This is a genomic window from Streptomyces sp. NPDC001137 (genome assembly GCF_040298885.1).
Taxonomy (GTDB): Bacteria; Actinomycetota; Actinomycetes; order Streptomycetales; family Streptomycetaceae; genus Streptomyces.
Genome location: NZ_JBEPBA010000014.1, coordinates 1 through 56,797 on the forward strand (window position 1 = coordinate 1; position 56,797 = coordinate 56,797).

The 56,797-nt window shown below is 71.5% G+C and carries 51 protein-coding genes (1 of these 51 cut by a window edge); 26 read left to right on the forward strand and 25 right to left on the reverse strand.

Annotation, left to right across the window (positions count from 1 at the left end):
• Positions 1-187: 187 nt before the first annotated feature.
• Positions 188-1,120, forward strand: a complete 933-nt coding sequence (locus tag ABT254_RS26210) for a hypothetical protein (protein ID WP_351474700.1) — start codon at positions 188-190, stop codon at positions 1,118-1,120.
• 3 nt (positions 1,121-1,123) lie between these two features.
• Here the strand turns inward: ABT254_RS26210 and ABT254_RS26215 are convergent, their stop codons facing one another.
• The 4 genes from ABT254_RS26215 to ABT254_RS26230 all read right to left on the reverse strand — a co-directional run bounded on the left by ABT254_RS26215 (position 1,124) and on the right by ABT254_RS26230 (position 4,780).
• Positions 1,124-1,723: a sigma-70 family RNA polymerase sigma factor gene (locus ABT254_RS26215; protein WP_351474702.1), complete on the reverse strand. Its 600-nt coding sequence runs from the start codon at positions 1,721-1,723 to the stop codon at positions 1,124-1,126.
• A gap of 75 nt (positions 1,724-1,798) precedes the next feature.
• Complete coding sequence (locus ABT254_RS26220) at positions 1,799-2,569, reverse strand: LamG domain-containing protein (protein WP_351474705.1); 771 nt, start codon at positions 2,567-2,569, stop codon at positions 1,799-1,801.
• Positions 2,570-2,735: 166 nt separating this feature from the next.
• Positions 2,736-3,344 carry a histidine phosphatase family protein gene (locus tag ABT254_RS26225; protein WP_351474707.1) on the reverse strand — a complete coding sequence of 203 codons (609 nt, stop codon included), beginning with the start codon at positions 3,342-3,344 and terminating at the stop codon, positions 2,736-2,738.
• The gene (locus tag ABT254_RS26230) at positions 3,341-4,780 is read right to left on the reverse strand and encodes an FGGY-family carbohydrate kinase (RefSeq protein WP_351474710.1); all 1,440 of its coding nucleotides are present in this window, start codon (positions 4,778-4,780) and stop codon (positions 3,341-3,343) included. The genes ABT254_RS26225 and ABT254_RS26230 overlap by 4 nt, the downstream gene beginning before the upstream one ends.
• A gap of 174 nt (positions 4,781-4,954) precedes the next feature.
• Here ABT254_RS26230 and ABT254_RS26235 point away from each other — a divergent pair, with 174 nt between their 5' ends.
• From ABT254_RS26235 to ABT254_RS26275, 9 genes are all read left to right on the forward strand, one after another.
• Positions 4,955-6,376 (forward strand): ABC transporter substrate-binding protein, encoded by a 1,422-nt coding sequence (locus ABT254_RS26235; RefSeq protein WP_351474713.1) that lies wholly within the window; start codon positions 4,955-4,957, stop codon positions 6,374-6,376.
• Between the two features lie 6 nt (positions 6,377-6,382).
• Entirely contained in the window at positions 6,383-7,264 is an 882-nt protein-coding gene (locus ABT254_RS26240; RefSeq protein WP_351474716.1) for a carbohydrate ABC transporter permease, read from the forward strand.
• Positions 7,261-8,091, forward strand: a complete 831-nt coding sequence (locus tag ABT254_RS26245; protein WP_351474719.1) for a carbohydrate ABC transporter permease — start codon at positions 7,261-7,263, stop codon at positions 8,089-8,091. Before ABT254_RS26240 ends, ABT254_RS26245 begins: the two co-directional genes overlap by 4 nt.
• Positions 8,088-9,173 (forward strand): ABC transporter ATP-binding protein, encoded by a 1,086-nt coding sequence (locus ABT254_RS26250; protein WP_351474722.1) that lies wholly within the window; start codon positions 8,088-8,090, stop codon positions 9,171-9,173. Before ABT254_RS26245 ends, ABT254_RS26250 begins: the two co-directional genes overlap by 4 nt.
• Positions 9,170-10,009, forward strand: coding sequence for a DeoR/GlpR family DNA-binding transcription regulator (locus ABT254_RS26255; protein ID WP_351474724.1), 840 nt, complete (start codon positions 9,170-9,172; stop codon positions 10,007-10,009). Before ABT254_RS26250 ends, ABT254_RS26255 begins: the two co-directional genes overlap by 4 nt.
• Complete coding sequence (locus ABT254_RS26260) at positions 9,987-11,066, forward strand: ABC transporter ATP-binding protein (RefSeq protein ID WP_351474727.1); 1,080 nt, start codon at positions 9,987-9,989, stop codon at positions 11,064-11,066. Before ABT254_RS26255 ends, ABT254_RS26260 begins: the two co-directional genes overlap by 23 nt.
• Positions 11,063-12,085: a 2-hydroxyacid dehydrogenase gene (locus tag ABT254_RS26265; protein ID WP_351474730.1), complete on the forward strand. Its 1,023-nt coding sequence runs from the start codon at positions 11,063-11,065 to the stop codon at positions 12,083-12,085. Before ABT254_RS26260 ends, ABT254_RS26265 begins: the two co-directional genes overlap by 4 nt.
• Positions 12,086-12,186: 101 nt before the next feature.
• Entirely contained in the window at positions 12,187-13,611 is a 1,425-nt protein-coding gene (locus ABT254_RS26270) for an FGGY family carbohydrate kinase (protein WP_351474733.1), read from the forward strand.
• 84 nt (positions 13,612-13,695) lie between these two features.
• The gene (locus tag ABT254_RS26275) at positions 13,696-13,923 is read left to right on the forward strand and encodes a hypothetical protein (RefSeq protein WP_351474736.1); all 228 of its coding nucleotides are present in this window, start codon (positions 13,696-13,698) and stop codon (positions 13,921-13,923) included.
• A 3-nt stretch (positions 13,924-13,926) separates the two neighbouring features.
• On the opposite strand, the gene ABT254_RS26280 is transcribed toward ABT254_RS26275, so the two are convergent.
• Entirely contained in the window at positions 13,927-14,589 is a 663-nt protein-coding gene (locus tag ABT254_RS26280) for a mycothiol-dependent nitroreductase Rv2466c family protein (RefSeq protein ID WP_351474739.1), read from the reverse strand.
• Between the two features lie 150 nt (positions 14,590-14,739).
• Between ABT254_RS26280 and pepN (ABT254_RS26285) the strand changes: the two genes are divergently transcribed.
• Both pepN (ABT254_RS26285) and ABT254_RS26290 read left to right on the forward strand, forming a co-directional pair.
• Positions 14,740-17,319: an aminopeptidase N gene (pepN, locus tag ABT254_RS26285; RefSeq protein ID WP_351474742.1), complete on the forward strand. Its 2,580-nt coding sequence runs from the start codon at positions 14,740-14,742 to the stop codon at positions 17,317-17,319.
• A 188-nt stretch (positions 17,320-17,507) separates the two neighbouring features.
• Entirely contained in the window at positions 17,508-18,554 is a 1,047-nt protein-coding gene (locus ABT254_RS26290) for a hypothetical protein (RefSeq protein WP_351474745.1), read from the forward strand.
• A gap of 231 nt (positions 18,555-18,785) precedes the next feature.
• Here the strand turns inward: ABT254_RS26290 and ABT254_RS26295 are convergent, their stop codons facing one another.
• Entirely contained in the window at positions 18,786-19,976 is a 1,191-nt protein-coding gene (locus ABT254_RS26295) for a glycosyltransferase (RefSeq protein ID WP_351475240.1), read from the reverse strand.
• 361 nt (positions 19,977-20,337) lie between these two features.
• Between ABT254_RS26295 and pdxR the strand changes: the two genes are divergently transcribed.
• Positions 20,338-21,756, forward strand: coding sequence for a MocR-like pyridoxine biosynthesis transcription factor PdxR (gene pdxR / locus ABT254_RS26300; protein WP_351474748.1), 1,419 nt, complete (start codon positions 20,338-20,340; stop codon positions 21,754-21,756).
• Here pdxR and ABT254_RS26305 read toward each other — a convergent pair.
• From ABT254_RS26305 to ABT254_RS26325, 5 genes are all read right to left on the reverse strand, one after another.
• A complete protein-coding gene (locus ABT254_RS26305; RefSeq protein ID WP_351474751.1) occupies positions 21,744-22,913 on the reverse strand; it encodes a serine hydrolase domain-containing protein in 1,170 nt (389 codons plus the stop codon). The genes pdxR and ABT254_RS26305 overlap by 13 nt on opposite strands.
• 104 nt (positions 22,914-23,017) lie before the next feature.
• Positions 23,018-24,769: a TIGR03767 family metallophosphoesterase gene (locus ABT254_RS26310; protein WP_351474754.1), complete on the reverse strand. Its 1,752-nt coding sequence runs from the start codon at positions 24,767-24,769 to the stop codon at positions 23,018-23,020.
• 238 nt (positions 24,770-25,007) lie between these two features.
• The gene (locus tag ABT254_RS26315; RefSeq protein ID WP_351474756.1) at positions 25,008-25,913 is read right to left on the reverse strand and encodes a serine/threonine kinase C-terminal domain-containing protein; all 906 of its coding nucleotides are present in this window, start codon (positions 25,911-25,913) and stop codon (positions 25,008-25,010) included.
• Positions 25,910-26,329, reverse strand: coding sequence for a hypothetical protein (locus tag ABT254_RS26320; RefSeq protein WP_351474759.1), 420 nt, complete (start codon positions 26,327-26,329; stop codon positions 25,910-25,912). Before ABT254_RS26320 ends, ABT254_RS26315 begins: the two co-directional genes overlap by 4 nt.
• Before the next feature lie 108 nt (positions 26,330-26,437).
• Positions 26,438-26,899 carry an NUDIX hydrolase gene (locus tag ABT254_RS26325; RefSeq protein WP_351474762.1) on the reverse strand — a complete coding sequence of 154 codons (462 nt, stop codon included), beginning with the start codon at positions 26,897-26,899 and terminating at the stop codon, positions 26,438-26,440.
• Between the two features lie 180 nt (positions 26,900-27,079).
• Between ABT254_RS26325 and ABT254_RS26330 the strand changes: the two genes are divergently transcribed.
• Positions 27,080-30,367, forward strand: coding sequence for a S8 family serine peptidase (locus tag ABT254_RS26330; RefSeq protein ID WP_351474765.1), 3,288 nt, complete (start codon positions 27,080-27,082; stop codon positions 30,365-30,367).
• A 66-nt stretch (positions 30,368-30,433) separates the two neighbouring features.
• Here ABT254_RS26330 and ABT254_RS26335 read toward each other — a convergent pair whose 3' ends face one another.
• Together ABT254_RS26335 and ABT254_RS26340 are read right to left on the reverse strand one after the other, a co-directional pair.
• Entirely contained in the window at positions 30,434-31,159 is a 726-nt protein-coding gene (locus tag ABT254_RS26335; protein WP_351474768.1) for an anti-sigma factor, read from the reverse strand.
• Position 31,160: 1 nt separating this feature from the next.
• The gene (locus tag ABT254_RS26340) at positions 31,161-31,688 is read right to left on the reverse strand and encodes an RNA polymerase sigma factor (protein WP_351475243.1); all 528 of its coding nucleotides are present in this window, start codon (positions 31,686-31,688) and stop codon (positions 31,161-31,163) included.
• Between the two features lie 218 nt (positions 31,689-31,906).
• Between ABT254_RS26340 and ABT254_RS26345 the strand changes: the two genes are divergently transcribed.
• A complete protein-coding gene (locus tag ABT254_RS26345; RefSeq protein WP_351474771.1) occupies positions 31,907-32,932 on the forward strand; it encodes an aspartate-semialdehyde dehydrogenase in 1,026 nt (341 codons plus the stop codon).
• Here the strand turns inward: ABT254_RS26345 and ABT254_RS26350 are convergent.
• Positions 32,874-33,389, reverse strand: coding sequence for a DUF1203 domain-containing protein (locus ABT254_RS26350; protein ID WP_351474774.1), 516 nt, complete (start codon positions 33,387-33,389; stop codon positions 32,874-32,876). The genes ABT254_RS26345 and ABT254_RS26350 overlap by 59 nt on opposite strands.
• A gap of 157 nt (positions 33,390-33,546) precedes the next feature.
• Here ABT254_RS26350 and pepN (ABT254_RS26355) point away from each other — a divergent pair, with 157 nt between their 5' ends.
• A complete protein-coding gene (gene pepN / locus ABT254_RS26355) occupies positions 33,547-36,117 on the forward strand; it encodes an aminopeptidase N (RefSeq protein WP_351474777.1) in 2,571 nt (856 codons plus the stop codon).
• A gap of 87 nt (positions 36,118-36,204) precedes the next feature.
• On the opposite strand, the gene ABT254_RS26360 is transcribed toward pepN (ABT254_RS26355), so the two are convergent.
• The 3 genes from ABT254_RS26360 to ABT254_RS26370 all read right to left on the reverse strand — a co-directional run bounded on the left by ABT254_RS26360 (position 36,205) and on the right by ABT254_RS26370 (position 39,425).
• The gene (locus tag ABT254_RS26360; RefSeq protein WP_351474780.1) at positions 36,205-36,963 is read right to left on the reverse strand and encodes an SDR family NAD(P)-dependent oxidoreductase; all 759 of its coding nucleotides are present in this window, start codon (positions 36,961-36,963) and stop codon (positions 36,205-36,207) included.
• A gap of 75 nt (positions 36,964-37,038) precedes the next feature.
• Complete coding sequence (locus ABT254_RS26365; RefSeq protein WP_502972044.1) at positions 37,039-38,367, reverse strand: sigma-70 family RNA polymerase sigma factor; 1,329 nt, start codon at positions 38,365-38,367, stop codon at positions 37,039-37,041.
• Between the two features lie 170 nt (positions 38,368-38,537).
• Entirely contained in the window at positions 38,538-39,425 is an 888-nt protein-coding gene (locus ABT254_RS26370; protein ID WP_351474782.1) for a LysR family transcriptional regulator, read from the reverse strand.
• A 130-nt stretch (positions 39,426-39,555) separates the two neighbouring features.
• On the opposite strand from ABT254_RS26370, the gene ABT254_RS26375 reads away from it, so the two are divergent.
• Positions 39,556-40,461 (forward strand): SDR family oxidoreductase, encoded by a 906-nt coding sequence (locus tag ABT254_RS26375; protein ID WP_351474784.1) that lies wholly within the window; start codon positions 39,556-39,558, stop codon positions 40,459-40,461.
• Here the strand turns inward: ABT254_RS26375 and ABT254_RS26380 are convergent.
• Genes ABT254_RS26380 through ABT254_RS26390 form a run of 3 tightly spaced genes read right to left on the reverse strand, consistent with a single transcriptional unit; the run spans position 40,451 to position 43,248 of the window.
• Positions 40,451-41,377 carry a LysR substrate-binding domain-containing protein gene (locus ABT254_RS26380; RefSeq protein WP_351474787.1) on the reverse strand — a complete coding sequence of 309 codons (927 nt, stop codon included), beginning with the start codon at positions 41,375-41,377 and terminating at the stop codon, positions 40,451-40,453. The genes ABT254_RS26375 and ABT254_RS26380 overlap by 11 nt on opposite strands.
• A 9-nt stretch (positions 41,378-41,386) precedes the next feature.
• Positions 41,387-42,280 carry a DMT family transporter gene (locus ABT254_RS26385; protein ID WP_351474789.1) on the reverse strand — a complete coding sequence of 298 codons (894 nt, stop codon included), beginning with the start codon at positions 42,278-42,280 and terminating at the stop codon, positions 41,387-41,389.
• A 35-nt stretch (positions 42,281-42,315) separates the two neighbouring features.
• Positions 42,316-43,248, reverse strand: coding sequence for an EamA family transporter (locus ABT254_RS26390; RefSeq protein WP_351474793.1), 933 nt, complete (start codon positions 43,246-43,248; stop codon positions 42,316-42,318).
• Between the two features lie 171 nt (positions 43,249-43,419).
• On the opposite strand from ABT254_RS26390, the gene ABT254_RS26395 reads away from it, so the two are divergent.
• Positions 43,420-43,929: a MarR family winged helix-turn-helix transcriptional regulator gene (locus ABT254_RS26395; RefSeq protein ID WP_351474796.1), complete on the forward strand. Its 510-nt coding sequence runs from the start codon at positions 43,420-43,422 to the stop codon at positions 43,927-43,929.
• A 37-nt stretch (positions 43,930-43,966) separates the two neighbouring features.
• On the opposite strand, the gene ABT254_RS26400 is transcribed toward ABT254_RS26395, so the two are convergent.
• A complete protein-coding gene (locus tag ABT254_RS26400) occupies positions 43,967-45,301 on the reverse strand; it encodes an FAD-dependent monooxygenase (protein ID WP_351474799.1) in 1,335 nt (444 codons plus the stop codon).
• Between the two features lie 36 nt (positions 45,302-45,337).
• On the opposite strand from ABT254_RS26400, the gene ABT254_RS26405 reads away from it, so the two are divergent.
• On the forward strand, positions 45,338-45,934 hold the full coding sequence (locus ABT254_RS26405; protein WP_351474802.1) for a TetR/AcrR family transcriptional regulator: 597 nt from the start codon (positions 45,338-45,340) through the stop codon (positions 45,932-45,934).
• Between the two features lie 66 nt (positions 45,935-46,000).
• Here the strand turns inward: ABT254_RS26405 and ABT254_RS26410 are convergent, their stop codons facing one another.
• The 3 genes from ABT254_RS26410 to ABT254_RS26420 all read right to left on the reverse strand — a co-directional run bounded on the left by ABT254_RS26410 (position 46,001) and on the right by ABT254_RS26420 (position 48,639).
• Complete coding sequence (locus ABT254_RS26410; protein WP_351474805.1) at positions 46,001-46,252, reverse strand: hypothetical protein; 252 nt, start codon at positions 46,250-46,252, stop codon at positions 46,001-46,003.
• Between the two features lie 69 nt (positions 46,253-46,321).
• Positions 46,322-48,409 carry a 4-alpha-glucanotransferase gene (gene malQ / locus ABT254_RS26415; protein WP_351474807.1) on the reverse strand — a complete coding sequence of 696 codons (2,088 nt, stop codon included), beginning with the start codon at positions 48,407-48,409 and terminating at the stop codon, positions 46,322-46,324.
• Positions 48,409-48,639, reverse strand: coding sequence for a hypothetical protein (locus tag ABT254_RS26420; protein WP_450701117.1), 231 nt, complete (start codon positions 48,637-48,639; stop codon positions 48,409-48,411). The genes malQ and ABT254_RS26420 overlap by 1 nt, the downstream gene beginning before the upstream one ends.
• A gap of 177 nt (positions 48,640-48,816) precedes the next feature.
• Here ABT254_RS26420 and ABT254_RS26425 point away from each other — a divergent pair, with 177 nt between their 5' ends.
• Genes ABT254_RS26425 through ABT254_RS26435 form a run of 3 tightly spaced genes read left to right on the forward strand, consistent with a single transcriptional unit; the run spans position 48,817 to position 51,436 of the window.
• Positions 48,817-49,350, forward strand: a complete 534-nt coding sequence (locus tag ABT254_RS26425) for a PadR family transcriptional regulator (protein WP_351474810.1) — start codon at positions 48,817-48,819, stop codon at positions 49,348-49,350.
• Positions 49,347-50,051, forward strand: a complete 705-nt coding sequence (locus tag ABT254_RS26430; protein WP_351474814.1) for an ABC transporter ATP-binding protein — start codon at positions 49,347-49,349, stop codon at positions 50,049-50,051. Before ABT254_RS26425 ends, ABT254_RS26430 begins: the two co-directional genes overlap by 4 nt.
• Entirely contained in the window at positions 50,048-51,436 is a 1,389-nt protein-coding gene (locus ABT254_RS26435; protein ID WP_351474817.1) for an FtsX-like permease family protein, read from the forward strand. Before ABT254_RS26430 ends, ABT254_RS26435 begins: the two co-directional genes overlap by 4 nt.
• A 90-nt stretch (positions 51,437-51,526) precedes the next feature.
• Here ABT254_RS26435 and ABT254_RS26440 read toward each other — a convergent pair whose 3' ends face one another.
• Positions 51,527-52,063, reverse strand: coding sequence for an HNH endonuclease (locus ABT254_RS26440; protein ID WP_020116449.1), 537 nt, complete (start codon positions 52,061-52,063; stop codon positions 51,527-51,529).
• Between the two features lie 328 nt (positions 52,064-52,391).
• On the opposite strand from ABT254_RS26440, the gene ABT254_RS26445 reads away from it, so the two are divergent.
• The 4 genes from ABT254_RS26445 to ABT254_RS26460 all read left to right on the forward strand — a co-directional run.
• On the forward strand, positions 52,392-53,489 hold the full coding sequence (locus ABT254_RS26445; protein WP_351474820.1) for a mechanosensitive ion channel family protein: 1,098 nt from the start codon (positions 52,392-52,394) through the stop codon (positions 53,487-53,489).
• Between the two features lie 228 nt (positions 53,490-53,717).
• On the forward strand, positions 53,718-54,929 hold the full coding sequence (locus ABT254_RS26450; RefSeq protein ID WP_351474823.1) for an ROK family transcriptional regulator: 1,212 nt from the start codon (positions 53,718-53,720) through the stop codon (positions 54,927-54,929).
• 85 nt (positions 54,930-55,014) lie between these two features.
• Positions 55,015-56,352 (forward strand): ABC transporter substrate-binding protein, encoded by a 1,338-nt coding sequence (locus ABT254_RS26455; RefSeq protein WP_351474826.1) that lies wholly within the window; start codon positions 55,015-55,017, stop codon positions 56,350-56,352.
• Positions 56,352-56,797 carry the start of a carbohydrate ABC transporter permease gene (locus tag ABT254_RS26460; RefSeq protein WP_351474828.1) on the forward strand. It continues 523 nt past the right edge of the window, so the window shows 446 of its 969 coding nt (coding positions 1-446); its start codon is at positions 56,352-56,354; the stop codon falls past the right edge of the window. Before ABT254_RS26455 ends, ABT254_RS26460 begins: the two co-directional genes overlap by 1 nt.

Genomic DNA, 56,797 nt, shown 5'->3' on the forward strand with positions numbered 1-56,797 from the left:
CCCCGGGCCCTCTCTCGGGCGGCCGGGGGCGGCGCGGCGCCGGCCACCCCCCCACCCTCTACCCCCCCCCGGGGGCCGGCCCCGTAGTGGCCTTTGGGTGCACGGTGCCGCGACGTCGCCGCGTCGCCGCGCCTGCCTGTGACCGTCCCGGCTCCGTCGCCGGGGCGTTGCGACAAGGAGTCAGAAGATGATCTGGTACGTCCTGGCCGTGGTGCTGGGGCTGGCGCTGATCGGGGCGGTGACCGCGCTGGTCGTCACCGAGTTGCGGGCCCGCCCGCCGAAGCCCGTCGCCGCCTCGGCCGCCGTCGTGGGACGGCAGGCGCTGGACGTGGTCGACGCCGGGCTGCGCCGGCTGACGGACGAGTGCCTGCGCTCCGGCCGGTCGCTGCCGGACCTGTATGCCGTCGTCTACTCCGGGGAGCGGCTCGCAGTGCTGCTGGCCGGTGCGCAGGAGAGCGCCCCCGCGCCCTGGACCGCCGAGGCGGACGGCGAGCGCTGGACGATCTCGCCCGGCGACCTGCACCGCCGCGGTCCGAAGGGCGAGCCGGCCCTGCCGTACGCGCTGACCGTGACCGTGGGACTGGACGGGCCCGAGCGGGTGCTGGTCGACCTCTCCCGGGCGACGGGGCCGATCTCCGTGACGGGCCCGGAGGAGGAGGTGCGCAGCCTGGTGCGGGCCCTCGTCGTCGAGACGCTCTCCGGCCCGGTGGGAGCCCTCGCCGAGGTCACCCTGGTGGGATCCCTGGCCGACGACGGGCTCGTGGCCGGCGACGCGCGGCGCAGCTCGCGTCTGCACACCGCGGCCACCCTGGGGGAGGCGTTCGCCAAGGGGGCCCCGGGTTGGCCGGAGTCCGACGACGCCGAGGTCACCCAGGTCTCCTGGGTGATCGAGGGCAGCAGCCGGACCGCCGTCGAGGACGAGGCGCCGCGCCTGTTCGTCGTGGACGCCTCGCAGCTCCCGCAGCGGGAAGGGGCGTTGAGCCCTCTGCGGCGCGGGGACGCGCTGCTGGTGGTCGGTGAGGCACCCGCGGGATGGCGCTGGAGGGCCGGTGCCGACGGCTCGCTCGACACCGGACCGCTCGGCCTGGAGATCACCCGGCATGTGGGGCGTTTCGCATGAATCTCAGCAGGCCTCGCGGTCCAGGCCGTCCATGTCCAGGCCGTCCATGTGCAGCCCGCGGCGGTGCAGTGCCTCGCGCAGGGCGCGGGCCGCATAGTGCGTCCGCGACTTGACCGTGCCCGGCGGAACGCCGAGGATCTCGGCCGTCTGGTTGACGCTGCGGCCCAGGTAGTGCACGTGCAGCAGGATTTCGCGCTGCGACGCCCGCAGGTCCCGCAACGCCTCGACGAGCACCAGGGAGGTCAGGACGTGGTCCACCTCGTCGGAGACCGGCAGGTGGACGAGTTCCGGGTCGCCGACCTCCGGCGGCCGGGCCTGGCGTGCGCGATGGGCGTCGATGACGAGATTGCGCAGGACGGTGAACAGCCACGGTCGTGCCGCGTCCGTGGTCGGGTCGATCTCCTCGGCGTGCCGCCAGGCGCGTATCGCCACCTCCTGGAGGAAGTCCTCGGCGCGGTGCCAGTCGCCCTCCAGCCGCCGCGCGGCGAACTGCAGCAACGCGGTGCTGTGGAAGTGGTAGAGGGCTCGCAGGAAGTCGTCGGGGCGGGATTCCGCCGTGATGGGGCGGGGTCTGCGGTCCTCGCTCGAAGTGCTGGCCGGCAAAGGCCTGTTCCTCTCCGGTCGTCTGTGGGGGAGACGTGTCGGCCGGCCGGCGGTGAACCGACCGCGGTGCCGGTGTCAGCCCGGCTCGCGAGAGGACAGCGACCGGACCTGGCGGGATGTCAGTTCCCGCCTGTAGATGTGCACGTCGGCGATGTCGCCCTTCCAGTAGTCGGCCGGCTTCCCGTTGAACCTGGCGCGTCCGATCACCACCTCACCGGTGGGCTCCACGCTGTTGGTCGCCACCCTGCTCCCCGCCGGCCGGCCGTCGACGTAGAGCCGCATCAGGTGGTCCTCCTGGCGGTAGGTGCCCGTGAGGTGGTACCAGCGGCCGGCCTCCGGCTTCCCGACCGCCTCCGCGAGGGTGCGGGCGCCGGAGAAGCTGAACGCGAAGCTGTGGTCCGACCCGGAGTACTGGAGGAAGAACGCGCTGGCCCCGTCGCCGTCCTGGGACACGGCGGTGTGGAAGCCGTCCAGGTCGTCAGGGGTGAGCCGCACCCGTGCGGCGACCGAGTAGTCCTTGCCCTGGGTGTCGAGCCGGGAGCCGGTCTCGGCGTATCCGCTGGCGCCGTCGAGTTGCAGGGCGCCGCCCGTGGGACCGTCGGTCCACTGCGTGCCGCCGTGCACCACGGCATCGTGCTGCCCCGCCTTCGCGGTGCCGGACCCATGCAGGGGCCACCACCCGGCGCCGCGCAACGCCGCTGCGCCGACGCCCGGACCGGAAGCGGCCGGCTCCGCCCCGGCCTGCTGCTGTCCTGATCCCTTGCCGCGCACCAGATGTGCGACGACAAAGGACTGCGCGACGGCCAGCACGGCGATCGCGGCGATGAGCGACCATCTGCGCTTCATAAGTCTCCCGGAGACGTACGGCCTACGCGTATCACTCTAGATCACGTGTACGACCGGGAACTCCCGCCCACCGTCCTTGAGTTGCACTCGCGCCAAGTTCGACAGGCCTTGGGATCCGGCCCGTTGCGGGGGCGAATCCCACAGGAGCGGTCAGGCTCCCTGCCGTCTATGTGCACGGCACATTCAGCGAGAGCAGTGCGGCTGCCCCCCGCGCCATACGGATTTCGGACACCGCGGTGTTCCGCAGCCTCGGGAAGACCCGGCGGTACTCGCTCAGCGGAATGGACAGCAGGTCGCACAGGACCAGCCGGAGCAGGGTGTTGTGGGCGACGACCAGGACGCGTTCGCCGTCGTGGGCGGCGGCGATGCGGCGCAGGGCGGCGGCGCCCCTTTCCGCCGCGGCCCTCGGGTCCTCCGCGCCGGGGAAGGGGTGGGCCACCGGGTCGGCGCGAAAGGCCTCCGCCGCCTTCGGGTGCTCGGCCGCGAACTCGGCGAGTGTGCGGCCCTCCACCACCCCGAAGTCGCATTCCCGCAGGTCGGGTTCGCGGTGCGGGGTGAGGCCGAGGGCGCGGCAGGCGGGGTCGGCGGTGATGACGGCTCGGGACACCGGGGACGTCCAGATCGCGTCGACGGGGTGGGCGGCGGCCCAGCGGCCGAGCGCCTCGGCCTGCGCGCGGCCGGTCTCGGTGAGGGCGACATCACTCACACCCGCATAACGGTTCTCGGCGTGCCACACGGTCTGACCGTGGCGGGCCAGCAGGAGGGTCGTGGTCATGAGCCCGCAGTATCCCGGCCCAGGCGCTCGAGCGTGTGGGCCGCCACCGGTGGTGGCAGCCAGCCCCGGGCCGCCAGTTCGTCGACGAGGCGGGCGTACGGCTCGGCGAACAGGGCCGTGCGGGCGGGGCGGGGTTCGAGCACGGTGTGGACGCGGACCATGCGGTCGGCGACGTCCGTCAGGGAGCCCGCGCCCGTGCCGTGGGCGGCCAGGGCGGCCATGCCCAGGGCCGGTTCGGTCTGCTCCGGTACGCGGGCCGGGCGGCCGAGGATGTCGGCGCGGAGCTGGTTCCAGTACGGGCTGCGGGCGCCGCCGCCGGTGAAGGTGAGCGGGCCGTCCATCGGGGCGCCCAGGTGGTGCAGGTAGTCCAGGCAGAGCCGCTCGGTGAAGGCGACGCCCTGGAGCAGCGCCGCCCACAGGTCGGCCTCCCCCTCGGGTTCGCCCAGGACCAGGGCGGAGGCCTGCGGGGCCAGGAAGGGGAACCGTTCGCCGGGCGAGACGAGCGGGTACGCCACCGCACCGGAGGGCTCATGGACGGCCGCCCGGGCGTCCATCGCGGCCGGGTCGGCGCCCGCGAAGGCGGCGGTCAGCACGCCCGCCCCCACGCTGGACGCCCCGCCGGGCAGCCAACTCCCGTCCGGTGCGCGGTGGTTGTAGACCACTCCGGTCGTGTCACGGACGGGGGTCGAGGAGGCTCCCTTGAGGACGAGCGTCGTGCCGAGCACCGAGTTCCAGGAGCCCGGCCACAGTGCCCCGGACGCGATCTGCGCCGCGCAGCCGTCGGTCATCCCGGCGATCACCGGGGTGCCGGCGGGGATGCCGGTGGCCTCCGCGGCGGCCGGGCAGACCTCGCCGAGGGGGGTGCCGGGCCGTACGACGTCGGGCAGTTCGGGCGCCCCGGGGATGTCCGGCCAGGCGTCGCCCTCCACGTCGTAGGCCGTCTTGAGGGCGTGGCTGGAGTCGGTGGGGACGGGGCGGCCGACCAGCCGGGCGGCGACGAGGTCCGGCTGGTGGGTGATGCGGCCCCGCCCATGGGTGCGCAGGAGCCACAGCGCCTTCGGCAGCCCCCAGGTGTTCTGCACCGTGAGCCCCGCCCCCCGCAGCCGCTCCGCCTCGGCCCAGGCCCGCCCGTCGTCGTACATCAGCGCGGGGCTCAACGGCCACCCCGCCGCATCCGTGAGCAGCACGGTCCCGGACGTCCCGCACACCGCGAGCCCGCCGATACGGGAAGGCCCTCCCCCGAGGGCGACGCGGGCCGCCGTGCACACCGCCGGCCACCACTCCCCCGGATCCTGCTCGTGCCGCACCCCGTCACGCACCCCCGCCAAGGGGGCCGAACCGGCGCCGAGGACCGTGCCGTCGCAGGCGACGAGCAGCACACGGACGCTCTGCGTGCCCAGGTCGATCCCCAGCCACGCCTCGCCCTGGTATCCCATCCGGACCTCCCACGGATCGCGACCCGGGATGTGAACTTCTCACTCTGCACTGAGATTTTCCCCTGCGCGAGGGATTGACGGTCATCTTCCGCCGTTACACCCTCTGTTAGCGAGTCGACTCGACGTGTTAACCCACACAGCGCAACCGGGCCCAACCCCACCCGGAGGTCACGGATGGACACGCACGTGCACGACCGCCGACGCTTCCTCGCCCTCACCGCCGGGACCGCCGCGACCCCGTTGCTCGCGGCCTGCGGGGCCGGCTTCGGCAGCGACGACAAGAAGAGCGACGGCTCGGCCGCGGACGACGTCACCGGCTCCTTCGACTGGAAACGGGAGAAGGGGAAGACGGTCAAGGCGCTGCTCAACAAGCATCCCTACACGGACGCACTGATCGCCGACCTGAAGTCGTTCACCGCGAAGACCGGTATCAAGGTCGAGTACGACGTCTTCCCCGAGGACAACTACTTCGACAAGCTCACCGTGGACCTCTCCAGCGGACGCGCCTCGTACGACGTCTTCATGCTCGGCGCCTACATGGTGTGGCAGTACGGGCCACCCGGCTGGCTGGAGGACCTCGGGCCCTGGATGCGCAACTCCTCGGCCACCGGCGCCGAATGGGACCAGGCGGACTTCTTCCCCAACCTCCTCCAGGCCGACCAGTGGTCGCTGAAGGCGGGCGCACCGCTCGGCCGGGGCGGCCAGTACGCGCTGCCGTGGGGCTGGGAGACGAACGTCGTCGCCTACAACACGGAGGTGTTCAGGAAGCTCGGCCTCAAACCGGCCGAGTCCTTCGACGAGCTGCGCGAGATCGCCGGGGTCATCAAGCGCAAAGCCCCCGGCGCGGGCTACGACGGCATGTACGGGATCGCCGTGCGCGGCTCCCGCAGCTGGGCCACCATCCACCCCGGCTTCATGACCATGTACGCCCGCAACGGCCTGCACGACTTCACCGTGGACGGCGGCAGGCTCAAGCCCGCCATGAACACGCCGGAGGCGATCGCCTTCACGCAGGACTGGGCGGGCATGGTCAAGCAGGGCGGGCCGCCTTCGTGGACCTCGTACACCTGGTACCAGTGCTCCAGCGACCTGGGCGCGAAGAAGGCGGGCATGCTGTTCGACGCGGACACGGCGGCCTACTTCCAGGCCGTGGCAGGGGCCTCCCCCGCCTCCGGGAAGATCGCCTTCCATCCCGGTCCGAAGGGTCCGGACGGCTCCCTCGCCACCAACATGTGGATCTGGTCGCTCGGCATGAACGCCAAGTCCAGGAAGAAGAGCGCCAGTTGGCTGTTCCTGCAGTGGGCGACCGGCAAGGAGCACCTGCGCAGGGCAGCCGTCACCCACAACCACATCGACCCCGTGCGGAAGTCGGTCAGCCAGGACGCGGCGTACAAGGACAAGATGAAGCACCTGCCCGGCTTCATCGAGACCTTCGAGACGGTCGTCGACCAGACGAAGATCCAGTTCACCCCGCAGGCACAGTTCTTCGACGCCACCACCAGCTGGGCCGCCGCCCTCCAGGAGATCTACGGCGGCCAGAACGCGAAGTCGGTGCTGAACGGGCTGGCGGGCGACCTCGCCTCCAAGGTGGGCTGAGCGGCGATGGGCCGGCGGCTGACCCTGCGCCCGTACTTCCTGATCGTCCCGGCACTGCTGCTGACCTGCGGGATCCTCTATCCCTTCGGGCTCGGGCTCTACTACACGCTGTTCGACTTCTCGGCGAGCAAACCGCAGCCGGACATGGTGCGGTTCGAGAACTACCGGACCGTCTTCACACAGGACGCCTTCTGGAACTCCGCGTGGGTGACGGTGTGGTACGCCGTCGGGGCCGCCGCCGTGGAGACCGTGCTCGGGGTCGCCGTCGCCCTGCTGCTGCACCGCTCCTCACTCGTCGGCCGGGTGCTGGAGAAAATCCTCATCCTGCCGCTGATGATCGCCCCGGTGATCGCGGCGATCATGTGGAAGCTGATGCTCCAGCCGTCGGTGGGGGTGGTGAACCACCTGCTGAAACCCTTCGGGCTGGGGGGAGTCCAGTGGACGGACACTCCCACGGGCGCACTGCTGTCGTCGATCGCCGTGGACGTCTGGGTCTACACCCCATTCGTGGCGATCCTCGCCCTGGCCGGTCTGCGGTCGCTGCCCACTTCCCCGTTCGAGGCGGCGGCCGTGGACGGCGCGGGCTGGTGGTACACCTTCCGGCGGCTGACGCTGCCCATGCTGTGGCCGTACGTCCTGGTCGCGGTGATCTTCCGGTTCATGGACTCGCTGAAGGTGTTCGACATCATCTACGCCCTGACGGAGGGCGGGCCGGGCGACTCGACCGTCGTCCTGCAGATCCGCGCCTATCTGGAGGCGATCCGCTTCCAGCGCTACAGCTTCGGCATCAGCTACACGATCGTGCTGTGGGCCGTGGTCTACCTCGCCGCGATGGTGCTCGTGCGCCATCTCGGCAGGATCCAGCGAAAGGCGGCCGAGGCGAAATGACCGTCAGGAAACGCCTGCTGGGATGGCTGGCCGATCTCGCCCTCGTCCTCTACTTCGTCTTCGCCCTCTTCCCCGTCGCCTGGATGGTGATCCTCTCCCTGAAGCCCGCGAACCAGCTCTTCAGCACCTATTTCTCCTTCACCCCGACCCTCGACGGCTACCGGACCGTGCTCGGCGACAGCGAGGGCATCCCGTTCGTGCGGTTCTTCGTGAACAGCCTGATGGTGTCGGTGGGGGCGGTCGTGCTCTCCCTCGTCGTCGGACTTCCGGCGGCCTATGCGTCGGCGCGCTGGCGGTTCAAGGGCTCGGAGAACCTGATGTTCACGCTGCTGTCGTTCCGGTTCGCGCCCGAACTGACCGTGATCATCCCGCTGTTCGTGCTGTACCAGAAGCTCGGGCTGTTCGACACGTACGTCGGCATGATCTGGGTGCTGCAACTCGTCACCCTGCCGCTGATCGTGTGGATCATGCGGTCCTACTTCGCCGATCTGACCCCGGAGCTGGAGCAGGCGGCCCTGCTGGACGGCTACACCCGCAAGCAGGCCTTCTTCAGAGTCGCGCTCCCGCTGGTCAAGCCGGGCATCGCGGCGGTGTCGCTGCTGGCCTTCATCTTCGCCTGGAACAACTTCGTGTTCCCCCTCATCCTCACCTCCAACGAGGCGCAGACCGTGACCGTCGGCGCGCTGTCCTTCCTCGGCGGGGACCGGCCCAAGTACAACCTCACGGCCGCGGCCGCGCTGGTGTCCGTCGTACCGCCGCTGCTGCTGGCCCTCACCATTCAGCGGTATCTGGTGCGGGGGCTGTCGTTCGGGGCGGTGAAGTCGTGATCGGACTGCGCGGGATCCGGAAGACGTACGGCAAGGTCACCGCCCTGGACGGCCTCGAACTGGACGTCCGGGAGGGCGAGTTCTTCTGTCTGCTCGGCCCGTCCGGCGCGGGCAAGACGACGACCCTCAAGACGGTCGCCGGGCTCGAACAGCCCGACTCCGGCACGGTCGAGCTCGACGGCAAGGACATGCGGGGCGTGGAGCCCTACGACCGGGGCGTGGCGATGTGCTTCGAGAGTTACGCGCTCTACCCGCACCGCACGGCGTACGACAACCTCGCCTCCCCGTTGCGCTCACCCCGCCACCGCCTGCCCGCCGCCGAGGCCCGCGACCGCATCGGCGCGATCGCCGAACTCCTGGGGATCAGCGGCCTGTTGGACCGCCCGGTGGGGCAGCTCTCCAACGGGCAGCGGCAGCGCATCGCCCTCGGCCGCGTCCTGGTCCGCCCCGCCCGCGCCTTCCTCCTCGACGAACCGCTCTCCCACCTCGACGCGAAACTGCGCCAGCAGATGCGCGCCGAGCTGAAGGCGATCGGGGCCGTGCAGCACACGACCACCCTCTACGTCACCCATGACTCCGTCGAGGCCCTCGCGCTCGGCGACCGGATCGGGGTGATCCGTCAGGGGCGGATCGTGCAGACGGGGACGCGGGAGGAGATCTGGTACCAGCCCCGCGACACCGAGGTGGCGCGGGCCTTCGGGCGGCCGCGGATCAATCTGCTCCCGGGGACGGTGACGCAGGACGGCAGCTTCCGCTCGGCCGACGGGAAGGTGGAGCTGCCGGTGCGCGCGCAGGCCCGGGCCGGCACGGACGTCCTGGTCGGCGTGCGCCCGCGGGATCTGTCCCTCACCGGCCCCGGACTCGAGCTGACCGGCACCGTCTATGTCACCGAGGTGCTCGGCCGGTCCGTCGAGGTGACCGTCCGGCTCGGCGGGCAGCAGGTGTCGCTGGTCGCCCCGCGCGCCGACACGACCGGGCTGCGGTCCGACGATCCGGTACGGCTGACGGTCAGGCCTGAGAACCTGCTGCTGTTCGAGGCCGACGGGCCCCAGGGTCCAGGACGACTGATCGGGACACGATGAGCAGCAACAGCAGCAGCGGTGGCAGCGCACACCAGCAGGGGCCCGCGGCCCGGCAGGCCGCCATGGCCGAACAGGTCCTGGCCGACGGTTCGGCGACCGCGGCCGAGCTCGCCGAGCGGTTCGGGGTGAGCCTGATGACCATCCACCGGGACCTCGACGAGCTCGAACGCCAGGGTCTCGTCAGGAAGTTCAGGGGCGGGGTGACCGCCCAGCCGTCCGGGGTGTTCGAGTCGAACGTGCAGTACCGGCTGAAGACCATGCGGGCGGAGAAGGCCGCCGTCGCCGAGCGGGCGCTGAGGTCGATAGAACCCGGCATGGCGATCATGCTGGACGACTCCACCTCCACCCTGGAGATAGCGCGCAGGCTGCGCCTCGGTGAGATCACCCCGCTGACGGTCGTCACCAACTTCCTGGAGGCGATCAACCTCCTCGCCGACCAGCGGGGCATCCATCTGATGGCGCTCGGCGGCGACTACGACCCGCTGCACTCGTCCTTTCTCGGGGTGTCCTGCGTGGAGGCGGTGCAGTCGCTCCGGGTGGACGTGTGCTTCGCGTCGACGTCCGCCGTGCACGGGGGTTACGCCTACCACCAGGAGCAGCACATCGTGTCGGTGAAGCGGGCGATGATCGACTCGGCCGCCCGCAACGTCCTGCTGATCGACCACACCAAGCTGGCCCGGACCGCCCTGCACCGGGTCGTCCCGCTCTCCCGCTTCGACCTGCTCCTGGTGGACGACGGGGCGTCGGCTGGGGCGCTGCGGGACCTGGACGAGCACAAGGTCACCTATCAAGTCTGCGCGACGAGGGGCGGCGATGACCGAGCTGGAGCTACGTGATCTGCGCAAGACCTACCGCTCGCGGGGCCGCCCGGCCGTGGACGCCGTACGCGGCATGGACCTCGCGCTGCACTCCGGGGAACTGCTCGGGCTGCTCGGCCCCTCGGGCTGCGGCAAGTCCACCACCCTGCGGATGATCGCCGGCCTCGAGACGGTGACCGGCGGGGACATCCTGGTGGGCGGTGCCTCGGTGGTCGACCGGCCGGCGCGGCGCCGCAACATCGGCGTCGCCTTCGAGAACTACGCGCTGTACCCGCCGCTGACGGTGGCGGAGAACCTGGCCTTCGGCCTGAAGGCCCGCAGGGGCCGTGACCGCAGGGAGGTCGACCGCAAGGTCGCCGAGATCGCCGAACGCGTCGACCTCACCGGCATCCTCGACGCCCGCCCGGCCGGCCTCTCCAGCGGCCAGAAACAGCGCGTCTCGCTGGCCCGCGCCCTCGTCCGCGAACCCGACGTACTGCTCCTCGACGAGCCCCTCTCCCACCTCGACGCCGCCCAGCGGGACACCACCCGCCGCGAACTCAAGCGCATCCAGCGGGACCTGGGCCACACCACCATCCTGGTCACCCACGACCAGGAGGAGGCCCTCTCCCTCGCCGACCGGATCGCCGTGATGAAGGACGGCGTCATCCAGCAGCTGGGCACGCCCTACGAGATCTACGACAGCCCGGCCAACCTCTTCGTCGCGGACTTCGTCGGCGAACCCGCCATCAATCTGCTGCCCGGCGTCGCGGCCGCCGACGGCCACGCCCGTCTCTCGGGCTCGGTGCGGATCGCGCTGCCGGTGCCGGTGGCCGAGGGCCGTGCGGTCGTGGTCGGCGTCCGCCCGGAGGATCTGCGCCTCACCGGCGGCGAGGGCATGCCCGCCAAGGTCGTCGCCCACGAGCCCCTCCTGGAGGCGGGCATCGCCACCCTCGCCCTCGACGGCGTGGAACACGCCCTCGTCGTCCTCACCGGCCCCGAGGTGCGCCTCACCCACGACGAGCGGGTCCGGGTCGGCGCCGATCCCGACCACACCCATGTCTTCGACGCCGAGACAGGAGACTCCCTGCGATGAGCGAACCCGTACGTGTCGTCGCCGCCGGCGACCACTTCATCCTGCCGTCGCTCATCACGGCGGCGGTACGTCATGAAGTCCCCTGCGAAGTACGCGAGTTGACCCTCGGCTGGCCACTGGAACCCTTCGGCCCGGTGGCCGAGGTGACGGAGGCCAGCGACGCCGAGGACGAGCTGATCGACGCCCTCGCGGGGGCGCAGGTGCTGGTCACCCAGATGGGGCCGGTGACGGAGCGCGTCCTGGACGCCTGCCCGGATCTGCGGCTGGTGGTCGTGTGCCGGGGCGGCCCGGTCAACGTCAACCTGGACGCGGCCAAACGACACGACGTCCGCGTCTGCTTCGCCCCCGGCCGCAACGCCGCCGCCACCGCCGAGTTCACCGTCGGCCTGATGCTGGCGGCCCTGCGGCGCATTCCCCACACCCACAACCTCCTTGCGGGGGAGGGCAGTTGGCAGGGGGCGACGTACTACACGTACGAACACAGCGGACTGGAGCTGGAGGACCTGCCGGTCGGGCTCGTCGGTTACGGGGCCGTCGGCAGCCGGGTCGCCCGGGCGCTGTGTGCGTTCGGTGCGCAGGTGATGGTCTACGACCCCTATGTGCGGGGCGAGATCCACGGGCTGCGGGTGTCCTCGCTCGACGAACTTCTGCGCCGGTCCCGGGTGATCACCCTGCATGCGCGGCTCACCGCCGAGACCCGCGGTCTGATCGGTGCGCGGGAGCTGGCGCTGCTTCCCCGGGGTTCGGTGGTGGTGAATGCGGCCCGCGGGCCGCTGCTGGATGAGGACGCGTTGTGCGACGCGCTGGAAAGCGGGCAGGTGTCGGCTGCCGCCCTCGACACGTACGCGACGGAACCTGTACCGGAGGGTTCGAGGCTGTTCGGGTTCCCCGACCGGCTGGTGATGACGCCGCATCTGGGTGGGGCGTCGCGGGCGGTGGCGGAGAAGGCGGTGCGGATCGCTGCCGCTGAGGTGGGGCGGTGGGTGCGAGGGGAGGCCCTCGCGCACGCGTTGACGTGATTGCCGGGATGGGTCGTCGTTTGTCTGCTGCGCCGTTGTGGCTTGTCGCGCAGTTCCCCGCGCCCCTTGGGGCGCTACCCGGACCGTAAGGGAGAGCCGCTATGTATGTTGGGATTGACGTAGGTACGTCCATGGTGAAGGCCGCCGCGTTTGACGGCACCGGACGGGAACTCGCTGTCGAGGCACGGCCCGTAGGCCTCGCTCTGCACGGCGGGCGCGTCGAGCAGGACATGGAGGAGGTGTATGCGGCCGTCGTCGGTGTGCTGGAGGCGTTGACCGCGCGGATGGCCGAGCCGGTGGAGCTCGCCGGGCTTACCGGACAGGGCGACGGAGTCTGGCTGGTCGACAAGGACGGGCGGCCGGTGCGGCCCGTCGTCTCCTGGATGGACGGGCGGGCGCATGAGTTGCTCGATCAGTGGCTGGCGGACGGGACCTTCGAGACGGTGTTCCGGCGGACGGGGAGTGCCATGTTCCCGGGTTGTCCGGGGCCGCTGCTGGCCTGGCTCGACCGTTACGAACCGAAGTCGCTGGACGCGGCGGCCACGGCTCTGTACTGCAAGGACATGGTGTTCCGGCGGCTGACGGGGGCGCCGGTGACGACGGATGTGTCGGACGCGTCGATGCCGTTCCTCGATCCGCGGACGCGGGCGTACGACAACCGGGTGGTGGAGCTGCTGGGGCTGACCCACCGCCGTGGACTGCTCGCTCCCGTGGGGGACCCGATCGCGACGGCCGAGGCGCGCGGCGAGGGCCTGCCGGCCGGCACACGGCTGGCGAACGGCCCGTACGACCTCCCCTCGTGCGCGCTCGGCGCGGGTGTCACGACCCCGGGGGACGGTCTGCTCATCGTCGGCACCTGCCTGGCCAGCCTGGTCGCCACGACCGATCTCGACCTGACCGGCGAGCCGGCCGGCCTGTACATCTCCACCGACCGCCCCGGTCACTGGCTACGCGCCATGCCCGCGATGGTCGGCACGGCCGCCCTGGACTGGGTGCTGTCGACGACGGGCGTGCATCACGAGGAGGTCGACGGTCTGCTCGCCGGGACCCCGCCCGGCGCGAACGGCGTGCACGTGCTGCCGTACTTCGCCCCGTCCGGCGAGCGCGCCCCGTTCGTCGAACCCCGTCTGCGCGCCGAACTCACCGGTGTCTCCCTGGAGTCGACGAAGGGCGATCTGATCCGCGCGACCTGCGAGGGCATCGGGTACGCGGCCCGGCACTGTCTGGAGGCGGCGGGTCTGACGGGCTCGCTGGCCGTCTGCGGCGGGGGGACGCGCAGTCCCGCCTGGATGCGGCTGCTCGCCGATGTCCTGGGCCGGCCGCTGCGGGTCGTCGAGGGTGAAGTGGGCGCGCGGGGCGCGGTGTTGGCGGCGGCGCAGCGGTACGGGATCGCGCTGGACGCGGCGGCGTGGACCGAGCCGACCGCGGTCGTGGAGCCGGACGCGGCCCGCGCGGCGTACTACGCGAAGGCCTACGAGGACCATCTGGCCCGGCTCGCGCAGGCGCGGGGAAGGGCGCGGGCGTGAACGACGCACCACCGGGACCCGGCGATTCGGGGGACGCGTTCGCCGGGTTCGCGCTGTACTACCGGTGATGGCGAGGAGGCGCTGATGTTCTTCAAGGACAAGCACTGCCCGACCTGCGGGGGCAGCGGCACCCAGGTGTTCAGGCCGCTCAACGGGAAGGAGAGGCCGAACGTGGCGCCGGAACACCGCCAGTTGACCGACTTGTGGCGCTGCACCGCCCCGGGCTGCCGGTGGTACCAGCGCTGGAGCAAGCAGAGCGAGGGAGGCCGGCTCCCGGAGGAGCTCAAGAATCCGGAAGCCGACCCCGACTGATCCCTACAGGTTGCTGAAGTCCGGGCCCTTCGTCCGCGTCCGCTTGATCTCGTAGAAGCCCGGGACCGAGGCGACCGCGATCGTGCCGTCCCAGAGGCGGGCGGCCTCCTCCCCCTTGGGGGCCGGGGTGACGACCGGGCCGAAGAAGGCGATCTGCTCGCCGTCGGCGCCGGGGACGGCGATGACGGGGGTGCCGACGTCCTGGCCGACCTTGTCGATGCCCTCCTTGTGGGAGGCGCGCAGCTCGGCGTCGAACTCGAAGTCCTTCTGGTCGAAGTACTCGATCAGGTCGGCGGGCAGGCCGACGTCGGCCAGTGCGCCCTCGACGGCCTCGCGCGTCGGGCCCTGGCCCTCGTTGTGGATACGGGTGCCGAGCGCGGTGTACAGCGGGCCGAGGATGTCGGAGCCGTGCTTCTGCCAGGCCGCGGTGACCACCCGGATCGGCTGCCAGGCCTTGGTCTCCAGCAGCTCGCGGTACTCCTCGGGCAGCTCGTCGATCTTGGGCTCGTTGAGTACCGCGAGGCTCATGATGTGCCAGCGGACCTCGATGTTCCGGACCTTCTCCACCTCCAGCACCCACCGGGAGGTCATCCAGGCCCAGGGGCACAGCGGGTCGAACCAGAAGTCGACGGGGGTCTTGGCGGAGGTGGTCGCGGTCTCGGACATGGCTCTCCCAGGAATACGGTCGTTTCCCCAGGCAACACCGGCCATCACCGAGCCCATTCCCGGGTGCCCGGAGTCAGGGGCACATGGCAGGATCGGTCCTGTTCCGCCGTACCCGCCCATGTCCGATATGCCCCAGAGGGAGTACCGCCTGTGCCCGGTGAGAATCTGACCCGCGACGAGGCCCGGGAGCGGGCCGCCCTGCTGTCCGTCGACGGGTACGACGTGTCCCTCGACCTGCGTACGGCGGTGGGGGAAGCGCACGGGGACGGTCCGCGGACCTTCCGGTCCGTCACCACGATCCGCTTCCGCAGCAACGAGCCCGGCGCCGCCACCTTCGCCGACCTGATCGCGCCGAGTGTGACCTCCGTCTCACTCAACGGGAGGGATCTCGACCCCGGCCAGGTCTTCGACGGCTCCCGGATCCTCCTGGAGGACCTCGCCGCCGAGAACGAGCTGGTCGTCGACGCGCAATGCGCCTACTCCCGCACCGGCGAGGGCCTGCACCGCTTCGTCGACCCGGAGGACGGCGAGGTGTATCTGTACACCCAGTACGAGCCGGCCGACTCCCGCCGGGTCTTCGCCAATTTCGAGCAGCCGGACCTCAAGGCCCCGTTCCGCTTCGAGGTGCGGGCGCCGGAGGGGTGGACGGTCTGGAGCAACGGCGTCGGCGAGCGGGCGGACGGGGTGTGGAGGTTCGCGGAGACCAAGCCGATCTCCACGTACATCACCTGTGTGGTGGCGGGGCCGTACCACTACGTCACGGACTCCTACGAGCGGACCTTCGAGGACGGTACGCGCCTTGAGATCCCCCTCGGCGCCCTGTGCCGCAAGGGCCTGGCGCCCTACTTCGACTCGGACGACGTCTTCCTCGTCACCAAGCAGGGACTGGACTTCTTCCACGACCACTTCGACTACCCGTACCCCTTCGGGAAGTACGACCAGGCGTTCGTCCCCGAGTACAACCTCGGCGCGATGGAGAACCCGGGTCTTGTCACCTTCCGCGAGGAGTTCATCTTCCGCGGCAAGGTCACGCGGGCCTCGTACGAGGGGCGGGCCAACGTCATCCTGCACGAGATGGCGCACATGTGGTTCGGCGACCTGGTCACCATGGTGTGGTGGGACGACCTGTGGCTGAAGGAGTCCTTCGCGGACTTCATGGGCACCTTCGCGAACGTCGGCGCGACCCGCTTCACCGACGCCTGGATCACCTTCGCCAACCGCCGCAAGGCGTGGGCGTACCGGGCCGACCAGCTGCCCTCCACCCACCCGATCACCGCCGACATCCGCGACCTCCAGGACGCCAAGCTCAACTTCGACGGCATCACGTACGCCAAGGGCGCCTCGGTGCTCAAGCAGCTGGTGGCGTACGTCGGCCAGGACGCCTTCCTGGAGGGCGCCCGCCGCTACTTCAAGCGGAACGCGTACGGCAACACGCGTCTCGGCGATCTGCTGTCGGTGCTGGAGGAGACCAGCGGCCGGGACATGGCCGCCTGGGCGCGGAAGTGGCTGCAGACCGCCGGGGTCAACTCCCTCACTCCGCAGGTGCTGTTGGACGCGGAGGGGCGGGTCGACGAGCTGGCGGTGCTGCAGGAGGCCGCGGAGTCCCACCCCGAGCTGCGGCCGCACCGGGTGGCGGTCGGCCTGTACCGGCGCACGGGCGAGGGCGCGCTGGAGCGGTACGCCCGGGTCGAGGTGGACGTCGACGGTCCGCGTACGGTCGTGGCGGCGCCGGCGGGTGCCGAGGCGCCGGAGCTGGTGCTCGTCAACGACGACGACCTCACGTACTGCAAGACCCGCTTCGACGACACCTCGCTGGCCACCCTGCGCGAGCACCTCGGGTCGATCACCGACCCGCCGGCCCGCGCCCTGTGCTGGTCGGCGCTGTGGAACCTGACCCGGGACGCGCTGCTGCCCGCCGCCGACTTCGTGGACCTGGTGACGCGGTTCGCGCGCCGCGAGTCCGACATCGGCGTCCTGCAGATGCTGCACGCCTGGGCGAACTCGGCGCTGGTCAACTATGCGGCGCCGGCCTGGCGGCCGGCCGGCCGGCGGCTGCTGGCCGAGGTCGCCGTGCGGGATCTGCGGGCGGCCGAGCCGGGCAGCGAGCAGCAGCTGGCCTGGGCCCGTTTCCTCGCCACGGTGGCGGCCGGTCCGGACGAACTGGCGCTGCTGCGCGGCCTGTTGGACGGCACGGAGAAGGTCGACGGCCTTGAGGTCGACCAGGAGCTGCGCTGGGCGTTCCTGGAGCCGCTGGCCGCGCACGGGGCCGCGGACGAGACGGTGCTGGCGGCCGAGCTGGCCCGCGACGACACGGCGTCCGGCAAGCGCCACCAGGTCCGCTGCCTGGCCGCCCGCCCCTCCGGCGCGGTGAAGGCGCAGGCCTGGGCCCAGGTGGTGGAGTCGGACGCGCTGTCCAACGCCCTGGTGGAGGCGACGATCGCGGGCTTCGCGCAGCCTTCGCAGCGGGAGCTGATCGCGCCGTACGCCCCGAAGTACTTCGAGGCGATCGAGCGGCTGTGGCGGGAGCGGTCGATCCAGATCGGCATGGACGTGGTCCGGGGGCTGTTCCCGTCCTACCCGACGGAGCAGGGCGCGCAGGCGACGCTGGATGCGACGGACGCGTGGCTCGCGGCCCACGAGGACGCGGCGCCGGCGCTGCGCAGGCTGGTGCTGGAGGCGCGCGACGACCTGGCGCGGGCCCTGCGGGCCCAGGCTTTGGCCAACGATTGATCCGCGTGTGACCGTTACGGAATCCGGTCAATAACACCCGTAACCCCTGGTCCGACCTGAACGGACCAGGGGTTTTCGATGCCCTATCGGCATCCGAACAAGCGTCCTTTAGTGCCACCTTGTCCGTTTTTGTCGACGAGCGTGTAACAGCGGTTAGAGGGCGGCTCCAGCGCGGAAAACCCCTCGGCATGAACCACAACGCCCCTCTCCCCCCGGCCTCCCCCCGCCCCCTGAGCCACCTCGCCGAGGTGCACCGCCGCGTTCTGACGACGGCTCAACTCCGGGCGCACGGCGTCTCGTCCGCGGAGATGACCGAGCAGTGCCGCACCGGCGGCCCCTGGCAGCAGCTCCTCCCGGGCGTCTTCCTGCTCCACCCGGGCCCGCCGACCAGCGAAGAACGGCTGCACGCTGTGCTCATGTACGCGGCGCGGGAGTCGACGCCCGGAGTGCCCACGCAGCCGGGCGCGGAGAGCCCGCACCGGCCGGTCTACGCGGAGGCGATGATCACGGGCCTGGCGGCGCTGACGCTGCACGGGTTCACGTCCGCCCCGCCGCTGCTGTCGCTGGAGAAGATCGACGTCCTGGTCCCGCGGCTGCGCCGGCTGCGCTCGGCGGGCTGCGCCCGGGTGGTACGCACGCACACGCTGCCGACTCCCCAGCAGGTGACGGGAGTTCCGATCGCTCCGGTGCCGCGCGCCCTGGCCGACGCGGTGTCCGAGCTCGCGGACGCGGGCGCGGTGCGCCGGCTGCTGACCGAGGCGGTGCGCGCCGGCCACTGCGAACCGGCCTCGGTGGTACGGGCGTTGAACCAGGCGAAGCTGCTCAGCCGCCCGCACGTGGTGGACGCGGTGGACTCCCTGCTGGCCGAGGGCCGCGCCATCGCGGAGGACCGCCTGTACCGGATGGTCCGCGACTACGGCCTGCCCGACCCGGTGTGGAACGTGGACCTCCGCCTGCCGGGCGGGCCCCACCTCGGCGGCCTCGACGCGTACTGGCCGGAGCAGGCGGTGGCCGTGGAGCTGGACACCCGGGCCCCACGGCAGGACGAGGACGCCCTGTGGTCCGAATACGTCCGCAAGCGGGAGCACTTGGAGCGCCTGGGCATCACGGTCGTCCACATCACCCCCAAGAAGCTCCGCGACTCGATGGAACAACAGGCGGCGGTCGTCCGCACGGCGCTGATGGCGTCGGGCGACCGGGAGCCCGCCGCGTATGTCGTGGTGCTGCCGCGGTAGTGAGAGCCTGTGTCACATCCCCGGTCGGATCAGCGCGCGGCGCCTGGTGCGTGCGATCGCAAGGCGCCGGAGCGCCCTCGTAGCGGAGCTACTAGGGCGTTTCGGCAACGCGGCGAGCGTGCGTGCCAGGCGTCGCGCGCCCGGCCGGGGATGTGACACAGGCTCGCCGGACCGGGGCGGGACCAGGAGGGGGGAGGAGGGGCCACCGGGTGCCGGTGGCCCCTCCTCGTGTCAGGAGGCCGGCGGCTGCGCCGGCGCCGGCCGTGCGGCAGCCCCCGCGGCCACCCAGTCGAGGAGGGTGGCGTAGGACGCGATCATGCGGGTGCGGCTGAAGCGTTCGCGGCTTGCGGTGAGGGCGGGGGCGAGGGCGGTGCGGGCTGCCGCCGCCTCCGTCCAGGCCCGGGCGATCGCCGTCGGGTCGGGCGGGGTGACGAAGCCGTGGCCCGCCACGATCGCCGCGCTGTCGCCGACGTCGGTGGCGACCGGTACGGCGCCGCACATCATGCCCTCGACCAGGCAGAGCGGTGCCGCCTCCCCCCAGGAGGAGGTCAGCGCGACGACGTCGGCACCGGCGTACACGGACTCCATGTCGTGTCGGACGCCGAGCAGGTGGACCCGGTCCGTCAGTGATCGCCGCGGGCCGAACGCGGTCTCGATGTCCGCGTCGAGGCCCGGATTGGCAGCCGTCATGCCCGCGCCGCACATCAGCACATGTGCGTCGGGCTCCCGCTCCAGCCACTCCCGTGCCGCCCGCAGGAACAGCGGGACGTTCTTCATCGCGTCGTAGCGGGCCGCGAAGACGACCACCGGTGCCGCGGCCGGGATCTCCAGGGAGGCCCGCAGTGCCAGCCGCCGGGCCGCGTCGGGGCGGAAGCGCAGCAGGTCCACGCCGTTCGGGATGACGTGCAGCAGCTCGGCCGGGATCCCGGCCGCCTCGTAGGCGGCCCGTGTCGACTCCGCGCAGCACACGCACGCCACCACCCTGCCGTCCGCGATGGCGGCCTTCAGCTCGCCGAGGGCCGCCCCCTGGTTCTCCGGGTCGGAGCGGTGCAGACAGACCACGACGGGGCGGCGCGGCAGGCCCGCCTGGTTGAGGAGGCGCAGCGGCTGTTCCTTCAGCGAAAGGATCACGTCCGCCTCCGCCGTCGCCCGTGCCGTGTCGGCCAGCTCCGGCCCGGTGAAGGTGGCCGGATCACCGCTTGCGGGAAAGACCCGGCCCAGGGAGGTGACGCCCACGCCCGCCGCGGTCAGCGACCGGTAGCAGGCGTCGTCCTCCATCCGCTGCCGGGTGGCCTCCCGGTGCACCTCGCCATGGAGGCTCAGCACACGATGCTGCTGGTCACCCTCCTGAAGTCCGAGTACGACGTCACTGTGGACAATCCGGGCTCCGCCGGAGAAGAAACCCTCGTAGACCGAGAGCACGTGCAGTCCGCGCCTCGTGGGCATATGACCACCCGCCTTGCACAAATCGAGCCATCCCCCGTGAAGTGCGGGTTAGCCGATATGAGGCGGCATGGACGTTTCGTACGGATGAACTCGGCGTCTCGTGTCCGAGTCGGCTGAATTACCGGGTGGTCTTTCGAAGCGGGCCCGCAACCGGCGAAGCGCCGACCGCAACGAAGAGGGGTCGTCCGATACGACCGGCGCGTCCGGCCTCGCGGACAGGACGCCCGCCTTTGTCTGCCAGTCCTCGAAGACCCCGCGGAACAACTGGTGGGTTTCAGGTACGTCCTTCATGCACTCGAAGCTACTGAGAAATGGCTCGCTGCTACCGTCCAATGGCATGCGGGAATCACAGACCAATCCGGCGGGCGATCTCCTGCTCCATCTGGGCCAGGCCGCCGACGGGCCGCTGCACGAGCGGGTGAAGCGGGCGCTGCGTTCGGCGATCAGGGAAGGCCGGATCGAGGTGGGCACCGCCCTGCCGCCCAGCCGGCAGCTCGCCGCCGACCTCGGCTGTTCGCGCTGGGCGGTGACCGAGGCGTACGGCCAGCTCGTCGCGGAGGGGTATCTGGAGGCGCGCACCGGCTCCGCCACCCGGGTGCGCTGGTCGAACAGCCCGGACGACCGCTCCGCGCGGCGCGCGCCGCAGCAGGCTCCGGCGGCCCGTTACGACCTGGCCCCGGGCCTGCCGGACCTGCGGGCGTTCCCGCGGCGCCGCTGGGCCGACGCGGTCCGCGCGCAGGCGACGACGGTGGCGTTCACGGAGTTCGGCTACCCGCCGCCCGGCGGCCACCTCCGGCTCAGACGGCTGCTCGCCGAGTACCTGGGCCGCTCCCGCGGCGTCTTTGCCGGCCCCCAGGACGTGACGGTGTGCACCAGCGTGACGGACGGCGTACGCCGCTTCTGCCAGGCCCTGCGCACCCGCGGCATCACCGCCGTCGCCGTCGAGGAACCGGGCTGGACCCGGCTGCGCGAGGTGATCGGCGCCGCGGGCCTGGACGTCGTCCCCGTCCGCGCGGACGGCGCCGGGCTGCGCACCGACGAACTCGCCGGGCACACCGGGCTGAGGGCGGTGCTGGCCTCACCGGCGCACCAGTTCCCGCTGGGCACGGTGCTCGCCCCGGAGCGACGCGCGGCCCTGCTGCGCTGGGCGCGCGAGGTGGACGGCGTCGTACTGGAGGACGACTACGACGCCGAGTTCCGCTACGACCGCCAGCCGGTCGCGAGCCTGCAGGGCATGGACCCCTCCCGGGTCGTCCTGTTCAAGTCCCTCAGCAAGATCCTCTCCCCCGCGCTCGGCATCGGATGGATCGTGGCGCCCGCCCGCTGGACCGAACACCTGCACAGGACCGACCAGACGGCGACCCAGCCCCCGCCCCTCGACCAGCTCGCCTTCGCGGACCTGCTGGAATCAGGCGCCTACGACCGCCATCTGCGGGCCTGCCGGGGGCGCTACCGCAACCGCCGCGACACCCTCGTCCGGGCTCTCGCCGAACAGCTGCCGGACGCCCCCGTCTCCGGCGTCGCGGCCGGGCTGCACCTCCTCCTGCGGCTGCCGACCGCCGTGGACCCGGCGGCCGTGGTCAGGGCGGCGGCCGCCCGCTCGCTGCGCGTGGCCGACCTCGCGGCCTATCACGCCACCGAGGACCACGCCGACCACGGCCTGGTCCTCGGGTACGGCAACCTCGCCGACGGGGCGGTGGAGAAGGCGGTCGCCCAGCTGCGCGCGGCGATCGACGCGTGCCGTCAGCGGCCTTGACCGCCGCAGAACTCCGCCTCGACCACGTCCTTGCTGTTGTCCGCCCAGTCCCCGTTGAAGTTGTACGCGAGGGAGTGCCGGCCGTCCGCGGTGGTCAGCGCCAGGGAGAGCGAGCCGTGGATGCCGCCGTCGTGGCCCCACACATGCACTTCACGGCCGTTGCAGGAAAGAGGGACGTCGGCGATGCCCAGACCGTAACCGCCCTTCGACCCGGCGCTCTGCCGCACCGTGGTCTTCATCTCCTTCAGCTGGTGCGGCGGCAGGAGACGGCCGGTGAGCAGGGCCGAGTAGAAGCGGATCAGGTCGGCCGAATCCGAGATCATCTCGCCTGAGCCGTAGGCGATGGCGGGGTTGAGCGTGGTGACGTCGTACGTCGGGCCCGTCGTCGACTCCGCCAGCTTGGAGTAGGCGCGGCTGCTGGGCTGCGGGACGGTGACCCGGGTGCCGGGGACCGAGGTGCCGGTCAGATGGAGCGGCCGGATGACGCGGTCGCGGATCTCCTCCCCGTACGGACGGCCCGTGGCCTTCTCGATCACCATCGCGGCCAGCAGGTAGTTGGTGTTGGAGTACTTCCAGGAGGTGCCCGGCGCGAAGTCCGGCTTGTGGGACATCGCGATCGCCAGCAGGTCCGCGGGACTCTTGCGGTCGTAACGGTGCTTGAAGAAGCCGTCCTTGAGGAAGTACGTGCGGCCGAACTCGGCGTCGGCCGTGTAGTTGAAGATGCCGCTCGTGTGGTTGAGGAGCCGGCGGAGCGTGATGGCGCGCCCGTCGTGCCCGTGGCCGCGGACCGCTCCGGGCAGCCACTTGTCCACGGTGTCGTCGAGCGACAGCCTTCCCTCCGCCTCCAGCTGGAGCAGCACGGTGGACACGAAGGTCTTGGTGATGCTGCCGACGCGGTAGCGGTCGTCGGCCGAACGCGGCTTGCCCGTCCGGAGGTTCCCCACGCCCGCGGTCGTCGCCCAGGTGCCGTGGGCGTCCTTCGCGGTGAGCGTCACTCCGGGCACGCCGAGCCTCACCGCGGCTTCGACGGCCCGCCGGGTCGGCTCGTGGCCTTCGGCCCCTCTTGCGGGCGCGGCGGCGAGCGCGGGTGCGGCCAGGGCCGCGGACAGCGCGACGGCCGTCGCCGCGACCAGAGTCGTACGTATGCCTGCGTTCATGTCGGTCTCCCCCATCTGGTTCGGTACGGAACCGGGTTCGGTCGGGGAGGCAGACCCGGCCCGCGGTGCGGAGGTTGATGCACCGCGGGCCGGTTGAGCCGCTTTCAGCCCTTCTTCAGCAGCAGCTCCGTGTTGCGGTCGCCGGGGTCGCCGCCCAGGGTCAGGTTCGCCCCCGGGGCGTTGTACGACAGCTCGCGGTAGAGGGCGGCCAGGCCCGTCTGGGTGAGGTCGGCGAAGTCCGTGCGGTGCGGGGCCGCGGACTCCACGAGGGTGGTGAACAGGGAGAGGGTGCCGTCCTTGTTGTCGGTGATCTCGATGACGCGGGCCAGCTGCGGGTGGTCCACGTGGGAGGCGGTCGAGATCTCCCAGAACGAGCGGCCGTTCGACGCCTTGTGCGGCGTGATGTCGTTGCGGTGGATGTGGCCGTTCACCCAGGCGAGGACGTTGGCGTGGCTGCCGAGGAGGGCGATGACCTCCTGGCCGCCGTGCCGCCGCTCGTGGGGGCGTGCCGGGTCCACGATGCCCGTGTTGTCCATCGTCTTGCTGGTGTGGTGGCTGAAGACGATGACGTGCGAGTCCTTGTTGTCCTTCAGCTGCTTGTCGAGCCACTTCAACTGGGCGGTGCCGATGGAGCCTTCGTAGTGGCCGCCCGGGTCGGTGGTGTCGAGGCTGATGCCGACGACGTCGTCGGCGATGCGGAAGGTGTAGTACTGGGTGCCCGCGTCGAGGTTGGCGGTGGAGTAGCCGTGCCCGACCGGGCCCAGACCGCGGTACGCCGGGTCGAGGTGGGCCTTCAGATAGTCGGCCGGGGTGTACGGGGCCCGGCTCTCGTCCGCGGTGACGGACCGCATGTCGCGTGCGTGGGCCTTGAGCAGGTCCCGGAAGCCGGTCCCCCTGGGGTCGTTCCCGCTCTTGATGTGGTCCTGGAGCTTCTTCGCCTCGGAGGCGGACAGCGACATCAGCTTCCTGCCGCCGACCGCGTACTCGGCGAGCCAGGAGTCGCCGTGGCCGTAGCAGCCGAGCGGCATGGCGTCGTGGTTGCCGACCGTGGAGTACCAGGGCAGGTTCAGGCCGGGGCTGCGGACCTCGCGGACCGCGGCGGCCAGGAAACCCTGGAGGTGCGGGAAGCCGAGCTGCTTGTCGCCGTCGCGGACGGTGGAGTCGGGCTGCCAGTACAGCTTGAGACCGCTGTTCTGGACGCCCTCGTAGTGCCGCGGATCCCCCGTGTTGGGGGTGATCCGCCCCCCGCTCATGATCTTCAGGAACCACTCGAGCTCGGACTTGGCGTTGTTGTCCGTGTTGTCGCCGGTGGTCATCGCGAAGTGCAGCGGGGAGCCGGTGACGGGGGCGCCGCGCAGCGCGTTGATCCGCTCGACCAGCGAGATGGCGCCCTGCACGGTCAGCGCCTCGTGCGGGCGCCAGGCGTGCTTGTCCGTGGCGCGCAGGTACTCCAGGCGCATCGGGTGCTGGGAGTCGATCAGGTGCAGATCGGTGAGCTGTACGAACGCGGCGAGCGCGGTACGGCGGCCGGCGCGGCCCGACTTGGCCGCGGCGAGCTCGCCGCGCACGACACGGGACCAGCCGGGGCCGTCGCCGAGGCGGCGGTAGCCGGAGGAGGTGCGCGGGGCGGCGACCGTGGCGAGGGTGGTGCCCTTGGTGTAGGGCGCGAGGGGGGCGGCCGGGGCCTTGCGGGACTGCGCCACGACCTTGGTGGTCTCGGTGGTGGCGGCCTGGCTGTCGGTGGGCCGCAGGGCGTAGCCGACGCCCGCGGAGACGGCCGCCGCGCCGGTGGCGGCGAGGACGGTACGGCGGTTGACCGCCGGGATGGTGGCGGCGACAGAGCGTATGCGCGACATGGCGCGATCTCCCCGAGTGGCAACGCGTCGGCAGTGGTCGCGGGCTGTTTCGCTGTCGCGAACAACCCGCTCGCTCTGGATGGTTGGCACCGGGAATGACCTGCTGGTGAACGAGACGGCAACGCGCAACGCCGATCACCGTACGTGGATCTTGGGCCACCCTGCGCGTCCACGACCGCTCGTCGAGCGGCCCGGGGGCGGTCACTCCGCGTTCATCTTTCTGGGTAGTGAAGGGAGTTCACAGCACCGTGAAGCTGCCCTTGACCTTGTCGTAGATCTTGAGGGCCTGGGCTTCGATGTCCGGGTGGTACCAGGTGTTGATCTGGTACGACTTCCCGTCCTGCTCGAAGCCCAGCAGCCGGGCGTGCCAGGGAGTGCCCTTCAGGGTGAAGGTGTACTCCCAGACCACGGCCGGGTTACCGTCGAACGTCGTCTTCTCCAGGCGGATCTTCCGGTAGCCCTGGCCCTGGTGTGCGTTCTGCTCCGACTTCTGCCAGGTCTCCATCAGGTCGCCGCGGGCGAGGGACGACTTGGCCGCAAGCTCCTGTGCGCCGTCGGGCGAGGCGTAGTGGACCTCGTTGCCAGTCTTCACGTCACGGCGCCAACCCGTGGGCGTCACCCACGCATATCCGCCTGCTTCTTCATGTGCGCGCGGCGGCAGACTGGTCGGACGGCTCGTGCCCTCGACGGTCGGCGATCCCGTACGACTGGCCTCACCGGTCGACGGCGCGGGGCTGAGCGGTGGTGCAGCGCCAACAGCGTTCTCCGCCTCTCGACCGATCAGGACGAGGGAGAAGCCCAGCGCGACGACGGCGGCGAACGCGGCCGCCGCGAGCATGATCCCCGCAAACACCCGGCGCCCTCCGGGAACCGGCCCGCCGCCCCTCACGTCGATCGTCGAGTCGAGCGTGTAATACACCGTCGACGCCGGCGGATCCCGTTCCGCCCGTTCTTGCTCCAGCACCTCCCCCTCGAGCCGCTCCCGCCCCGCCACGACCGCATCCGCATTCACATCCAGCAGCGACGCCACATACCTCCGCCACAACGGCAGATCCCGCCGCCGCCCCTGCGCGATCAGGCGGTCCCAGGCCTCGGGGCTGGAGTCCGTCAGTGAGGCCAAGTAGCGCTGTGCCAGTCCCTTCATGACTCCAGCACCTCCGAGCCGCCCGGCACGGCCGCGGCCGCATCCCCGCTCGGGGGGCCCGGCGGACCCGGCGGGCCACTTCCGCCCAGTACCGCCTGCAGGGTCCGCGCGCTCCCCAACTGCCTGAGCAGCGCAGGCGCCGACGCTCCGACCGCGACCGTCGCCAGCGCCCCCGTCAGCTGCGGATGGAAGATCCATCCTGCGCCCGCCCCCAGCGACAGCCGGGTCAGCGCGGCCAGGGCGTCGGACGGCGGGTCGATGTACTTGTCGAGGCGCGGCAGACGGTCGCGCCGACGGTTATTCGCCAGCGCGCGGTGCCGGGCCGTCTGCCAGGCCGCGATCCGCCCGTAGAAGACGACGATCTCCACGACGAGGCCGCCCAGTGCGCCGTATGTGATGGACGCGTTCCACTCCATGGCCGTCCCCCTCGGCGATGGCGCCGTTCAGCTCGCCCCAGCATCCCAGACGGGGGATTGATCCGGGAGGGAGATGACATGGAACCCATACGGGCATACGACCCTTTGTCAGTCTTCGGCAGTCATCGGCACCCGCCCCGCAGCCGGCCGCTCCCGCCACAGCGTCAGTCCCACGTCGACCAGTGCGACCCGGCGCAGCCCGGGCACCGTCTCCAGGGGGTGCCAGGCCGCCATGTCCGTCGAGCCGCCGATCTCGTGGCGGAGTTCGCCGCCGGTCACCCGGCCCTCGTACACGAGCCGGACGCCGTGATGGTCGACGGACCGTCCGAGGTGGCGCGGGGCGGTGCGGCGGATCGAGTCCACACCCAGGAGGGCGGTGAGCTCCATGTGGTAGCCGGTCTCCTCCTCCACCTCCCGCAGGGCGGCGTCGTAGGGGTCCTCGCCGTGTTCCAGGCCGCCGCCGGGCAGGGTCCACTCGGGGCGGCCCTTCTCGTCGATCCAGCGGGCCAGAAGGAGCTGGTCGTCGCGGACGCATATGGCGTAGGCCGCCACCCTCAGTTTCCTGCGCACGTAGGGACGTTAGTCCGGAACCGCCGGTTCATTTGGCACTATTGCGGACTCATCCCCGTAAAGGGAATCGGGGGTTTTCCCCATACGTCCATATCGTTTCGGTCAACACTTCCCAAACAACTGTCCCTTGGGTAAAGCTGCGCTCGTCCGGCACTGAAATCTTCACTCCAAGGGATGCCGATGACCCTCACCCCCCGCAGACCCGTGGCCCGAATAGCCGTGGCCGCCGGTCTCGTCGCCGCGCTCTCCGCGGCCGGGCCGATACCCATGGCCTTCTCCGCCGACGCGCCGTCCCCGGGCTCCACGGCCCCCTCGGACGGCAGCGTCAAGTCCGCACAGAAAAAGCTCGGTTCAGACGACGCGGACCTGCTCGCCGAGGCCAAGGCCGACGGCGACAAGAACGTCACGATGATGATCGCCACCGCCCCGGGGCAGACCGAGCAGGTCGCCGGGCAGCTGGACGCGGTCAAGGGCGGCTCGGTCGGCCGGACGTACGACAAGCTCGGTTACGTCCGCGCCACCGTCCCCACCTCGAAGGCGGACGCGGCCATCGCCGCCGCCGCGAAGCTCTCCTCCGTGCACGGCATCGACCTGCGCGAGGAGATACCCCTGGACGACCCGAGCGCGACGAGCGGCTCCAAGTCGGCCTCGGGGGCGGCCAGTTACCCCGCGCCGGACAAGAACACGCCCGCCGAGAACCCGTACAACCCGTCCTTCGAGACGGGCGCCGTCGACTTCGTGGAGGACCACCCGAAGGCGGACGGCCGCGGCGTCACCATCGGCATCCTGGACTCCGGCGTCGACCTCGGCCACCCGGCGCTGCAGAAGACCACCACCGGTGAGCGGAAGATCGTCGACTGGGTGACGGCGACCGACCCGATCGTCGACAGCGACGCCACCTGGCGCCCGATGGTGACCTCCGTCTCCGGGCCCACCTTCACCTTCGGCGGCCGTACCTGGACGGCGCCCGCCGGTTCGTACCAGGTCAGCACCTTCAGCGAGGCCGCCACCGCGGGCGGCGACGCGAAGGGCGACGCCAACCGGGACGGGGACACCACGGACAAGTGGGGCGTCCTCTACGACGCCGCCGCCGGGACCGTCCGCGTCGACCTGAACAACAACTTCGACTTCAGCGACGACACGCCGATGAAGCCGTACAAGGACGGCTACCAGATCGGTTACTTCGGGACCGACAACCCGGCCACCGACGTCGTGGAGCGCCAGCCGTTCGTCGTGCAGATCCGCAAGGACGTGCCGATGGACCCGTACGGCGGCGACTGGGTCGGCAAGAAGGCCGACTTCGTCAACATCGGCGTCATCGAGTCCGAGCACGGCACGCACGTCGCCGGCATCACCGCCGCCAACGGCCTGTTCGGCGGGAAGATGAACGGCGCCGCCCCCGGCGCGAAGATCGTCTCCTCCCGTGCCTGCACCTGGACCGGCGGCTGCACCAATGTCGCGCTCACCGAGGGCATGATCGACCTCGTCGTGAACCGCGGTGTCGACATCGTCAACATGTCGATCGGCGGTCTCCCGGCGCTCAACGACGGCAACAACGCGCGCGCCGAGCTGTACACGCGGCTCATCGACACCTACGGCGTGCAGCTGGTGATCTCGGCGGGCAACTCCGGCCCGGGCGCGAACACCATCGGCGACCCGGGGCTGGCCGACAAGGTGATCTCCGTGGGCGCCGCCATCTCCAAGGCGACCTGGGCGTCCAACTACGGCTCGGTCGTGGAGAAGAAGTACGCGATGATGCCCTTCTCCTCCCGCGGCCCGCGTGAGGACGGCGGCTTCACGCCGACGCTCGTCGCGCCCGGTGCCGCCATCAACACCACCCAGACCTGGCTGCCGGGCTCCCCGGTCGCCGAGTCGGGTTACTCGCTGCCGGCCGGTTACTCCATGCTGCAGGGCACGTCCATGGCCTCCCCGCAGGCCACGGGCGCGAGCGCGCTGCTGCTGTCGGCCGCCAAGCAGAAGCACATCGAGCTCAAGCCCGCCACCCTGCGCACGGCTCTCACCTCGACCGCCCACCACATCAAGGGCGTTCAGGCCTACGAGGAGGGCGCGGGCCGCATCGACATCGTCGACGCCTGGGACGCGATCCGCGACGGCGCAACCGCGAATGACTACACCGTCAAGGCCCCGGTCGACACCGCGCTCGACCAGGCGCTGAAGACGCCGGGCTTCGGCACCGGTCTCTACGACCGTGAGGGCGGCCTCAAGGCGGGTGACAGGAAGACGTACGACGTCACGATCACCCGGACCACCGGCTCCGCCAAGTCCGTCTGGCACGAGCTGAGCATCGAGAACAACGCCGGTGACACCTTCCGGATCGTCGGCAAGGACTGGGTGAAGCTGCCGCTGAACCAGCCGGTGACCGTCAAGGTGCAGGCGAACCCGAGGTCCGCGGGCATCAAGAGCGCGATCCTCGACGTCGACGACCCGAGCACCGAGGGCGTCGACAAGCAGATCCTCGCCGCGGTCGTGGTCTCGACGCCGGTGAACTACACCTTCACGGCCTCGAACACGGTGCAGCGCAACAGCACCCAGTCGTACTTCGTGACCGTGCCGGCGGGCGCCAAGTCCCTCGAGGTCGCCATCGGCGGGCTGCAGGACAAGAGCCAGACCCGGTTCATCGCCATCCACCCGTACGGCACTCCGGTCGACACCACCTCCACCCCGAACTGCTACAACAACTACCTCGACGGCAACGGCTGCAAGCCCGACGTGCGTTCGTACGCGGACCCGCAGGCCGGCGTCTGGGAGATCGAGGTCGAGTCGCGCCGTACGTCGCCGCTGCTCGACAACCCGTACAAGCTGGACGTCGCCGTCCTCGGCGCGGCCTTCGACCCGCAGACCGTGACCGTCCCCGAGGCGAAGGTCGGCACCCCGGCCGCCGTCTCCTGGAAGGTGACGAACAAGCTCGCCGCGCTCGACGGCAAGCTGGTCGGCGGCCCGCTCGGCTCGTCCAAGACGGCCCGCCCGACCATCAAGGAGGGCGAGACGCAGACCACCACGGTCGAGGTGCCCGCGGGCGCCAAGTCGCTGGACGTCGCGATCGGCAACGTCTCCGACGCGTCCGCCGACCTCGACCTGGTGGTGAAGAACGCGGCCGGCACGGTCGTCGGCCAGTCCGCCGACGGCGACTCGGAGGAGGCCGTCTCGGTCGCCAACCCGGCCGCCGGCACGTACACCATCGAGGTCGCGGGCTACTCGGTCCCGTCCGGCTCCACGGCGTACGACTACCGGGACGTCTTCTTCTCCGCGTCCCTGGGCGCCGTCACCGTCGACGACTCGGCACCGGTCAAGCTCGGTACGGGCGACTCGGCGACCGTCTCCGGCAGCGTCACCGCCGCGGCGGCCGCTCCTGAGGGCCGGGAGTTCTTCGGCCAGGTCCAGCTGGTGAACGCACGCGGCACGGCCGCGGGCACCGGCAGCGTGAAGATCGAGAAGGTCACTCCGTAGCCAGTGGTACGGGAGTGAGGGCGGGCGTCCGTACGGGCGCCCGCCCTTTCCTGTCAGCGGGCCCGGTCAGCAGGTGACCTCGGCCGATTCGGGCAGCGCGCGAGCGAGCCCGGCGCGTTCGCGGGCGATCGACTTCTCGCCGACGATCACGTAGTCCGGGACGGCGGACTGCGGCGGGACGGACACCAGGATGTGGTCGCCCTTGTGGAGCGCCTTGCGGAGGGTCTCGTCCTCGATCAGCAGGGTGATCTCCTTCCTGGACTTCTCCGGCTTGTAGGAGCGGGTCACGTCCAGGGTGACCCGCTCCTGCCCGGCGCTCCCGTGGACCGGCTCCACCGCCCTCACCTCGCCCTCGGCGACCAGGCGGGTGCAGGAGAGGTAGCCGGGGCTGGAGAAGGCGGAGCCGGCCTCGGCGCTGCGGTCCGCCTTGGACGCCGCCGAGTCGGCGCTGCCGCCCGACATCGTGTCGACGCCGCTGTTCGCCTGCACCAGCAGCCAGCCCAGCCCCGACAGCACGGTCGCGACGGCGGCCACGGCGAGGGAGCCGAAGGCGAACCTGCGCGCCCGGCGCCAGTCCCGCGGCGCCCGCACCACGGCGGGTGTCCGCTCCGGGCGCGGCTCCTCGGCCAGCGCGTCCCCGATGATCCCGAGCTGCCGGCGCAGCAGCGCCACATCGGCCGTCGCCCTGCGGTGCTCGGCGGTGAAGGCGGCGTCCGCGCGGGCCTCCTCCGGCAGCTCCTCGCCGGTGATCGCGGCCATCAGCGCGTCGACGCCGTTGTGTTCGGCGGTCATCTCACACCACCTCGTCCTCGTGCAGGCGGGCGCGCAGGGCCCGTACCGCGGTGTGCAGCCTGCTCTTGACCGTGCCCTCCGGGATGCCGAGCTCGTCGGCTATCGAGCGGACGGGCAGGTCGGCGTAGAAGCGCAGGACGAGGACCTGGCGCTGGGCGTCGGGAAGCTCGTCGAGGCCCTGGGCGACGGCCAGGGAGAGCAGGCTGGTGTCCTCTCCCGACGGGTGCTCCAGCTGGCGCAGCGAGGCGAGCCGCTCACCGATCCGCTCCTGCCGTTTCTTGGCCCGGTGCCAGTCCATGGCCAGGTTGGAGGCGACGACGGCCGCCCATGCGGAGACGTCGCGCGGGGCCTCGTACCCCTTCGCGGCCCGCTCCAGCAGCCGCAGACGGACCTGCTGCACCCCGTCCGGCAGGTCCGTCTGCGGCACCCCGCCCAGTGCGAGCACCGCCCGCACCCGGCGTTCCTGAGCCGCGTCCAGAGGATCGCCATGATCGTCCCCCTGGCCACGGCGGGCCTTTCTGCGCAGCACAAGCCACCCCCTCACCGCGTTTCCTCTACGACGCCGCAGCGCCCGGAAACGTTCGGCCGATCCCGGGAAAATCGTCCAGAGGTGTACGTCACACCGTCCGGCAGTCCACTCCTCGGGCATGGAGCGCAAAGAATTGGACAGGCGGACCCCGGTCGGCCGCATGATGGAAAAGCCGCAGACATGCACGTACACGTGGAACACACACAGAGGGAGTCGCTGTGAGGGTCGGAATCGTCGGAGCCACCGGACAGGTCGGCACGGTCATGCGCAGGATCCTCACGGAGCGGAACTTCCCCGTCACCCAGCTGCGCCTGTTCGCCTCCGCGCGCTCGGCGGGCTCGGTCCTGGACGGTGTGACCGTGGAGGACGCGGCGACCGCCGACTACTCCGGCCTCGACATCGTGCTGTTCTCCGCGGGCGGCGCGACCTCGAAGGCGCTGGCCGAGAAGGTCGCCGCGCAGGGCCCCGTCGTGATCGACAACTCCTCGGCCTGGCGCAAGGACCCGCAGGTCCCGCTGGTCGTCTCCGAGGTGAACCCGCACGCGATCGCGGACCGCCCCAAGGGCATCATCGCCAACCCGAACTGCACGACGATGGCCGCGATGCCGGTCCTGAAGGTGCTGCACGCGGAGGCGGGCCTCGAGGCGCTGGTCGTCGCCACCTACCAGGCGGTGTCCGGCTCGGGTCTCGCGGGCGTCGCGGAGCTGCACGGCCAGGTGCAGAAGGTCGTCGCCGACGCCGACAAGCTCACGCACGACGGCGGCGCGGTCGACTTCCCGGAGCCCGGTGTCTACAAGCGCCCCATCGCCTTCAACGTCCTCCCCTTCGCGGGCAACCTCGTCGAGGACGGTCTGAACGAGACGGACGAGGAGCAGAAGCTCCGCAACGAGTCCCGCAAGATCCTGGAGATCCCCGAGCTCAAGGTCTCCGGCACCTGCGTCCGTGTCCCGGTCTTCTCGGGCCACTCCCTCCAGGTCAACGCCCGCTTCGCCCGCCCGATCTCCCCGGAGCGCGCCACGGAGCTGCTGGCGGGCGCCCCGGGCGTCGCGCTCTCCGACATCCCGACCCCCCTTCAGGCCGCCGGCCAGGACCCGTCCTACGTCGGCCGCATCCGCCGCGACGAGACGGTGGACAACGGCCTGGCCCTGTTCATCTCCAACGACAACCTCCGCAAGGGCGCGGCGCTCAACGCCGTGCAGATCGCGGAGCTGGTGGCTGCGGAGCTGAACTCCAAGGCCTCCTGACCTCGTAGAGGAAACAGCCGTACTCGACGGCCCGGACGTGGACGAGCGCCACTTCCGGGTCGTCGAACGCGTTACGGAAGGCTTCGTCGTCGGGCGCCTCGACCAGCTGCCCGCCCAGGATGTGCCCCTCGGCGGAGTAGCGGCGGACCGTGCGGTGGGCATCGTCGAAGGGGTGGCGGTCGCCGTCGGGGCCCGGGCACTCGTCCGCGTGGATGAAAACGGGCCCCTGCTCGTCGTAGGCCCCGGGCTCGGCGCCCGTCTCGGCCGCCCACCGGCGCAGGGGCGCGTACGACACGAGGGCGATGCGCTCCCCCGGCTCGCTGCGGCGCAGACAGCAGCGCAGCGGGGCGCCGCCCTCGTCGTCGGCCGCGGGGACCGTCGGACGGCCCGCGTCGTCGACGGCGCGCAGTTCCTCGAGGACGGACGGGGCGATGGGTCGTGCGGTGTACGTCGTCATGCGTCCAGGCTGGCGCGGGCGGGGCCGCGGGACCGGCGGGATTCGGACGTGGCGGTCCGGGTTGCTGACCGGCTGATCCATCGGGAAAACCCTCGTCGCCCTGCTCCCGGTCCCGTGGAAGGATGGCTGAACCCACACATGACGAGGAGATGACCGCGTGCCTGGCACAAACCTGACTCGCGAAGAGGCACAGCAGCGGGCGAAGCTGCTCACCGTTGACTCGTACGAGATCGATCTCGACCTCTCCGGCGCGCAGGAGGGCGGCACCTACCGGTCCGTGACGACGGTGCGTTTCGACGTGGCCGAAAACGGGGCCGAGTCCTTCATCGACCTGGTGGCCCCGACCGTCCACGAGGTGACGCTCAACGGCGACGACCTCGACCCCGCCGAGGTCTTCGAGGACTCGCGGATCGCCCTTCCGGGACTGCTCGAGGGGCGGAACATCCTGCGCGTGGTCGCCGACTGCGCCTACACCAACACCGGGGAGGGGCTGCACCGCTTCGTCGACCCGGTCGACCAGCAGGCCTATCTCTACACCCAGTTCGAGGTCCCGGACGCCCGCCGCGTGTTCGCGTCGTTCGAGCAGCCGGACCTCAAGGCGACCTTCCAGTTCACGGTGAAGGCGCCCTCCGGCTGGACCGTCATCTCCAACTCGCCGACGCCCGAGCCCAAGGACGACACCTGGGTCTTCGAGCCGACGCCGCGGATCTCGTCGTACATCACGGCGCTGATCGTCGGGCCGTACCACTCCGTGCACAGCGTGTACGAGAAGGACGGGCAGAGCGTGCCGCTGGGCATCTACTGCCGGCCCTCGCTCGCCGAGTTCCTCGACTCCGACGCCATCTTCGAGGTCACCCGGCAGGGCTTCGAGTGGTTCCAGGAGAAGTTCGACTACGCGTACCCGTTCAAGAAGTACGACCAGCTGTTCGTGCCGGAGTTCAACGCGGGCGCGATGGAGAACGCCGGTGCGGTGACCATCCGGGACCAGTACGTGTTCCGCTCCAAGGTCACCGACGCCTCGTACGAGCTGCGCGCGGAGACCATCCTGCACGAGCTGGCCCACATGTGGTTCGGCGACCTGGTCACCATGGAGTGGTGGAACGACCTGTGGCTGAACGAGTCGTTCGCCACCTACACCTCCATCGCCTGCCAGGCGCACCACCCCCAGTCGCGCTGGCCGCACTCCTGGACCTCGTTCGCCAACTCCATGAAGACGTGGGCCTACCGGCAGGACCAGCTGCCTTCCACGCACCCGATCATGGCCGAGATCCGCGATCTCGACGACGTGCTGGTGAACTTCGACGGCATCACCTACGCCAAGGGCGCCAGCGTCCTGAAGCAGCTTGTCGCCTACGTCGGCATGGACGAGTTCTTCGGCGGCGTGCAGGCGTACTTCAAGCGTCACGCGTACGGCAACACCCGCCTGTCCGACCTGCTGGGCGCGCTGGAGGAGACCTCCGGCCGGGACCTGAAGAACTGGTCGGAGAAGTGGCTCCAGACGGCGGGCATCAACGTGCTCCGCCCCGAGATCGAGACGGACGCCGCCGGCGTCGTCACCTCCTTCGCCATCCGCCAGGAGGCTCCCGCGCTCCCCGCGGGCGCCAAGGGCGAGCCGACGCTCCGCCCGCACCGCATCGCGGTCGGCCTCTACGAGCTCGACGAGGACAGCGGCAAGCTGGTCCGCGACGAGCGCATCGAGCTGGACGTCGACGGCGAGCTGACCGCCGTACCGCAGCTGGTGGGCAGGCGCCGCCCGGCCGTCGTCCTGCTCAACGACGACGACCTGTCGTACGCCAAGGTCCGCCTCGACGAGGAGTCCCTGGCGTTCGTCACCGAGCACCTGGGCGACTTCGAGTCCTCGCTCCCCCGTGCCCTGTGCTGGGCCTCGGCCTGGGACATGACGCGGGACGCGGAGCTCGCGACCCGCGACTACCTCTCGCTGGTCCTGTCGGGCATCGGCAAGGAGTCCGACATCGGTGTCGTGCAGTCGCTGCACCGCCAGGTGAAGCTGGCGATCGACCTGTACGCCGACCCGGCCGCCCGCGAGGCCCTGCTCAGCCGCTGGACCGACGCCACGCTGGCCCATCTGCGTGCGGCCGAGCCGAGCAGCGACCACCAGCTGGCCTGGGCGCGGGCGTTCGCGGCGACCGCGAGGACGCCGGAGCAGCTGGACCTGCTGGAGGCGCTCCTCGACGGTTCGCAGACGATCGAGGGCCTGGTCGTCGACACCGAGCTGCGCTGGGCGTTCGTGCACCGGCTGGCCGCGGTGGGCCGCTACGACGAGACGGAGATCGCCGGCGAGTACGAGCGGGACAAGACGGCCGCGGGCGAGCGCCATGCGGCCAGTGCCCGGGCCGCCCGGCCGACCGCGGAGGCGAAGGCGGAGGTCTGGGCGCAGGTCGTGGAGTCCGACAAGCTGCCGAACGCCGTCCAGGAGGCGGTCATCGGGGGCTTCGTCCAGACCGACCAGCGCGAGCTGCTCGCCCCGTACGCCGAGAAGTACTTCGAGGTGGTCAAGGACGTCTGGGACTCCCGCTCGCACGAGATCGCCCAGCAGATCGCGGTCGGTCTCTACCCGTCCGTCCAGGTCTCGCAGGAGACCCTGGACCGGACGGACGCCTGGCTGTCCTCCGCCGAGCCCGGCGCGGCCCTTCGCCGCCTCGTCTCCGAGTCCCGGTCGGGCGTGGAGCGGGCGCTGAAGGCGCAGGCTGCGGACGCGCAGGCGTAGTCACCCGCGGTCGTACGAGAACGAGGGCGCCCGGTGTCGCACCGGGCGCCCTTTCTCGTGTCCCCGCTCAGGTTCCGGTCCCCGTGCTCAGCGCGCGATCATCCCGCCCGTCACGTTGACGAACGTGCCGGTGATGCCGGCCGCATGGTCGGAGGCTACGAACACGGCCGTGGCGGCGACCTCGGCGAGGGTCGGGTTGCGGCGGGTCATGCGCATCCCGGCGAGGCCCTCGACGATGCCCTGGACGGCGGCCTCGTCGATGGCGGGGTTGACCGCGGAGAGCTTCTCGACGGTGAAGGTCTCGGGCACTCCGGCCGCCCACAGGCCCACCGCGCGCACCCCGCGGGGACCGCACTCCAGGGCCAGGTTGCGCACGAGCGTGTCGATGGCGGCGTCGGCGGGACCCGTGCCGCCCATCATCGGACTGCCGTGCGCGGAGCCGCTGTTGAGGGTGAGGATCACGCCGGAGCCGCGCTCGGCCATCCGGCGGGCCGCGCCGCGGGCGGTGATGAAGTTGGCGCGGACGCCGTTCAGAACCGGCCGCAGGAAGTCGTCCACGGGCAGGTCGGTGAGCGGGGCGCCCTGGACATCGCCGCGGGTGACGAGGTTGAACGAGATGTCGACGTCCCCGACGCCCGCGAGGTGCTCCTCGACGGCCGCCTCGTCGAGGGCGTCCATGACGGCGACCTCGGCGTCCTTGATGTCGGCGGCCACGGCCTCCAGCGTCTTTCGGGTCCGTCCGACCAGGTGGACGCGGGCGCCCTCGGCGGCGAAGGCGCGGGCGACCGCACCGCCGATCGAGCCGCCGGCGCCGTAGATGATCGCGGTCTTGTCGGTGAGCAGCATGGTGATCTCCTCGGTGGAGGTGTTCCGTATCGGTCGGCCATACAGACGCACCGCGCCCCGCTCACTCATCGGTCGTCACAGCCGCAGCGGCAGCCCGAAGGCCGGGAACAGATGCGGTTCGAAGGACGTGATCTCCACGATCCGGTCGTCGGCGTCGAAGCGCAGGACGTCGAGGACTTGGGCGCGGTGGACGTGCGTACCGGGTCTGCGGACGTAACCGCCCGCCGCGAGCTGCCCGTTGGCGCGGGCGGGCAGATGGCGCCAGTGGCCGAAGAACATGGGGGAGGCGGGGTCGAGGGTGGGGCGCAGGAAGTCGACGAGGGCGTCGCGGCCGGTGAACCAGAAGGGGTTGGGCGGCATGGTGAGCGTGACGTCCTTGCTGAGCAGGTCGGTCATCGCGGCGAAGTCGAGCTGCTCGGCTGCGGTCATGTACCGCTGCAGCACGGTGCGTTGGGCCTCCGTCGGCTCGCCCGCGCTCCACTCCGCGCGCTGCCCGGGCAGGTGGTCGCGGAGGGTGGGGCGGGCGCGCTGCAGGGCGCTGTTGGCGGAGGCCACGGTCAGGTCGAGGGCCTCGGCGGTCTCGGCGGCGGTGAGGCCCAGCACGTCCCGCAGGATCAGTACGGCCCGCTGGCGGGGCGGGAGGTGCTGGATGGCGGCGAGGAAGACCAGCTCCAGGGTCTCGCGGGAGACGGCGGCGACGTCCGGCCGGTCCTCCTCGGCCGTGGGCAGCTCGTCGTCCGGGTAGGGCTGGAGCCAGGTGATGCGGGCGGGTGCCTCGCCGGTGCCGTGGTTCATGCCGGGGATCGGCTCGTAGCGCTGCGGGCGGCGGGCGGTGCGGCGCTGGAAGTCCAGGCAGGCGTTGGTGGCGATGCGGTACAGCCAGGTGCGGGCGCCGGCGCGCCCCTCGAAGGACTCCCGGGCCCGCCAGGCCCGCAGGAACGTCTCCTGCACCAGGTCCTCGGCGTCGTCGTAGGAGCCCGTCATGCGGTAGCAGTGGACGTGGATCTCCCGGCGGTGGGACTCGGTGAGGGTGGCGAAGTCGGCCTCGGTGAGGGGGATTTCCGTAACGGCCTTCGCTGTTACGGAAGGCTCGGTGGGCCCCTGGGGCTCCTTCGCGGTCTCCCGGGCGGTCCGGGCGACCCGCCGCAGCCGCGCCACGGCGGCCGACAGGTCGGCCACCCCGGAGTACAGGACCGAGGGCGGCTGCGGCGTGAGTTCCTTGACCTGCCGCCCGATGTCGTCGATCAGGCCCTGCACACTGGCCCCCGTCCCGGCCCCCTGCCGCTCCCGGTACGCCTTCTGCCGGCACGCGGCCGAGCAGTACACGGAGCTCCGGCCGGTGCGGCCCGCCCGAGCGGGGAGCACTTTGCCGCAGCTGGCACAGGCGTCGGCGACCACGGGCACCTCCGGGGTGGTGAAGGCATTGCGTCACACGGGGACGGTGTGACGCTACCGCGATACGGGGCCGAGGGGGCCTGTTGTCACACCGATACGGACGGCTGGGCGAGACAGCTACGCGCCACCCCGCGAAACGCGTGCCACCACCGACCCGAGAGGGCGGAAGCGACCACCGGTCACGCCGGTGCGGACGGTCGGGTGAGGTGGGTGCGGGCGATCTTGCGGAATGCGGAGACCAGGCGGCGGCGGTCGTCGGCGCGGGTGGCGAGGGCGACCTGGCTGGGCTCCACGCCGTGCAGCGGGATCGCGGTGACGTCGGGGCGCAGGCGGACGCCGGTCGGGTAGGCCGTGACGACCAGGGCCTCCCCAGCGGCGACGACCTCGAACTTGTCCTCCAGGTCCAGGATCTCGGGGCCGTCCGGCACCGGGCGGCCGTCCGGCCGGGGTTCCAGGCGCCAGAAGGACGCCCAGGCGGGGTCGGCGCCGGTGATGCGGGGCATCGGTTCGTCCGCGATGTCGTCGACGGTGACGGACTCCTTGCCGGCCAGCCGGTGGTCGACGGGGACCACCACGGCCCTGGGCTCGTCGTAGAGGACGGTCACCTCCAACTGGTCGGTGGCGAAGGGCAGTCGGGTCACCACGGCGTCCACCCGGCGTTCGAGCAGAGCGGCGCGCGCCCCGTCCCAGCGCAGATGCCGGCTGCGTACGTCGGCGTCCGGATGCCTGCGCCGCAGCTCGCGCACGGCCGAGGTGACGATCAGGCCGCTGGTGAAGCCGACGGTGAACCGGCTGGGCTCGGCGGCGGCCCGGGCCTCGGCCGCGGCCTGCTCGGCGGCGCCCAGGAGCGCCCGCGCACGCGGCAGGAACACCTCGCCGGCCTCGGTGAGCCGGGTGCCGCGCGGGGTGCGGTCCAGCAGCCGGGCGCCGAGCTGGTGCTCCAGGGCCGCGATCTGCCGGCTGAGGGACGGCTGGGTGATGTGCAGGGCCTGGGCGGCCCGCCCGAAGTGGCGGTGCTCGGCCACGGCCGTGAAGTACCGGACCAGACGCAGGTCGAGGTCAGCCATGACATCCACCTTACTCACCTGCGGTGATGCCTGAACCGTATTGCGCCATGCGGAACAGGCTTTGGACGCGGCCACCGTGCCCTTCGGAGGATGGAGGCACATCCACTCACCACCCTCGAAGGGCTGCACCATGCGCGTATTCGTCACGGGCGCGACCGGTTTCATCGGCTCCGCGGTCGTCCGCGAACTCCTCGACGCCGGGCACCGGGTCACGGGGCTGGCCCGCTCGGACTCCTCCGCCGCGGCGCTGACGGCCGCGGGGGCCGAAGTGCGGCGCGGCTCGCTGGACGACTTGGAGAGCCTGCGCGAGGGGGCGGCCGCGGCCGACGGCGTCGCTCACTTCGCCTTCATCCACGACTTCTCGGCCGACTTCGACTTCGCCGCCGCGTGCGCGGCCGACCTGCGGGCCATCGAGGCGATCGGGGCGGCGCTGGAGGGCTCCGACAAGCCCTTCGTGATGTCCTCCGGCACGGCGCTGCTGCAGCCGGGCAGGCTCAACACCGAGGAGGACACGGCCCCGCCGGAGTCGTTCGGGGCGGTCCGCGCGCGGAACGAGGACGCGGCCGTGGCGCTGGCCGACCGCGGGGTCAGGTCGGCGGCCGTCCGGTTCTCCCCCACCGTGCACGGCCGGGGGGACAAGGGCTTCGTCTCGATGCTGATCGCCATCGCCCGCGAGAAGGGCTTCGCGGCCTACGTCGGTGACGGCGCCAACCGCTGGCCCGCCGTGCACCGCACGGACGCGGCACACCTGGTCCGCCTCGCCCTGGAGTCGGCGCCCGCGGGCACCCGTCTGCACGCCGTGGCCGAAGAGAGCGTCCCGTTCCGCGACATCGCCGCCGTCATCGGCCGTCACCTGGACCTCCCGGTCAGGAGCATCACCGCCGAGGAGGCACCCGCCCACTTCGGCTGGCTGGCCCGCATCGTCGGCCTCGACGCACCGGCCTCGAACACGCTGACCCGCAAGTGGCTCGGCTGGGAGCCGACGGGCCCCGGTCTGATCGAGGATCTGGAGGAGGGGCACTACTTCAGCGCGTGACGGCCGGCGCCCCTTCGGCAAGCTCCCCCGCCACCTCCCGCAGCATCCCGAGCACCCGCCCCACGGCCGCCCCTTCCCCGGCCCCTTTCCGTACGGCCGCCACCACGTGCCGCCGGGGCCGGTCCTCCGTCAGCTCCCGCATCGCGACGCCCTCCCTCCCCACGACCGCCATCCGCGGCACCAGCGCGACCCCCATTCCCGCCTCCACCATCGCCAGGATCGCCGTCCACCCGGCCGCCGAATGACCCTGCACGGGGCTGAACCCGGCCGCCTCGCAGGCCCCGCGGGTGATGTCCGACCAGGGCCCGCTGCCGCCGAAGATCCACGGCTCCCCGGCGAGGTCGGCCAGCCGCAGCCCCTCGGCGGCGGCGAGCCGGTGGTCGCGGGGCAGGGCGAGGTCGAGGGGGTCGGCGAGCAGCGGGATGCGGGTGAAGCGGGGGTCGGCGGCGGTCGGGGCCTGGGCGGCGAGGGAGAGCGCGAGGTCGACGTCACCGGCGGCCAGCAGCTCGTACGCCTCCCCCGCCTCCGCCTCCCGCACCCGTACGGTCACGCCGGGGTGCCGGGTGCGCAGCGCCCGTACCGCGGGCACGACCAGCGCCGGTACGGCCGTGGAGAAGGCGCCGACCCGCACCTCACCGGCCTCGCCCTGCGTGTAGGCCGCCAACTCGGCGTCGGCGCGCTCCAGTTGCTCGAACACGGCCTCCGCGTGCCGCAGCACCAGCCGCGCCGCGTCCGTCAGCCGCACCCGCCGCCCCTGCGCCTCCAGCAGGGGCACCCCGACCTGCCTGGCCAGGTTGGTCAGCTGCTGGGACACCGCGGAGGGCGTCATCCGCAGCGCCTCGGCGGTCGCGGTGACCGTCTCCCGCTCCCTGAGCGTCCGCAGGATCTGCAGCTTCCGGATGTCCCACTCGACCATGGCGGCAACCTATACGGCGGCTCCCAGCACCACCCCGCCGAGGATCAGCGCCATGCACAGCAGCTGCTCCGGGCCCACCCGTTCGCCGAGCACGGCCCAGGACAACAGGGCCACGCACACCGGCTGGAGGTAATAGACGACACCCGCGCGGGCCGCGCCGACCAGGGCGATCGCCTTGTTCCAGGCGAAGAAGGCGACGGCGGAGGAGGCGATACCGACGTAGAGGAGCGGGAGGACGGTTCCGGGCGTCGGGGTGAAGGCGCCCTGCACCACCACGCTCACGGTCTGCGCGGGCAGCAGCATCGCCGTACCGAACAGGAAGGTGGTGAACAGGAAGGCCGTACCGCCGAGTTCGGCCGGCCCGCGCCGCAGGAGGGCACTGTAGGACCCGAAGCAGCAGGCGGCGGCGATCATCCAGAGGTCACCGGAGGCGAGACCCGTCGCATCGCCGACCAGGAGCGCCACCCCGGCGCATGCCATCAGCAGCCCGGCGACCCGGCGCCTGCCCGGCCGTACGCCTCCTGCCCGCTCGAACACCACCATCAGGACCGGTGAGGCGGCCATGATCATGCCCATGTTGGCGGCCGGGGTGGTCAACCCGGCCTGGTTCACGAGGGTGTTGTAGGCCGCGACCCCGAGGAGCGAGGCGAGCAGCACGAAGCCGAGGTGACGCCGGATCACCTGCCGTTGCCGCCAGGCCTGCCGGACCCCGAACGGCGCCACCGCCACCAACGCGACCACCCACCGCCAGAACGCCTGCTGCACGGGCGGCACGCTGTCGTGCAGCGCCCGTGAGGTGACGAAGCTGCCCGACCAGACGACGGTGGCGAGGGCGGCGAGGGCGAGGCCTCGCAGTGAGCGGGCGGTGAGGGCGGGGGCGGTCCGGTCGAGGGCGACGGCCACGGAGGTCCTTTCTGCGACGGGTGATCTCGGTGGATCTACCGTCGCAGCGACACACCTGTCAGGTCCATCGAATCTTTTCGACCGTTCATTTCAGCAGAACTGAACGATTGGGGTTGAGCGGACCTTGTCGTCTGCCCCGCCACCGTCGCGCCGAACGCGAGCGCCATGCCCGCGAGTTGGACCGGGGTGAGCGCCTGGCCGAGTGCCGCCCACCCGACCACGGCCGCGGTCAGTGGGGAGAGCGGGCCGAGGAAGGTGACCTGGGTGGCGGTGAGGCGGCCGATGCCCCGGAACCAGAGCCAGTAGGCGACGGCCGTGTTGGCGAGGGCGAGGTAGAGGTAGCCGCCGACCGCGCGGGCGTCCAGGGCGGGCGGGGCGCCCTCGACGAGGAGGGCGAGCGGGGCGATGAGCAGCCCGCCGGCCGTCAGTTGCCAGCCGGTGAGGGCGAGCGGACCCACACCCGCCGGGCGCCCCCACTTCTTGGTCAGCACCGTGCCGGTGGACATCGACGCGGACGAGGCGAGGGCGGCCAGCACACCGACGGGGTCGAGCGCTCCGGCCGCCTTCAGTACGACGAGACTCACGCCGAACGCCGCCACGACCCCGGCGAGCAGCGCCCGCCCCGTCGGCCGCTGCCCCAGCAGCAGCGCCGACAGCCCCACCACGAACAGCGGCCCGACCGAGCCGACGACGGCCGCCATGCCGCCGGGCAGCCGGTACGCGGACAGGAACAGCAGCGGGAAGAAGGCACCGATGTTCAGCGCACCGAGCACGGCCGCCTTCCACCACCAGGCACCGCGCGGCAGCACCCGGGTGAGGGCCAGCAGGAGCAGGCCGGCGGGCAGGGCTCGCGCCAGGGCGGTGAACAGGGGCCGGTCGGCCGGGAGGAACTGGGTGGTGACGGCGTAGGTGGTGCCCCAGGAGACGGGAGCGAGGGCGGTGAGCAGAACGGTCGCGGTCCGTTTCATGACCGGGTTCCTTCGGGGTGGCGGGAGGTGCGGATCGGATGCGCCCTCGGCGACGAGCGCCAGGAGCCTGACGACGACTGGATTAGCTTGGCAGTGATTAGCTTAGCGCTAAGCAACTTTCCGTCAAGCTACTTTCTTGCGAGGCACTCTGCGCCCGCGGATACTCGGGACATGAGTGCACAGCGCAAGGACGCGGTCGACGCGATCACCGAGCAGTGGGCGGGGGTGCGACCGGATCTCGACACCAGGGCCATGGAGGTCTTCGGGCGGATCTACCGCCTCTCCCGCACCATGGGCGACCGCATGGAGAAGGCGTACGCCCCCTACGGCATCGGACGCGGCGAGTTCGACGTCCTGGCGACCCTGCGCCGCTCAGGGGAGCCGTACGCCCTCTCGCCCCGCCAGCTCTCGGCGACCCTGATGCTCACCACGGGCGGCATGACCGGCCGCCTCGACAAGCTGGAAAGGGCCGGCCTCCTGCGCCGCTCCCCCGACCCGCACGACCGCCGGGCCCTCCAGGTGACGCTCACCGAGAAGGGGTTGGCGGTCATCGACGAGGCGGTCGGCGCCGGCCTGGCCGTCCAGACGGAGGCCCTGTCCACCATGAACGACGAACAGGCCGGCCAACTGGCCGACCTGCTGCGGGAGTTGCTGGCGGGGACGCTGGAGGCCGGACAGTGAGCCCACGTATTTGGGCACTGGACCGGGCGACGGCGCACTAACCCACGTACCGGGCCACGGCGTCCTCGATCCGCGCCGTGTCCGCCGAGTCCGCCGCCCAGGCCACGTACCCGTCGGGGCGGACCAGGACGGTCGTCCGCCGGTCGCTCGCCCAGCGCTGCACGGCCAGCCGGTCCTTGCGGGCGCCCTGGTCCTCGTAGGACTCCGGGGTGATCAGTACGAACCTGCCGCCGCGCAGGGTCTCGTAGAGGCGGCCGCCTTCCAGGGCGACGTCCGGGACGCGGGTGCCGGTGCGGCGGTGGGCGCCGCGGGGGGCGGGGTAGCGGTAGCCGATCCCCGTGATCTGGCCGACCGCCCTACGCCGGGCCGGGCCCACGGTGTTGAGGAAGGCGGTGAGTGCGGCCCGCAGCGCCAGTTCCCAGGGGCGCTTGGCCATCGCGAGGCGGACGATGCCGCCGCTGCTGCGCAGCACGGCCTTGCCGACGGGGTGGCGCTCGGCCTGGTAGCTGTCGAGGAGGGCCGCGTCCGAGTGGCCCTGGACGACGGCGGCCAGCTTCCAGCTCAGGTTGGCCGCGTCCTGCAGACCGGTGTTCATGCCCTGGCCGCCGGCCGGGGTGTGGACGTGCGCGGCGTCCCCCGCGAGGAAGACACGGCCCACCCGGTAGGCGGGCGCCTGGCGTTCGTCGCTGTGGAAGCGGGACATCCAGCGGGCGTCGTGCATGCCGTAGTCCCGGCCGAGGGCGAGTCGGGTGACCTCCTTGACCTCGTCGAGGTCGAGGGGCTCGCCGTCGGGGACGTCGCGGGCGCGGTTCCAGGCGATCACGCGGTGGTAGCCGTCGCCGAAGGGCGCGAGGAAGGCGAAGGCGTCGCCGACCGCGTTGACGGTCAGCAGGTTCTCGGGCTCCTCGGCGAGACGTACGTCCGCGAGGACGACGGAGCGGATGGCGGAGCGGCCGGGGAAGGGGAGCCCGATCGCTTCGCGCACGGCGCTGCGCATGCCGTCGGTGCCGACGACATACGCGGCCCGCAGACTGCCGGCGGCCCCGCCGGGTCCGCGGACCTCCGTCACGCCGTCCGCGTCCTGGACGAGCCCGGTCAGCTCGGTCTCGTACCGGAAGTCCACGCCGGCCTCGACGGCGCGCCGTTGCAGGGCCTTCTCCACCTCGTACTGCGGGATGACGAGGAGGTGGTTGAAGCGGGATCGGAGCGTGGAGAGTTCGATGGTGAGGCGGCCGAAGAGGCGGAGGCTGTCGAGGGGGCGGCCGACGGCCTCCAGGCCGTCGGCGAGACCGCGGGCGTCGAGCTGCTCGAGGGTGCGGGCGTGCAGGACGAAGGCGCGGGAGAGATTGCTGATCTTGTGCGGGCGCAACACTTGTTGGCGAACAGGTGTTGGCCTACGCTCGTTGGCGTGAACGGCAGCAACAGCAGAAGCACAGGTTCCGACAGCGGCGCCCGGCGCCGTTCCGACGCCACCCGTGAGGCGATCCTCACGGCGGCCCGCGAGCGCTTCGCCGCCGACGGCTACGAGCGCGCCACCATCCGCGCCATCGCCAAGGACGCGAACATCGACCCGTCCATGGTGATGCGCTACTACGGCAACAAGGAGGGCCTGTTCGCGGCGGCCGTCTCCGTCGATCTGCGGCTGCCCGACGTGGCCGGGCTGCCCCGGCAGGACGTCGGCCGCGCCCTCGTGGCGCACTTCCTCGACACCTGGGAGGAGAACGAGGTGCTCACCGCGCTGCTGCGGGTCGGCGCGACCAACCAGGCCGGGGCCGAGCGCATGCAGGGCATCTTCCGGGACCAGGTGCTGCCGGTGGCCCGGCAGGTGTGCCCGGACCCCGAGCAGGTACCGGCGCGGGCCGCACTGGGGGCGACACAGCTGCTGGGGCTGGCGCTGACCCGTTACGTGCTGCGGATCCCGCCCGTGGTGGCGCTGCCCCGCGAGGAGATCGTGGCGTGGCTCGCGCCCACCCTGCAGCGGTATCTGACGGCGCCGAGCCCGTGAGAACACAGCGGGGGCGTCGGCCTCACCGTGCGTACGGTGAGGCCGACGCCCCCGGGAAACGTGAGGTCAGGCCTTCGCCTTGGCCTTCGGCCGGCGGTCCTTGGACTTGTCCAGCACCATCACCAGGCCCGCGATGACCGCGAACAGGGCCACAGGAGCCAGGACGTAGAGGCCCAGCGTCTCGCCGACGCTCAGGCCATTGCCGGGGTCGTCGCCGTCGTCGCGGATCAGCGCGGAGGCGGGGGACGACATGAGCAGCATCATCAGCGTCGTACCGGCGGCCAGGGCGCCGGCGCGCAGGGCGTTCTTCTTGTCCACGCTGTCAAAAGTATCGAACGACGATTGGGGTCGCTCGTTCGGGGGTGCCCTACGCGAGCAGTGCCCCCCTCACCCCGGCCCTCCCGTCCGCAGTACGTCGAGCAGCGCATGCAGTCGCGGGGAGCCGGCCAGTTCCTCCAGAGTCACCGGGCGGCCCTCCGCGTCCGCGATCGGCAGTCGCCAGTTCGGGTACTGGTCCCAGGTGCCCGGGAGGTTCTGCGGGCGGCGGTCGCCGATCGTATCGGGGAGCCAGACGCCGATCATGCGGGACGGGGTGCGCAGCAGGAAGCGGTGGACCGCCTGGATCTCGGCCTCCTCCTCCGACACGCCGTGCGCGCCGCCGGTGCCGTGCAGCAGGCCGAGGCGGGCGAGCAGGCCCAGCCACTCCCCCGTGTCGTTGGCCGCCTCCGCGCGCTCCTCCTCCAGCGGACGGGTCAACAGGCCCAGGCGGTCGCGGAGTTCCACGTGTTCGCCGGTGAGACGGGCGGCGGTGGGCGGCAGGTCGTGGGTGGTGGCGGTGGCGAGGCAGTCGGAGCGCCAGGCCTCGGGCGGCAGCGGCTGTCCGTCGCCCTCCCAGTCCCGCTCGAACCACAGCACCGAGGTGCCGAGCACCCCCCGCTCGCGCAGCGTCTCCCGCACCCCCGGCTCGACCGTTCCCAGGTCCTCGCCGATGACGATAGACCCGGCACGCGAGGCCTCCAGCACGAGGATCGCGAGCATGGCCTCGGCGTCGTAGCGGACGTAGGTGCCCTGTGTGGGCGGATGCCCCTGGGGCACCCACCAGAGGCGGAACAGGCCCATGACGTGGTCGATGCGCAGAGCGCCGGCGTAGCGGAAGAGGGCCTTCAGCAGGCGGCGGTAGGGCGCGTAGCCGGACTCGGCGAGGCGGTCCGGTCGCCAGGGCGGCAGGCCCCAGTCCTGGCCGCGCGCGTTGAAGGCGTCCGGCGGTGCGCCCACCGACATCCCGGCGGCGAAGTACTCCTGCTGCGCCCAGGCGTCGGCACCGCCGGGGTGCACGCCGACCGCCAGGTCGTGCACGATCCCCACCGGCATCCCGGCCTCGCGCGCGGCGCGCTGGGCGTCGGTGAGCTGGGCGTCGGTGAGCCAGGCGAGCCGGGAGTGGAAGTCGACGCGGTCCATCAGCTCCCGGCGGGCGCGGGCCGTTTCCGCCGAGCGCGGGTCCCTCAGCGGTGCGGGCCAGCGGCTCCAGTCGGAGCCGTGCACCTCGGCCAGGGCGTACCAGGTGGCGTGGTCCTCCAGGGCCTCGCCCTGCTCGGCGAGGAAGTCCACGTACGCGGCGCGCCGTCCGGGCCCGAGCTCCACCTCGCGGACCAGCTCCAGCGCCTCCCGCTTGAGCTCCCACACCGCGTCCCGGTCGATCAACGCGCCCTTCTCCAGGACCGCTTCCCGCAGTTCGGCCGCGCGCCCGAGCAGCGCTCGCACCCGCTCCCGGTCCTCGACATGGGCGTATTCGGGGATGTCCTCGACGCGCAGGTGCACGGGGTCGGGGAAGCGGCGGGAGGAGGGGCGGTACGGGGAGGGGTCGGTGGGGGCGCCGGGCACCGCCGCGTGCAGCGGGTTGACCTGGATGAACCCCGCGCCGAGCGCACGGCCGGCCCAGGCGGCGAGTTCGGCGAGGTCACCGAGATCGCCCATGCCCCAGGAGCGCCGGGAGAGCAGGGAGTAGAGCTGGACGAGCAGGCCGTACGAGCGGGTGGTGGGGGTCGGCAGCCGGGGCGGGGCGACGACGAGGTGGGCCTCGGCGCTGCGGCCGTCGGGGGCGGTGGCCGTCAACCGGTGGACGCCGGGCGGGAGTTGCTCGGCCGAGGACCGGGTCTCGCCCTGCTCGGTCTCGATGCTCAGCCGGGTGCCGGCCGGGAGGGCCGCGAGGGCGGAGGACTCTGTGCCGCTCCACTGGACCACCGTCGGCGGCAGCAGCCGTTCGCTCAGCTGCCGCTCGCGGGCGGCGAGCGCGGCACGGGTCAGGTCGTCGGTGCTCGCGTCGACGCCGAGGGCGGCGAGGGCGCGGGTGACTGCGGTGGCGGAGGCCGCGACCGTGCGGTCCGGGGAGGGGCTGTAGGAGGTGGCGACGCCGTGCAGCGCGGCGAGCCGGGACAGCTCCTCGGAGGGCGGGTCGGCCGACCCCTGCGCCGTCACTAGTGCCTCGGAGCGTCCGGCTCGGGGGCCACCGCCTCGCTGGTCAGGGGTGCGGCGTCGGCGAGCGGCGGCTCACTGGTGAGGGGCTCGGCCTCGGGCAGCGGCGGTTCGCTGGTCAGCGGGGTCTCGGCGCAGGCGCCCTCCGCACTGAAGACGCAGAAGTGCGGTTCGGGGTCGAGGGACGGCAGCTGCGCCACGGGTTTGGAAAGGGGGTAAGCCGGTGCGGCCACGGGGGCCTCCTTGTCGAGTACGCAAGAGGTTGCGGGTTAACGCAGCCCTACCCACCGGACGCGGCGGCAGACGTACCGAAAGGGACTACGTGCCTCTCCTCACATTCTGCGTCAACTCCAGGGCTCCGCGGCGGCAACTATTCACTCAGTACATGTATCGAGTGCATAATGATCGCCATGAGCACCCGCCACATCCTGCTGGGGCTGCTCGCTTCGGGGCCGAGCCATGGCTACGACCTGAAGCGGCGGCACGACGAACGTTTCCCGCAGGCCCGTCCGCTGGCCTACGGGCAGGTCTACACGACCCTGCAGCGCCTGGTCCGGGACGGCCTCGCGGAGGTCGAGGGCACCGACTCGGACGGCGGCCCGGAACGGACGACGTACCGCTCGACCGACGACGGGGCGCGTGAACTGGCCAAATGGGCCGGGGAGATCGCCCCGCCGGCCCCCTTCGTGACGAACGAGATCTTCGCCAAGGTCGTCGTCTCGATCCTCTCCGGCGGTGACGCGGAGGCCTATCTGGCCGCCCAGCGCGCCGCACACATGCAACGGATGCGGGAGCTCACGGCGGTCAAGACGGCGCCCGGCGCCGATCTCGCGACCGTGCTCTCGGCGGACTACGCCCTCAACCATCTCGACGCCGACCTCCGCTGGATGACCACGACGGCGGCCCGGCTCACCACCCTGACCGCGGAGGTCGACGCAGCATGAGCAACGGGGACAGCCCAGACAGCACGGTGCCGCTCCTGGTGGCCCGTGACCTCACCAAGGCGCACGGCAGGACCGAGGCGCTGCGCGGCGCCTCGGTGGAGCTGCGGGCCGGCGAGATCCTCGCCGTGACAGGCACCAGCGGCAGCGGGAAGTCCACGCTGCTGCACTGCCTGGCCGGCATCGTCCGCCCGGACGCCGGCTCGGTGACGTACGACGGGCAGCGGCTCGACCAGCTGTCGGAGAAGCGGCTGAGCGAGCTGCGCCGCAGCGACTTCGGAGTGGTGTTCCAGTTCGGGCAGCTGATTCCGGAGCTGACGGCGCTGGACAACGTGGCGCTTCCGCTGATGCTCGCGGGCGCCGCCCGCAAGGACGCCCAGGCGGCGGCCGGCGAGTGGCTGGAACGGTTCGGCGTAGCGGGGCAGGAGGCGCTGCGGCCCGGCGAGATGAGCGGCGGCCAGGCCCAGCGGACGGCACTGGCGCGGGCCCTGGTCACCGGGCCCAAGGTCGTCTTCGCCGACGAGCCGACCGGTGCGCTGGACTCCCTGGCGACCGAGCAGGTGATGACGTCCCTGGTCCACACGGCGCGCGAGGCGGGCACGGCGGTCCTGCTGATCACGCACGACGCCCAGGTGGCGGCGTACGCGTACCGCGAGGTGCGGCTGAACGACGGGACCGTGGCGGCGGCGGGGGTGACGGCGTGAGGGCACGGTGCAAAAAGGCGTACCGGACCGCGAAAGCCGACCTCCGTCTGGCCTGGCTGCTCACCCGGGGTTCGGACCGCCGCGAGGGGTGGCGCGTGCTGCTCACCGCCGTCGGCGCGGCCCTGGCGACCGGGCTGGGGCTGGTGATCGCCGCGCTGCTGTCGCTGGACGGACAGCTCACCGTGTCCGTGGGCGGCGGTCTACTCGACCAGCCCGGCACCCGTATCGGCGTGATCTTCGCATTGCTGATGCTGTTCATCCCCGTGCTCGGGTTCCTCGGCCAGTGCGCCCGGATCGGCGCCGTGCACCGGGACCGCAGACTTGCCGCGCTGCGGCTGGCGGGGGCCACACCCGCTCAGGTGCGGCGGATCGCGGCGCTGGAGTCGGGGCTCGCGTGTCTGGTGGGTTCGGCTGTGGCCACGGCGGTCTCGGTGCCGGCCCTGCTGCGGCTGTGGCACAGCCCCGCCCCCCTGGCCTGGGCGGGCATCGCCGTGGTGGCGGTCGGGGTGCCGGTGCTGGGCGCGGCCGTGAGCGCGCTGGTGCTGCGCCGTGTGGTGACCTCGCCGCTGGGGCGGATACGGCGGCTGCGGCCTGCCGAGGGTCCGGGGCGGATGTTCCGGGTGGCGACCGCGGCGCTCGCACTGGCGGTGGTGTACATCGTGACCGTCCCCTTCTTCGATGACGTCCCCTTCGAGTTCGCGCTCGCCCCGCTCACCGTGTTCGTGGTGTGCCTGCTGGTCGGCGCGGTGGCGGTGTGGCTGACCGGGGCATCGGCGCGGCAGCTGGGCGAGGGGCTCACCGCCCGCGCCAAGAGCCCCGCGGTGCTGATCGCGGCGGGACGGCTGCGCGACGACCCGTGGGCGGCGGCCCGCACCCATGCCGCGGTGCTGCTGGTGACGGTGGCGGCCTCGGGCTTCGCGGGCATCCGGCAGGTCCTGCTGTCGCAGCTGCACTCCCCGCACGGGGACTACGCCGAAAGCAACGGGTTCTACGAGAACGGTCTGAACCTGACCGGCGCCGCGATCCTCGTCGCCCTCGCGCTGCTGCTGACCGCGCTCGCCGTGGGCACCGCCGAGTCCGTCGCCACCCGGCGCCGGGGCCTCGCCGCACAGGCCGCCGCCGGGGTGCCGCACGGCGTACTGGCCCGGGCGCTGCTGCTGGAGACCGCGGTGCCGCTGGCACCCGCGATCGCGGTGGCGGGCCTCGGCGGCACGGTGATCAGCTTCTGGTACGGCTCGATCGCCTCGGAGCACCTGGCACTGCCGGTGCCGTACGCCGCGCTCCTGGTCCCGCTCGCCGTGTACCCGGCCTGTCTGCTGGCGGCGGCCACCTCGCTGCCGCTGCTGCGCCGCTCGGTCCGCCCCGCGGAGCTGCGCTACGCATGACTGTCCGGCTCCGGGAGTACGGGGGACTCCCGGAGTCGGATCGCTGTGACCGCAGGCCCCGTCACCGGGGGTGTGCGAAGGCCCGGATCGTCAGGCGGAAATGCCGTCGATCCGGGCCATGGCGTCCTCCGCGCCGTACGGCTGCAAGTACGGCAGCCAGCGCGGGTCCCTATGGCCGGTGCCGATGATCCGCCAGGCCAGGCCGGTGGGTGGAGCGGGTTTGTGGCGCAGCCGCCAGCCGATCTCGAACAGGTGTCGGTCGGCCTTCACGTGGTTGCAGCGGCGGCAGGACGCCACCACGTTGTCCCAGACGTGTTTGCCCCCGCGGCTGCGCGGGATGACGTGGTCGACGCTGGTTGCGACGCCACCGCAGTACATGCACCGGCCCCCGTCGCGCGCGAAGAGCGCCCGCCGGGTAAGAGGAACGGGCCCCCGATAGGGAACCCGGACGAATCGCTTGAGCCGGACCACGCTGGGTGCGGGGACTGTGACGGTTGCGCTGTGCATGAAGGCGCCGGATTCCTCCAGGGAGACAGCCTTGTTCTCCAGGACGAGGACGAGCGCGCGGCGGAGCGGTACGACGCCGAGTGGCTCGTACGACGCGTTGAGGACCAGGACATGCGGCACGGATGCCTCCTTGGGCGTCGGCGGCGCGTGGCTCGCGCCGGGACGATCTGTAGTCAGTCTCCCCTCTTGCCTGGTGGAAGCGCCACCATGTCCCGGTAACGGGCTGGGAGTGTTTTCGACCACATCTGATTCATCCCCCGGAGAGGCAGCTGTTTATCCCACCTGCTCAACCCGGGTGGGCACGGTCTCTCCTCAGAAGATGGCGAGGATTCGCACACCATGCCCCGATAGTGTGGTGGGCCTGCCGTCCCGGTGACCTTTTCGTGACCTTGACCTTGACCGAGTCGACGTTCGGGACGGCAGACCGTTGCACCTGGAGGTACCTGCCGTGTCCTTGCCCGCCGTCCTACTGGCCGCCGGTTCGTCGCCGTCGCCGACCCCCTCGGAGTCGACGACCCCGGCGGTCCCCACGCTCCAGGACGCCCAGCAGAGCGCGACCAACGCCGCCAGCTGGGTCGAGCAGAACTGGTCCACGTGGCTCGCGATCGGACTCAGGGTCCTGTTGATCCTGGTGATCGCCGGGGTGCTCAGAGCGGTCGTGCAGCGGGCGATCACCAAGCTGATAGACCGGATGACCCGCACCGCCGAGGCCGTCGACGGCACCTCGCTGGCCGGCCTCCTGGTGAACAACGAGCGCCGCCGCCAGCGTTCCCAGGCGATCGGCTCGGTGCTGCGCTCGGTGGCGTCCTTCGTGATCCTCGGCACCGCGGCCCTGATGGTCCTGGCCGCGTTCCAGATCAACCTGGCCCCGCTGCTCGCCTCGGCCGGTGTCGCGGGCGTGGCGATCGGTTTCGGCGCCCGCAACCTGGTCACGGACTTCCTCTCCGGTGTCTTCATGATCCTGGAGGACCAGTACGGCGTCGGCGACTCGATCGACGCGGGCGTTGCCTCCGGCGAGGTGATCGAGGTCGGCCTGCGCGTGACGAAGCTGCGCGGCGCGAGCGGCGAGATCTGGTACGTCCGCAACGGCGAGGTCAAGCGGATCGGCAACCTCTCCCAGGGCTGGGCGACGGCCGGCGTGGACGTGACGGTGAAGGCGAACGAGGACCTGGACCGGCTGAAGTCCACCCTCGACGAGGTGGCCGAGAAGATGAGCGCGGAGGAGCCCTGGAACGAGCTCCTGTGGAGCCCGATCGAGGTCCTCGGCCTGGACAGCGTGCTGCTGGACTCGATGGTGGTCCGCGTCTCCGCCAAGACGATGCCCGGCAAGTCCCTCACCGTCGAACGCGAGCTGCGCTGGCGCATCAAGCGCGCCTTCGACGCGGCGAACATCCGCATCGTGGGCGGCGCGACGGCCCCGGCGGACGAGGAGGAGGCCGCGGACCCGGCGGCGGCGGTCGCGGCCCCGTCGGTGCTCTCCAACCCCGACTCCCCGCAGTCCGAGGCGGCATCACCGCTCGTCCAGCAGCGGCCGGCCGTGAAGTAGCAGCAGGGGCCGGCCCCCACCCGCTTCCACCCGCCCCCGAGGTAACGAGTCTGTTGCCTCGGGGGCGATTTCTATTGACGCCTCCTTCGCCCTGGGCTTACGTTCCTTTCCAGCCAATAGGAAACTTTCCTAACAGTGATCGGGAGACGGTCCTCCGGTGATCGTCCGATGGACTTCCCTCCCTGGTCACTGAGAAGCTGGGCAGTCGAAAGGCAGGTGTCGACCCACATGGCAGGAACAGCCGGTACGCCGGGCACCCCGCGCGTCCTGCGCGCCATGAACGACCGCGCCGCCCTGGACCTCCTCCTGGAGCACGGCCCCCTGTCCCGTACGCGGATCGGCAAGCTCACCGGCCTCTCCAAGCCGACCGCCTCCCAGCTGCTCGCCCGCCTCGAAGCGGCCGGACTGGTCCTCGCCACCGGCACCACCGAGGGACGCCCCGGCCCCAATGCCCAGCTGTACGAGGTCAATCCGGCCGCCGCGTACGCCGCCGGGCTCGACGTCACCCCCGAGCGCGTCCTCGCCGCCGTCGCCGACATCACCGGCCGCACGGTGGGCTCCTTCGAGCTCCCGACCCCGGGCAGGCGGCCCACCCAGCCCGTCGTCCGGCAGGTCACCGACGCCCTCGACGGTGCCGTGAAGGCCGCGGGGCTCGCCCGCGACGACATCCACCGGCTGGTCATCGGCACCCCCGGCGCCTTCGACCCGAACACCGGTCGCCTGCGCTACGCCTCCCACCTCCCCGGCTGGCACACCCCGGCCCTCCTCGACGAACTCGCCGCCGCGCTGCCGATGCCGGTCGAGTACGAGAACGACGTCAACCTCGCCGCCGTCGCCGAACAGCGGCTGGGCGCGGCCCGCGGGCACGAGGACTTCGTGCTGCTGTGGAACGAGGGCGGCCTCGGTGCCGCCCTCGTCCTCGGCGGGCGACTGCACCGCGGCTGGACCGGCGGCGCGGGAGAGGTAGGTTTCCTGCCGGTTCCGGGCGCGCCTCTGGTCCGGCACGTGACGAAAGCCAACAGTGGCGGCTACCAGGAGCTCGCCGGCTCCCAGGCCATCCCGCACCTCGCCGGCGAACTCGGCATCGGGCAGATCCCCTCAGGGCCCTACGCCGAGGTCGCCGCCGCCCTCGTCGAGCGGGCCGCCGCCGAGGACACCGTCCTGCATCGCAAGCTGCTGCAGACGTACGCGACCCGGCTGGCCACCGGTCTCGCCTCCCTCGTCTCCGTCCTCGACCCCGAACTCGTCGTCCTCAGCGGTGCCTCGCTGACCTCGGGCGGCGAGGTGCTGCGCGCCCTCGTCCAGGCCGAGCTGGAGGAGCTGGCGGCCTCCCGGCCCCGGCTCGTGGTCGGCGACGTCCGTGAACACCCCGTGCTGCGCGGCGCGCTGGAGAGCGCCCTCGCGACCACCCGCGACGAGGTCTTCGACACCTCGCGCTGACACCCCGTACGCACCGCGTACGGGCCCCGAACTCACCCCCCGCGTTCCCTCACCATCCCCCGCCCTGTCCCTGGGAGACCCTGCCATGCCCGGAATGTCCCGGAAAGCGGCCCTCGCCCTCGCCGCCTCCGCCTCCCTCGCCCTGCTCGCCACCGCCTGTACCGGCCAGTCCTCCTCGAGCGCCGACGACGACGCCTCCAAGGACACGACCATCAACTTCTGGCACGCCTGGAGCGCGCCCAATGAAGTGAAGGCCGTCAACTCCCTGATCTCCGGCTTCGAGAAGGCCCACCCCAACATCCATGTGAACGTCGTCGCCAACATGACCGACGACAAGATCAACCAGGCGCTGCGCACGGGCGGCGACAAGGCCCCGGACGTCATCTCCTCCTTCACCACCAACAACGTCGGCAAGTTCTGCTCTTCGGGCGCGCTGGTCGACCTCAACCCGTTCTTCAAGAAGGCGGGCATCGACCCGGAGACGACGTTCCCGAAGGCGATGAACGAATACACCCAGTTCGAGGGGAACCGCTGCTCGGCGCCGCTCCTCGGCGACGCCTACGGGCTCTACTACAACAAGACGGCCTTCGCGAAGGCGGGCATCAAGACTCCCCCGAAGACCTGGTCCGAATTCGAGACCGACGCCAAGAAACTGACCATCCCGGACGGCGACAGCTACAAGCAGCTCGGATTCATGCCGGACTACCACGGCTGGGAGACCACGACCGAGCACTACTTCGGCCAGTTCTCCCCGACGTACTTCGACAAGGCCGGCAAGTCGCAGCTCGCCACGGACCCCGCCTTCGAGGCCGGATTCAAGCTCCAGAAGAAGCTCGTCGACGAACTCGGCGGCTTCAGGAAGCTGGAGACCTACCGTTCCAAGCTCGGTGACGAATGGGGCGTCAAGCACCCCTTCCACACCGGTCAGGTGGCCATGCAGATGGACGGCGAATGGCGCCTGGGCATGGCCCTGGACGCCAAGCCGAAGTTCGACATCGGCGTGGCCCCGCTGCCCGTTCCCGACGACCGGGCGAGCCAGTACGGCAAGGGCTACATCACCGGCACCATCACCGGCATCTCCGCCGCCAGCCACAAGCAGAACGCTGCCTGGGAGCTGGTGAAGTACATGACCACGGACACGGACGCGGTGGTGAACTTCTCCAACGCCATCCACAACGTGCCCTCGACGCTGGCCGCCCTGAAGTCCCCGAAGCTGAAGTACGACCCGCGTTTCAAGACGTTCCTGGACATCGCCGCGAACCCGAACTCGACGACCTCCCCTGCCTCCATCAACGGCGGCGTGTATCTCACCACGATCCAAAACTTCGGCTACGACTACGAGAGCGGAAAGGTCACCGACCTCAAGGCGGGCCTGAAGAAGACGGCCGCGCAGATCGACACGGACATCGCGCAGGCGAAGTAATGGCCACGATCACCCTTGCGTCGAAGCGCCGCCGGTCTGGCCTCGCTGCGAAGCGGCGGAAAAAGGCACTGCGTACGGCCGCCTTCATGTCACCCTGGTTGATCGGCTTCGCGGTCTTCTTCGCGTATCCGCTGATCTCGACGGTCTATTTCTCCTTCATGCACTACGACGGCTTCAAGGCGCCGACGTGGAGCGGGACGAAGAACTGGACGTACGTCTTCGAGCACTACCCGCTCTTCTGGCCGGCCCTGCGCAACACCCTGTGGCTGGTGCTGGTCATGGTGAGCCTCAGGGTCGTCTTCGGGCTCGGGGTCGGTCTGCTGATCACCAAGATCAAGACGGGTGCGGGGGTTTTCCGCACTCTCTTCTACCTGCCCTATCTCGCCCCGCCGGTGGCCGCCACGATGGCCTTCGCCTTCCTGCTCAACCCCGGTACAGGACCTGT

Bases quoted from the DNA above. Each gene is read 5' to 3' on its own strand.
- ABT254_RS26210 (WP_351474700.1), top strand. From the start codon at position 188: ATGATCTGGTACGTCCTGGCCGTGGTGCTGGGGCTGGCGCTGATCGGG.
- ABT254_RS26220 (WP_351474705.1), bottom strand. From the start codon at position 2,569: ATGAAGCGCAGATGGTCGCTCATCGCCGCGATCGCCGTGCTGGCCGTC.
- ABT254_RS26225 (WP_351474707.1), bottom strand. From the start codon at position 3,344: ATGACCACGACCCTCCTGCTGGCCCGCCACGGTCAGACCGTGTGGCAC.
- ABT254_RS26230 (WP_351474710.1), bottom strand. From the start codon at position 4,780: ATGGGATACCAGGGCGAGGCGTGGCTGGGGATCGACCTGGGCACGCAG.
- ABT254_RS26235 (WP_351474713.1), top strand. From the start codon at position 4,955: ATGGACACGCACGTGCACGACCGCCGACGCTTCCTCGCCCTCACCGCC.
- ABT254_RS26240 (WP_351474716.1), top strand. From the start codon at position 6,383: ATGGGCCGGCGGCTGACCCTGCGCCCGTACTTCCTGATCGTCCCGGCA.
- ABT254_RS26245 (WP_351474719.1), top strand. From the start codon at position 7,261: ATGACCGTCAGGAAACGCCTGCTGGGATGGCTGGCCGATCTCGCCCTC.
- ABT254_RS26255 (WP_351474724.1), top strand. From the start codon at position 9,170: ATGAGCAGCAACAGCAGCAGCGGTGGCAGCGCACACCAGCAGGGGCCC.
- ABT254_RS26260 (WP_351474727.1), top strand. From the start codon at position 9,987: ATGACCGAGCTGGAGCTACGTGATCTGCGCAAGACCTACCGCTCGCGG.
- ABT254_RS26265 (WP_351474730.1), top strand. From the start codon at position 11,063: ATGAGCGAACCCGTACGTGTCGTCGCCGCCGGCGACCACTTCATCCTG.
- ABT254_RS26270 (WP_351474733.1), top strand. From the start codon at position 12,187: ATGTATGTTGGGATTGACGTAGGTACGTCCATGGTGAAGGCCGCCGCG.
- ABT254_RS26275 (WP_351474736.1), top strand. From the start codon at position 13,696: ATGTTCTTCAAGGACAAGCACTGCCCGACCTGCGGGGGCAGCGGCACC.
- ABT254_RS26280 (WP_351474739.1), bottom strand. From the start codon at position 14,589: ATGTCCGAGACCGCGACCACCTCCGCCAAGACCCCCGTCGACTTCTGG.
- ABT254_RS26290 (WP_351474745.1), top strand. From the start codon at position 17,508: ATGAACCACAACGCCCCTCTCCCCCCGGCCTCCCCCCGCCCCCTGAGC.
- pdxR (WP_351474748.1), top strand. From the start codon at position 20,338: ATGCGGGAATCACAGACCAATCCGGCGGGCGATCTCCTGCTCCATCTG.
- ABT254_RS26305 (WP_351474751.1), bottom strand. From the start codon at position 22,913: ATGAACGCAGGCATACGTACGACTCTGGTCGCGGCGACGGCCGTCGCG.
- ABT254_RS26310 (WP_351474754.1), bottom strand. From the start codon at position 24,769: ATGTCGCGCATACGCTCTGTCGCCGCCACCATCCCGGCGGTCAACCGC.
- ABT254_RS26315 (WP_351474756.1), bottom strand. From the start codon at position 25,913: ATGAAGGGACTGGCACAGCGCTACTTGGCCTCACTGACGGACTCCAGC.
- ABT254_RS26320 (WP_351474759.1), bottom strand. From the start codon at position 26,329: ATGGAGTGGAACGCGTCCATCACATACGGCGCACTGGGCGGCCTCGTC.
- ABT254_RS26330 (WP_351474765.1), top strand. From the start codon at position 27,080: ATGACCCTCACCCCCCGCAGACCCGTGGCCCGAATAGCCGTGGCCGCC.
- ABT254_RS26335 (WP_351474768.1), bottom strand. From the start codon at position 31,159: ATGACCGCCGAACACAACGGCGTCGACGCGCTGATGGCCGCGATCACC.
- ABT254_RS26350 (WP_351474774.1), bottom strand. From the start codon at position 33,389: ATGACGACGTACACCGCACGACCCATCGCCCCGTCCGTCCTCGAGGAA.
- ABT254_RS26360 (WP_351474780.1), bottom strand. From the start codon at position 36,963: ATGCTGCTCACCGACAAGACCGCGATCATCTACGGCGCCGGCGGCTCG.
- ABT254_RS26370 (WP_351474782.1), bottom strand. From the start codon at position 39,425: ATGGCTGACCTCGACCTGCGTCTGGTCCGGTACTTCACGGCCGTGGCC.
- ABT254_RS26375 (WP_351474784.1), top strand. From the start codon at position 39,556: ATGCGCGTATTCGTCACGGGCGCGACCGGTTTCATCGGCTCCGCGGTC.
- ABT254_RS26380 (WP_351474787.1), bottom strand. From the start codon at position 41,377: ATGGTCGAGTGGGACATCCGGAAGCTGCAGATCCTGCGGACGCTCAGG.
- ABT254_RS26390 (WP_351474793.1), bottom strand. From the start codon at position 43,248: ATGAAACGGACCGCGACCGTTCTGCTCACCGCCCTCGCTCCCGTCTCC.
- ABT254_RS26395 (WP_351474796.1), top strand. From the start codon at position 43,420: ATGAGTGCACAGCGCAAGGACGCGGTCGACGCGATCACCGAGCAGTGG.
- ABT254_RS26425 (WP_351474810.1), top strand. From the start codon at position 48,817: ATGAGCACCCGCCACATCCTGCTGGGGCTGCTCGCTTCGGGGCCGAGC.
- ABT254_RS26430 (WP_351474814.1), top strand. From the start codon at position 49,347: ATGAGCAACGGGGACAGCCCAGACAGCACGGTGCCGCTCCTGGTGGCC.
- ABT254_RS26450 (WP_351474823.1), top strand. From the start codon at position 53,718: ATGGCAGGAACAGCCGGTACGCCGGGCACCCCGCGCGTCCTGCGCGCC.
- ABT254_RS26455 (WP_351474826.1), top strand. From the start codon at position 55,015: ATGCCCGGAATGTCCCGGAAAGCGGCCCTCGCCCTCGCCGCCTCCGCC.